The sequence below is a fragment of the Ruegeria sp. BG11 genome, from assembly GCF_056538565.1.
Genome location: NZ_JBQFTH010000017.1, coordinates 1 through 57671 on the forward strand (window position 1 = coordinate 1; position 57671 = coordinate 57671).

General features: G+C 56.1%; 49 protein-coding genes and 1 pseudogene (1 of these 50 running past the window's edge). 23 read left to right on the plus strand and 27 right to left on the minus strand.

The genetic code is table 11. The features are described 5' to 3' along the window. Window positions 1–605: 605 nt before the first annotated feature. From ACR0JF_RS21055 to ACR0JF_RS21065, 3 genes are all read right to left on the minus strand, one after another. Window positions 606–1106: a zinc-binding dehydrogenase gene (locus ACR0JF_RS21055; protein WP_480669819.1), complete on the minus strand. Its 501-nt coding sequence runs from the start codon at window positions 1104–1106 to the stop codon at window positions 606–608. 33 nt (window positions 1107–1139) lie between these two features. After that, window positions 1140–1553 (minus strand): alcohol dehydrogenase catalytic domain-containing protein, encoded by a 414-nt coding sequence (locus ACR0JF_RS21060; protein ID WP_480669821.1) that lies wholly within the window; start codon window positions 1551–1553, stop codon window positions 1140–1142. Window positions 1554–1688: 135 nt separating this feature from the next. Further along, window positions 1689–2537, minus strand: a complete 849-nt coding sequence (locus tag ACR0JF_RS21065) for a TauD/TfdA family dioxygenase (protein ID WP_170660619.1) — start codon at window positions 2535–2537, stop codon at window positions 1689–1691. Between the two features lie 144 nt (window positions 2538–2681). Here ACR0JF_RS21065 and ACR0JF_RS21070 point away from each other — a divergent pair, with 144 nt between their 5' ends. Both ACR0JF_RS21070 and ACR0JF_RS21075 read left to right on the plus strand, forming a co-directional pair. Next, entirely contained in the window at window positions 2682–3569 is an 888-nt protein-coding gene (locus ACR0JF_RS21070; protein ID WP_170660618.1) for a LysR family transcriptional regulator, read from the plus strand. 708 nt (window positions 3570–4277) lie between these two features. Continuing rightward, a complete protein-coding gene (locus ACR0JF_RS21075) occupies window positions 4278–4490 on the plus strand; it encodes a GFA family protein (RefSeq protein WP_480669824.1) in 213 nt (70 codons plus the stop codon). A 154-nt stretch (window positions 4491–4644) separates the two neighbouring features. Here the strand turns inward: ACR0JF_RS21075 and ACR0JF_RS21080 are convergent. Further along, window positions 4645–4785 (minus strand): annotated as a pseudogene (locus ACR0JF_RS21080) (IS6 family transposase); the annotation flags it as partial. A 551-nt stretch (window positions 4786–5336) separates the two neighbouring features. Continuing rightward, a complete protein-coding gene (locus ACR0JF_RS21085; protein ID WP_170660617.1) occupies window positions 5337–6248 on the minus strand; it encodes a LysR family transcriptional regulator in 912 nt (303 codons plus the stop codon). Window positions 6249–6361: 113 nt separating this feature from the next. On the opposite strand from ACR0JF_RS21085, the gene ACR0JF_RS21090 reads away from it, so the two are divergent. Beyond that, the gene (locus ACR0JF_RS21090) at window positions 6362–7297 is read left to right on the plus strand and encodes a VOC family protein (protein ID WP_170660616.1); all 936 of its coding nucleotides are present in this window, start codon (window positions 6362–6364) and stop codon (window positions 7295–7297) included. A gap of 14 nt (window positions 7298–7311) precedes the next feature. After that, window positions 7312–7932: an alpha/beta hydrolase gene (locus tag ACR0JF_RS21095; RefSeq protein ID WP_170660615.1), complete on the plus strand. Its 621-nt coding sequence runs from the start codon at window positions 7312–7314 to the stop codon at window positions 7930–7932. Here the strand turns inward: ACR0JF_RS21095 and ACR0JF_RS21100 are convergent. Then, window positions 7894–8868: a LysR family transcriptional regulator gene (locus ACR0JF_RS21100; protein WP_480669826.1), complete on the minus strand. Its 975-nt coding sequence runs from the start codon at window positions 8866–8868 to the stop codon at window positions 7894–7896. The two genes, ACR0JF_RS21095 and ACR0JF_RS21100, sit on opposite strands and share 39 nt — an antisense overlap. Before the next feature lie 113 nt (window positions 8869–8981). Here ACR0JF_RS21100 and ACR0JF_RS21105 point away from each other — a divergent pair, with 113 nt between their 5' ends. The 10 genes from ACR0JF_RS21105 (at window position 8982) to ACR0JF_RS21150 (ending at window position 19170) form a co-directional block, all read left to right on the plus strand. Beyond that, window positions 8982–9743 (plus strand): pirin family protein, encoded by a 762-nt coding sequence (locus tag ACR0JF_RS21105; protein WP_170660613.1) that lies wholly within the window; start codon window positions 8982–8984, stop codon window positions 9741–9743. Further along, window positions 9740–9994: a DUF1427 family protein gene (locus tag ACR0JF_RS21110; protein ID WP_170660612.1), complete on the plus strand. Its 255-nt coding sequence runs from the start codon at window positions 9740–9742 to the stop codon at window positions 9992–9994. The genes ACR0JF_RS21105 and ACR0JF_RS21110 overlap by 4 nt, the downstream gene beginning before the upstream one ends. A gap of 30 nt (window positions 9995–10024) precedes the next feature. Then, window positions 10025–10729: a hydrolase gene (locus ACR0JF_RS21115; protein WP_170660611.1), complete on the plus strand. Its 705-nt coding sequence runs from the start codon at window positions 10025–10027 to the stop codon at window positions 10727–10729. 132 nt (window positions 10730–10861) lie between these two features. Next, window positions 10862–12595, plus strand: coding sequence for an amidohydrolase (locus ACR0JF_RS21120; protein ID WP_170660610.1), 1734 nt, complete (start codon window positions 10862–10864; stop codon window positions 12593–12595). A 24-nt stretch (window positions 12596–12619) separates the two neighbouring features. After that, on the plus strand, window positions 12620–12928 hold the full coding sequence (locus ACR0JF_RS21125) for a GNAT family N-acetyltransferase (RefSeq protein ID WP_170660609.1): 309 nt from the start codon (window positions 12620–12622) through the stop codon (window positions 12926–12928). Further along, on the plus strand, window positions 12912–14522 hold the full coding sequence (locus ACR0JF_RS21130; protein ID WP_170660608.1) for an MFS transporter: 1611 nt from the start codon (window positions 12912–12914) through the stop codon (window positions 14520–14522). The genes ACR0JF_RS21125 and ACR0JF_RS21130 overlap by 17 nt, the downstream gene beginning before the upstream one ends. Before the next feature lie 14 nt (window positions 14523–14536). Continuing rightward, window positions 14537–15421 carry an efflux RND transporter periplasmic adaptor subunit gene (locus ACR0JF_RS21135; RefSeq protein ID WP_170660607.1) on the plus strand — a complete coding sequence of 295 codons (885 nt, stop codon included), beginning with the start codon at window positions 14537–14539 and terminating at the stop codon, window positions 15419–15421. Between the two features lie 55 nt (window positions 15422–15476). Further along, entirely contained in the window at window positions 15477–15929 is a 453-nt protein-coding gene (locus tag ACR0JF_RS21140; RefSeq protein WP_170660606.1) for a (2Fe-2S)-binding protein, read from the plus strand. Window position 15930: 1 nt separating this feature from the next. Continuing rightward, window positions 15931–18111 (plus strand): molybdopterin cofactor-binding domain-containing protein, encoded by a 2181-nt coding sequence (locus ACR0JF_RS21145; protein ID WP_170660605.1) that lies wholly within the window; start codon window positions 15931–15933, stop codon window positions 18109–18111. An 81-nt stretch (window positions 18112–18192) separates the two neighbouring features. Further along, entirely contained in the window at window positions 18193–19170 is a 978-nt protein-coding gene (locus ACR0JF_RS21150; protein WP_480669830.1) for a pirin family protein, read from the plus strand. 45 nt (window positions 19171–19215) lie between these two features. Here ACR0JF_RS21150 and ACR0JF_RS21155 read toward each other — a convergent pair whose 3' ends face one another. Genes ACR0JF_RS21155 through ACR0JF_RS21200 form a run of 10 tightly spaced genes read right to left on the minus strand, consistent with a single transcriptional unit; the run spans window position 19216 to window position 29101 of the window. Further along, on the minus strand, window positions 19216–20037 hold the full coding sequence (locus ACR0JF_RS21155) for a 3-oxoadipate:acetyl-CoA acetyltransferase (RefSeq protein ID WP_170660603.1): 822 nt from the start codon (window positions 20035–20037) through the stop codon (window positions 19216–19218). Window position 20038: 1 nt separating this feature from the next. Next, window positions 20039–20923, minus strand: a complete 885-nt coding sequence (locus ACR0JF_RS21160; protein ID WP_170660602.1) for an intradiol ring-cleavage dioxygenase — start codon at window positions 20921–20923, stop codon at window positions 20039–20041. A 39-nt stretch (window positions 20924–20962) separates the two neighbouring features. Then, entirely contained in the window at window positions 20963–22720 is a 1758-nt protein-coding gene (locus ACR0JF_RS21165; protein ID WP_170660601.1) for an FAD-dependent oxidoreductase, read from the minus strand. 28 nt (window positions 22721–22748) lie between these two features. Beyond that, window positions 22749–23330, minus strand: a complete 582-nt coding sequence (locus tag ACR0JF_RS21170; protein ID WP_170660600.1) for a VOC family protein — start codon at window positions 23328–23330, stop codon at window positions 22749–22751. Between the two features lie 3 nt (window positions 23331–23333). Continuing rightward, window positions 23334–24401 carry a branched-chain amino acid ABC transporter permease gene (locus ACR0JF_RS21175; RefSeq protein WP_480669833.1) on the minus strand — a complete coding sequence of 356 codons (1068 nt, stop codon included), beginning with the start codon at window positions 24399–24401 and terminating at the stop codon, window positions 23334–23336. Continuing rightward, on the minus strand, window positions 24401–25264 hold the full coding sequence (locus tag ACR0JF_RS21180; RefSeq protein WP_170660599.1) for a branched-chain amino acid ABC transporter permease: 864 nt from the start codon (window positions 25262–25264) through the stop codon (window positions 24401–24403). The genes ACR0JF_RS21175 and ACR0JF_RS21180 overlap by 1 nt, the downstream gene beginning before the upstream one ends. Further along, the gene (locus ACR0JF_RS21185) at window positions 25261–25971 is read right to left on the minus strand and encodes a branched-chain amino acid ABC transporter ATP-binding protein (protein WP_170660598.1); all 711 of its coding nucleotides are present in this window, start codon (window positions 25969–25971) and stop codon (window positions 25261–25263) included. Before ACR0JF_RS21185 ends, ACR0JF_RS21180 begins: the two co-directional genes overlap by 4 nt. Beyond that, window positions 25971–26690, minus strand: a complete 720-nt coding sequence (locus tag ACR0JF_RS21190; protein WP_170660597.1) for an ABC transporter ATP-binding protein — start codon at window positions 26688–26690, stop codon at window positions 25971–25973. The genes ACR0JF_RS21185 and ACR0JF_RS21190 overlap by 1 nt, the downstream gene beginning before the upstream one ends. Window positions 26691–26739: 49 nt before the next feature. After that, window positions 26740–28014, minus strand: a complete 1275-nt coding sequence (locus tag ACR0JF_RS21195) for an ABC transporter substrate-binding protein (RefSeq protein ID WP_170660596.1) — start codon at window positions 28012–28014, stop codon at window positions 26740–26742. Window positions 28015–28039: 25 nt separating this feature from the next. Next, window positions 28040–29101: a maleylacetate reductase gene (locus ACR0JF_RS21200; RefSeq protein WP_170660595.1), complete on the minus strand. Its 1062-nt coding sequence runs from the start codon at window positions 29099–29101 to the stop codon at window positions 28040–28042. 105 nt (window positions 29102–29206) lie between these two features. Here ACR0JF_RS21200 and ACR0JF_RS21205 point away from each other — a divergent pair, with 105 nt between their 5' ends. Further along, on the plus strand, window positions 29207–30136 hold the full coding sequence (locus ACR0JF_RS21205; RefSeq protein WP_170660594.1) for a LysR family transcriptional regulator: 930 nt from the start codon (window positions 29207–29209) through the stop codon (window positions 30134–30136). A 708-nt stretch (window positions 30137–30844) separates the two neighbouring features. On the opposite strand, the gene ACR0JF_RS21210 is transcribed toward ACR0JF_RS21205, so the two are convergent. Beyond that, window positions 30845–33988 (minus strand): efflux RND transporter permease subunit, encoded by a 3144-nt coding sequence (locus ACR0JF_RS21210; protein WP_170660593.1) that lies wholly within the window; start codon window positions 33986–33988, stop codon window positions 30845–30847. 12 nt (window positions 33989–34000) lie between these two features. Next, window positions 34001–35161, minus strand: a complete 1161-nt coding sequence (locus ACR0JF_RS21215) for an efflux RND transporter periplasmic adaptor subunit (RefSeq protein ID WP_170747474.1) — start codon at window positions 35159–35161, stop codon at window positions 34001–34003. Between the two features lie 87 nt (window positions 35162–35248). Between ACR0JF_RS21215 and ACR0JF_RS21220 the strand changes: the two genes are divergently transcribed. Then, entirely contained in the window at window positions 35249–35890 is a 642-nt protein-coding gene (locus ACR0JF_RS21220; RefSeq protein ID WP_170660591.1) for a TetR/AcrR family transcriptional regulator, read from the plus strand. 428 nt (window positions 35891–36318) lie between these two features. On the opposite strand, the gene ACR0JF_RS21225 is transcribed toward ACR0JF_RS21220, so the two are convergent. The 8 genes from ACR0JF_RS21225 to ACR0JF_RS21260 all read right to left on the minus strand — a co-directional run bounded on the left by ACR0JF_RS21225 (window position 36319) and on the right by ACR0JF_RS21260 (window position 45859). Further along, the gene (locus tag ACR0JF_RS21225) at window positions 36319–36483 is read right to left on the minus strand and encodes a DUF1254 domain-containing protein (RefSeq protein ID WP_170660566.1); all 165 of its coding nucleotides are present in this window, start codon (window positions 36481–36483) and stop codon (window positions 36319–36321) included. Between the two features lie 150 nt (window positions 36484–36633). Continuing rightward, the gene (locus ACR0JF_RS21230) at window positions 36634–38055 is read right to left on the minus strand and encodes an AMP-binding protein (RefSeq protein ID WP_170660590.1); all 1422 of its coding nucleotides are present in this window, start codon (window positions 38053–38055) and stop codon (window positions 36634–36636) included. Next, a complete protein-coding gene (locus ACR0JF_RS21235; RefSeq protein ID WP_170660589.1) occupies window positions 38048–38893 on the minus strand; it encodes a hypothetical protein in 846 nt (281 codons plus the stop codon). Before ACR0JF_RS21235 ends, ACR0JF_RS21230 begins: the two co-directional genes overlap by 8 nt. Continuing rightward, complete coding sequence (locus ACR0JF_RS21240; RefSeq protein WP_170660588.1) at window positions 38890–40221, minus strand: hypothetical protein; 1332 nt, start codon at window positions 40219–40221, stop codon at window positions 38890–38892. The genes ACR0JF_RS21235 and ACR0JF_RS21240 overlap by 4 nt, the downstream gene beginning before the upstream one ends. After that, on the minus strand, window positions 40218–41318 hold the full coding sequence (locus tag ACR0JF_RS21245; protein ID WP_170660587.1) for a DUF3419 family protein: 1101 nt from the start codon (window positions 41316–41318) through the stop codon (window positions 40218–40220). The genes ACR0JF_RS21240 and ACR0JF_RS21245 overlap by 4 nt, the downstream gene beginning before the upstream one ends. Then, entirely contained in the window at window positions 41311–43767 is a 2457-nt protein-coding gene (locus tag ACR0JF_RS21250; RefSeq protein WP_170660585.1) for a PEP/pyruvate-binding domain-containing protein, read from the minus strand. The genes ACR0JF_RS21245 and ACR0JF_RS21250 overlap by 8 nt, the downstream gene beginning before the upstream one ends. Further along, a complete protein-coding gene (locus tag ACR0JF_RS21255) occupies window positions 43764–44675 on the minus strand; it encodes a UbiA family prenyltransferase (RefSeq protein ID WP_170660584.1) in 912 nt (303 codons plus the stop codon). The genes ACR0JF_RS21250 and ACR0JF_RS21255 overlap by 4 nt, the downstream gene beginning before the upstream one ends. Next, window positions 44672–45859 (minus strand): hydroxymethylglutaryl-CoA reductase, encoded by a 1188-nt coding sequence (locus ACR0JF_RS21260; RefSeq protein WP_480669840.1) that lies wholly within the window; start codon window positions 45857–45859, stop codon window positions 44672–44674. Before ACR0JF_RS21260 ends, ACR0JF_RS21255 begins: the two co-directional genes overlap by 4 nt. A gap of 435 nt (window positions 45860–46294) precedes the next feature. On the opposite strand from ACR0JF_RS21260, the gene ACR0JF_RS21265 reads away from it, so the two are divergent. The 4 genes from ACR0JF_RS21265 to ACR0JF_RS21280 are packed head-to-tail and all read left to right on the plus strand — an operon-like array spanning window position 46295 to window position 50204. Beyond that, the gene (locus ACR0JF_RS21265; RefSeq protein WP_170660581.1) at window positions 46295–47713 is read left to right on the plus strand and encodes a circularly permuted type 2 ATP-grasp protein; all 1419 of its coding nucleotides are present in this window, start codon (window positions 46295–46297) and stop codon (window positions 47711–47713) included. A gap of 2 nt (window positions 47714–47715) precedes the next feature. Continuing rightward, window positions 47716–48657, plus strand: coding sequence for an alpha-E domain-containing protein (locus ACR0JF_RS21270; protein WP_170660580.1), 942 nt, complete (start codon window positions 47716–47718; stop codon window positions 48655–48657). 3 nt (window positions 48658–48660) lie between these two features. Further along, window positions 48661–49458, plus strand: coding sequence for a transglutaminase-like domain-containing protein (locus tag ACR0JF_RS21275; RefSeq protein ID WP_170660578.1), 798 nt, complete (start codon window positions 48661–48663; stop codon window positions 49456–49458). An 11-nt stretch (window positions 49459–49469) separates the two neighbouring features. Continuing rightward, window positions 49470–50204 (plus strand): proteasome-type protease, encoded by a 735-nt coding sequence (locus tag ACR0JF_RS21280; protein WP_170660576.1) that lies wholly within the window; start codon window positions 49470–49472, stop codon window positions 50202–50204. Window positions 50205–50735: 531 nt separating this feature from the next. Here ACR0JF_RS21280 and ACR0JF_RS21285 read toward each other — a convergent pair. Further along, entirely contained in the window at window positions 50736–51026 is a 291-nt protein-coding gene (locus ACR0JF_RS21285; RefSeq protein WP_480669843.1) for a hypothetical protein, read from the minus strand. 57 nt (window positions 51027–51083) lie between these two features. On the opposite strand from ACR0JF_RS21285, the gene ACR0JF_RS21290 reads away from it, so the two are divergent. From ACR0JF_RS21290 to ACR0JF_RS21300, 3 genes are all read left to right on the plus strand, one after another. After that, the gene (locus ACR0JF_RS21290) at window positions 51084–54464 is read left to right on the plus strand and encodes a hypothetical protein (protein WP_480669845.1); all 3381 of its coding nucleotides are present in this window, start codon (window positions 51084–51086) and stop codon (window positions 54462–54464) included. A gap of 232 nt (window positions 54465–54696) precedes the next feature. Continuing rightward, the gene (gene xrtT, locus ACR0JF_RS21295; RefSeq protein WP_170660573.1) at window positions 54697–56151 is read left to right on the plus strand and encodes an exosortase T; all 1455 of its coding nucleotides are present in this window, start codon (window positions 54697–54699) and stop codon (window positions 56149–56151) included. Next, on the plus strand, window positions 56148–57671 hold the 5' portion of the coding sequence (locus tag ACR0JF_RS21300) for a VIT and vWA domain-containing protein (RefSeq protein ID WP_170660572.1). It continues 561 nt past the right edge of the window; the window shows 1524 of its 2085 coding nt (coding positions 1–1524); it begins with the start codon at window positions 56148–56150; its stop codon lies beyond the right edge, outside the window. Before xrtT ends, ACR0JF_RS21300 begins: the two co-directional genes overlap by 4 nt.

Here is a 57671-nt window from a genome sequence, read left to right on the forward strand (position 1 = left end):
CAAGCTCTTCTGACTTCGGTCTCTTGTTTGCCATTCGTGGTCCTCCGTTTCCTAAACATAACGGTCGACCAGTTCAGTTTGAGAAGCTCAAGTGTCGACGATAGCTCTCAAATCAAAGCCGTTTAATAAGCGTACTCTAAGCCTGCATAGCTTTGGCGATCGGACTCCGCTAAAGTTGAATCCCAAATGTTATTTCCGATTCGGAGTTAAGTGCCACTTTGACGGACAACAACGCTCAAACAAAATCGTTTTTGGTTGCCTGTGTTGGTTTGTCCCCTCATAGCGCCTCTCTGCTGTCGGCACGCCTTAGAACGTAAATCTTCTTCCCGCCCTAGTTATAGTTGATCTCGAAAGCAGACACCCTAGACAATTTTTTTGTTGCGGTCGCGAACCGCGCATAGCAGCCGTTCGTGTTTGAGGCGCCGACGGCGGGTTTGTCCGCAAAGTAGACGCTCAACGAATTTGGGCGAACGACTGCATCAAGCCCAATGTGCTCTCGCATTGCGTCGCCACGAGCTGCCTTTTGCACGAATATCGGCCTTTAAGAAATAGCGCTAAGAGAGCAGTACCCACAGAAACCTACAGGGTATTCGCACCGATTACAGCTAAACCCTTGTGATAACAGCGGTTCCTGGGGACGTCGGTCCATTCATTGCGCGAAGTTCAATGCTAGCCTCTTCCAATCGGATTTCTCTGGCGACCATTGGCTGGATATCCACTTCGCCACGTTCGATCATTCCTAGAAGGCGGGGGTATTTCCAGGAAGGCATACCACGAGTACCGAAAAACGAGAGTTGTTTAGAATAGATTGTACATATGTTCACCTGCATCATGCCGTCGACCGGCGGCATACCAATTTGCACGTGTCGGTCAAGGGTGGCGAGACACTCTAAAGATGCGTTCTTCGTTGTTTCGATCCCAAGCGCTGCTATGGATACGTTTGCTCCTCCATCCGTGATGTCTCTGATGGCGGCAGCGGTATTTTCTTTGGATGCATTTACTGTAGCGTCCGCGCCGTGAACCTTGGCATGCTCAAGTTTCTTATCTACGACATCCACCACAACAACTTGGCATCCGAGTATTTTTGCCAATAGGAGAACAGACAAGCCAATCCCTCCTGTTGCGTGGACAGCCACCCATTAACCAGCGGCTACATCTGCGCGGTCGGTCAAAGCATGCCATGCAGTCGTTACACGACAACCAAGACCGGCGGCCAAGGCAGGGGACAGCGTTTCTGGCAAGTGAACCAAGTTGTGGTCAAAAGGCACTGCAACGTATTCAGCGTAGGCACCAGGCGTTCCAAATCCAGGAACGATTTGGTTAGCACAACTATTTGATACGCCTGTTTGACAAGCGTTGCAGCTGCCGCACCCTAAGATGAATGGCGCTATAAGGCGGTCACCAACGCTGTGCTGCGCTTGAGGCCCTGCCTCTACCACAGTTCCACAGTATTCGTGCCCCAAGATGGAGCCATTTAAAACTTTGGGGTGTGCACCAGACCATCCATGGTAACCCGAGCGGCATGCGCCACAGGCAGCGATCTCCAAGACCACTCCATTGTCTGGGCAGGTTTGATCCGGGACCGTCTCAGTCGAAAAGTCTTCACAAAACTCTCTTTTGACCGCGGTTTGTACGTAGCGCTCCTAAAGACTTGGTTTCTTTGATCAAGCAATTCGGTTCGGTCTATACTAAACAGGTCTATCGCCTTTCACGGTCACACGTCGCCCTTTACGCTCTGCGGGCCAATAGTCCCAGATAGCGCGATGCATACAACACCGGTTGTCCCAAAAGGCCATGTCGTTAAGCGACCACCTGAACCGGATTTGATAGTTGATTTGCTCTGCATGCTCGAAAAGCATGTTGAGGATCGCGTCGCTTTCCCTATCCGACATGTCCAAAATCTTTGTTGTAAATGTCCGGTTCACAAACAGCGATTTCCGGCCCGTTTCCGGATGAGTCCTAACGATCGGGTGCACTGCTTCGGGGCAATCAATTTCGCTGTCTTTTTGTCCCCGGTCGTTGTAGCGGCCTTTGTAGATATGCTCTGAACTGTGAAGCGCAGATAATCCGTTGATCATATTTTTTATCGGCTCAGAAAGATCGTCATAGGCCGAATACATATCACTGAACATGGTGTCCCCGCCGCAGGGAGGGGCGATATGGATTTGTAGCATAGTTCCAAGGGGCGGCGTCTCGTCGCAAGAGACGTCAGAGTGCCAGAACTCACCGTTGGCTACTTTGGAATTCTTCGTTGCATGGATTTCGAATATCTCTGGATATCCTTCCATTGTCGGGGCTGCAGGGTGCGCATGAAGCGGTCCAAAACGTTTCCCAAATTCGATGTGCTGCGTAGGCTGTATTTCCTTCTGCTCTTTGAAGAACAGCACCTGGTAGGTGTGAAAGGCGTCGCAGATCTCCGCAAACTGATCGTCAGGCACAGGCTGGCTCAAATCGACTCCATAGATCTCGGCGCCAAGGTTTGGAGCGAAGGGTTTGGCAACGATGGAAGTATAGGCGTTGGATTTAGGAGCAACCATAAGCACCTCTGGGTTTGATTTCTTTGGGCATGCTATACGCAAGTTACACATCAACAAAAATGAACAAAAACGAAATTACTTTGACTATTTAGTGAAAAAATTTCACATGTCGATCACGGATTAGGCGGTAGAGAGGTTATCGGAATGAGCATTCGGTCACTGCGAACTCTAATGGCAGTTCATCGACATGGTAGCTTCCGTGCCGCGTCAGAGGCGGAGCATCTAACTCCGTCTGCGGTCAGTCACCAGATGCGGAATCTGGAGGTCACGTTGGGGCTCGAATTGTTTGACCGATCAGCCAAATCGCCCAAACTTACTCATACCGGGCTAACGTTCGTCGGAGAGGCTGCTGCGGTGGTGGCCGCATATGATGGTTTGGCGGAAAGGGTGAAGTCGAACAACGAACTCTTCGGTGAAATAACTTTGGGTGCCGTGCCAACGACCCTGACTGGACTAGTGCCGATTGCGCTCGCGAGGCTAAAGTCTGTGCATCCGGATATCCATGTACGGATTGTTCCAGGTTTGACCAATCAGCTTTTGCTACAGTTAGACCGCGGGCAGATTCAAGCGGCGATCATTTCCCGACCAGATATTCTGCCTAACACGTTGGAATTCTCTGAAATTGTATCCGAAAAATTGGTCCTGCTTGTCTCCGAAAACACCCCAGATTCACCTCCGAAAGAACTGCTTGGCGCGTCACCGTTTATTCGTTTTACGCGGGATGCGGTTGTGGGAAGGCAAATCGAGACTTGGCTGCAAAAAAAGGGCATTGAAGTCAAGGACGCCATGGAACTAGAGAGCCTTGAAGCAATCTCAAGTATGGTAGCCGCCGAACTTGGCGTATCAATCATACCAGACAGCCGCTTAGCTGCATATGACCACTTGCGGCTCAAAAGGATCCCCCTTGAACAGAATGGACCTAAGCGCATTGTTGGCTTGGCGAGTATGACCGCGTCGCCTCGCAGTAAAATGGTCGACGCAGTTACGGCGGCGCTATTGGAAGCAGCAGATAGACAACGGGATTATTTGTGAGTTGGCACTCCATTTGGTATCCACAAGATGTTTTCGACCACTTGAACTAAGAAAACTGGAGGTCAAAATTGGGCTTGGGTCAGCCAATAGTATGCAATATGGAAAAAAACAGCTTCGAGCCCATAACGAACACTCATCCGAAGTCGTTTTGCCGTTTTGCAAAGTATCTCTGCCATTAGCCAAGGCAAAATTCAGAGATGGGGGGGCAAAATACGGCCGGAAAACAGTATTGACGCTCTTAGATTGCAGTCTAATTCGCTGGTTGCCCTTGCAAAAAGCAGACCGCCTTTGTGATCTGACACTTTACCTTTACGGTCACTTGCGGTCCAATAGTAAGGTACCCACGTTGCTGGTTCGTCGGTAGTGAGTGACGTCGAGCCAGCTTAGTCTGTACGGCTTTTAACGCTGTCTGAGTGGGGCCTCGCGTGCGCTAAACTATCTCCAACTCGGCCTCGCTAGGTTTCAGGCGTCGCTTGAGAGGTTCCCCATGGAACATAAGACCGGCCATCCAACCAATGCTGCCGGACGTTAGTTTCGCGCCCGAATTGACCTTGAGCTTCGACGTTTTCTGCTGATGAAACGTCCAACAGTACCTATCTAAAGAATACCAGATTGTTATGCTCAGGGAGGTTTGGGGTAAAATCGAATGGCGAAGCGCGAGTATTGTCCGAGTAAAACAACAAGCTGGGTCCACCGGGGTGATCAAGCATGGGCAAGCATTACCACTGTGGCAACTGCCCTCGGAATCGTGTCGCGCCGGTTTTCGCTTGGTTCAGTGTGCCGATGGAAAACTTTGAATGGACCGGTGATAATGCCCGCGCTCATGAAAGCTCCAAAGGCGTTTTCAGGCACTTTTGTGGAACTTGCGGGTCACCAATTGGGTTTGAAGCCGATCACTATTTAGGTGGTATGCACCTCTAAGCTGCGTCGCTCGAAAACCCGGAAAATTTCGAACCGACTTTTCACGTTAACAAGCAAAGCAAGTTGTCTTGGCTGCAATGACTGATGATCTAGACGCCCTTCCTTTGCTCCCTAAAATTGAGCCACTACTTTGGCTATGAAGGGGAAACAAGAAATGGCTCACATCGATGATCCATCCATGAAGTAGATCTTCGATGTTTCGAAGCAACAGCCGGAACCGAATGTACAACATCACCGCCTGGCGAATAATCTCGGGACTGGTTTTGAAGTATTTGAATGAGGCGGGTTTGATCATGAGCGAACGCTACGCAATAACCCTGCTCCAACCCTGCTCCGCTCAAGCAAAGTTAATCTGACAAGACCCGGCAGACAGTTTGGTTTGATCTGACTTACCTTTTTGGAAAATCAGAGCTGATTTGTAGGTTCGACAGTGAAGCTGCCTGTTCCTGCTAATCTGCCACGTGGCGAACGCTAGAGGGGCGAGGGGCGGCGTCCAGTGGCGTTTTATTCAGCTCACTAAATTGAGTGGCGAGGTTTGGGATTACCTTCTACAGCAGCAAGCTGGCCCACAATCGATGTAAAAAAACAGCGCGTAAATCGATGCATGTGTGCTGGTTTAGAATCTGGACGAGACACAAAGCAAAGACGGTGTGAAAGACCAATTGCGCTGTTCGCGGCCCCATGCCTGTCGCATACCAGCCTTGGCGCCCAGACGCGGTGCGATTTTTAGCGGAGCAAATAGCGGCGAAACGCAAATAGATCTAAGCTGTCAACGCGGGCAACCATTAAGCCAAGACTCATATATATCGGTTCTCCAACTTTCAATCGCACAGATTCTCAATGGACTTAGGTTTTTGTGTCCAGGTTCGGATGCTCTTGCACAAATGTTTCAAAATATTCGGCAAACGTGCTTACGATGGGCGGGAGTTGTTCGTAAGGTGGGTAATAGAGTGTGAGCCATAGGGACTTAACAGTCCAGTCTGGCAGGATCCCATTAACTTCCCCAGTTTTCATACCATTGACCGTGATGAAATCCGGCAGGACGCAAATGCCGTCTCCTGCAACGGCCAGCGAATATAGGAAATCACCATTGTTAGAGATTACTTTCCCCCGTGCCTGCACAATCCTGCTCACTCCAGCATGCAAAAGGTCCCAGGTTTCGGCTCTGCCTTGAGCGCTGTAAGACATCAGCACCTCCGGGTTCAGCTCACTCGGATGATTGGGCTCTGGAATGCGTTCAAACAGAGACGGGGCAGCAATCATATGCCGCGGAACTTCGCACAGTTTGCGCCAAATTGTCGATTTGTCGGTGGGCGGGCCCGATACACGTACAGCGAGGTCGCAGTTTTCCTCAATCACATCAAGTAGGGTGTCGGAGAAGTTGATCTCGACTGAAATATTCGGATAGGCGAGACGAAACCCCGAGATCACTTGCGGCAGCAACGTGACGCCCAGCGATACCGGCGCGGTCAGACGTAGATGGCCCTTGTCAGGTTGGTTGGCCCGTTGAAGACTGCGTGTGACCTTTTCAAACCCCTCCAATAGCGGTCTGTACTGCGCAAGGACAGTCGCTCCGGCGCTGGTTAGTGAAACTTGCCGTGTCGTACGCACCAGAAGCTGTGTGCCGAGGTCTCTCTCAAGCTGCGCTATGATGCGTGTTGCTGATGCCGGCGCGATGCCCAGTTCGCGCGCTGCTAGGGAAAAGCTTTTCAGGTCTGATACGGCGCGCAGAACGCGGATGGGCTTCAGCTCGATCATCTCAGTTCAATAATTCCGTTTTCGACAATAATAAAGCCTCATAGTTGTCTATTAACTTTAATAATCGATGCGCCATCTTTGATACAAGTTGAACACTCGCCAAGGAGCGGAACATGATCAAAGACATCAAAGGGCTGCACCACGTCACTTCGATGGCTGCGGACGCCAGCACCAACAACGCTTTCTTCACCAACACCCTTGGCATGCGCCGAGTGAAAAAGACGGTCAATTTCGATGCGCCTGAGGTGTATCACCTCTATTACGGGGACGAGGTTGGAACGCCGGGCTCGGTCATGACCTATTTTCCTTTTGGTCAGATGCCAAAGGGACGCAGAGGTGCCGGCGAGGTAGGTGTGACCGAGTTTGCCATCCCTACAGGCGGTGTCGAATTCTGGAAACAACGTCTTGCATCTGAGGGCGTGACTGGGCTGGCCGATGGCACGGTCTTCGGAGAAAGGCGTCTGTCTTTTGACGGCCCAGATGGCGATAGCTTTGCATTGGTCGAGTCTGATGCGCGAGGCCGAACAGCTTGGACCCAGGGCGGTGTTCCCGATGAGGCCGGGATTCTTGGGTTCCGAGGCGCTCGGTTCGCTCTGAAGGATGTCGATGCGACGGGTGAACTGCTGACCTTCATGGGATACCAGAAAGCCGAAACGGAAGGTGACGTTACTCGCTATGTGATCGAAGGGGGCAATGCTGCGGACACGATTGATCTGCAGCAGCTATCGTCAAGTACCCCGACCGCTGGTCAGGGCGCTGGGTCCGTTCATCATATCGCTTTCGCCGTCGAGGACCGTGCCGCGCAACTGCGTGTTCGGCAGGCTTTGCTGGATACAGGCTATCAGGTCACGCCGGTTATCGACCGTGACTATTTCTGGGCGATCTATTTCCGCACGCCGGGTGGTGTGCTGTTTGAGATCGCTACGAACGAGCCCGGTTTTGACCGCGATGAAGACACGGCCCATCTGGGTGAGGCGCTTAAGTTGCCTACCCGCTACGAGCCACATCGCAGCAAGATCGAAAGTCTCCTGCCCCCACTAGCATCATGATTTCAGAGGTTGAAATGTCCAAAGATCTCTATCAGGCGCTTGTGCAAGCGCCGCAACCCGCCCGTCCGCTGGTCTTTGCCTTTCATGGCACCGGAGGGGATGAGCATCAGCTTGTTGAACTGGCGGGCAATCTTGTCGCTGGGGCCGGGATCGTATCACCGCGCGGCGATGTCTCTGAAATGGGGGCTGCGCGGTTCTTTCGCCGCACTGCCGAGGGCGTATATGACATGGAGGACCTTGCCCGTGCGAGGGACAAGATGATTGCGTTCATCGAAGCCCATCGCGCATCGCACCCCGGTCATCCGGTTTATGGCTTCGGCTATTCGAACGGGGCAAACATCTTGGCGGCGGTCTTTCTAAAACGCCCTGACTTGTTCGAGCGGGTCGGCCTTTTGCATCCGATGGTTATGTGGGAACCGAACGCGCATCCTAAGCTGTTGGGGCGGAAAGTTCTGGTGACCGCCGGACGGCGCGACCCAATCACGCCATGGCCAATGACGGAACGCCTTATCAATTGGCTGTCTGAACATGGCGTCGAGGTCACTTCGGACGTCCATGAAGGCGGACACGAGCTGCGAAACTCTGAACTGACGGCGCTAGCCTCCCACTTCAACGGGGATGTCGGCCCCGGGTGAAGGTTCACGCATTGCATTCAACGTAGACAAGACGGCGGCTTCTTTGCGCGCCCAGGACATGAACTCATGAATATGCTCTTCACGTTCCCGGCCCGGGTGGCAACATATGAAATAGCTGAACCCGGTTTCCACCACTGGACCGAACGGGCAAACAAGCCGTCCGTCCGAAAGTGCAGAATAGACCAGCAGCGACCCGCAGAGCGCGACACCCGCGCCTGCGATCGCAGCGTCCACAATCTGGCCACCCGGAGGCCTTTCAAACCGCATGGCTTTCGAAGGATCAACTCCATTCGGAAGCCCGGCGTGTTGGCTCCAAAGAACCCAACTGGGAACCGACCCGTCCAGCATCGGCGTTGTATCGTACAGAACATGCGTGGCCTTGATGTCGGCAGGGGACTTTATGTCGAACATGTCCAGCACACTTGGGCTGGCGACCACCAGCATCAACTCGCGGTGAAGCAACTCCGTATAGCGGTCCTCAGGCGGTTCGCTAGTGTATCGAATTTCGATATCGGCGGTCGCGTGGGTTTTGTGGTCCGAAGGGTTTTCGGACTCAATGTGGACCTGAACGTCGGGGTGGTCCTTGGTGAACTTGTGCAGCCTTGGCAAAAGCCACTTGCTGATCAACGCATTGCTGGAACTGATGCGCAGTTTGGGCGTCTTCTTGGGTCGGACCTCATCGACAACCTGACGGATCTGCAAGAACGCTTCGCTGATCGTTGGCTGCAAGCGCTGCCCTTCCGGTGTCAGATGGATCGCGCGGGTCTTTCGCACAAACAAAGCCACCCCAAGGTCCGCCTCCAGCGCCTTGATCTGCTGGCTAACCGCACCCGGCGTCACCGAAAGCTCATAGGCCGCTTCCTTTATCGAGCCGCGCCGCGCTGCGGCCTCAAAGGCGCGCAAACTTAGCAAGGAAGGCAATCGGGACAGCGGCATGGCAATACAGAAAAACAGTTTAGCCTAACTAATGCATACCCGCAGAACTTCTGCTTTGTCGAGTTCAAACTACGCCCCACATCGAAGAATAACAGAACTTGGAACTGAGAGAAATGATCAAGATTCACGAAAAAGCATCGCGGGGACGCACGCAAAACGGATGGCTGGACAGCTATCACACGTTTTCGTTCGGCCAGTTCCAAGACCCGACGCGGATGGGGTTCGCCAATCTGCGCGTGATCAACGAAGACAGCCTGATCCCGGGTGGTGGTTTTGCTGCACATGATCATGCGGATATGGATATCGTTACACTGGTTCTGGATGGACAGCTGCGGCACGAAGATGATCAGGGCAATATCGCCAGTATCAGCGCAAGCGAAGTGCAAGGAATGTCGGCAGGCACTGGCGTGCGCCATTCCGAATACAACGGGTCCACGTCGGAGCCCGCAAAATTCCTGCAAATCTGGCTGATCCCGGATCAGGTAGGTGGTAAGCCTTCGTACACACAAGCCTCAGTTCCGAACGAAGGGGATGTCCTGCTCGCTGGACCCGCCAAATCGCACCCTTTGATCCTGTTGAGATCAAGGACGCGACTAACGCTTCGTCGGTTTACCGAAGGTCAAGAACTTGTGCTTTCTGCAAATGGCGAAAGTGACCGCTTCGTTCATCTGCTGGATGGCCTTGCCTATGCCGAGCACGAACGTCTGAGCGCGGGTGACGGTCTACAGGTTCCGCGATCCGAACAGGTCACTATGCAATGGCACACTGACGGTGCTGCGCTGGTTTTCGATATGCCAAGCCCCGCGGCAAGGAAAGAACCTAAAATCCTCAAAGTCAGATCAATCGAACCAGAATTGCAAGGAGACCCGACGTGACTTGGCAACCATATCTCATATCGCTCGCAGCGGGCCTCGGGATTGGGGTCATCTATGGCCTGATCGCAGTCCGCAGTCCCGCCCCGCCAATCATCGCGCTTTTGGGCCTCTTGGGTATGCTCGCAGGAGAAGCTGCAGTGCAATGGATCCGGGGTCATTCCGACGCTGTGTCACAGGCCCTGCATCTGAAATCCTTCGCCGTCACGCAGGCGGAAGAGACGAGCCAATCAACCGAACCCAAAACCCTTTAACCCCATCCAACATGAAACAAGGAATGAAAAATGTCCAAACTTGAAGTCCTTACACCTGAGAATAGCCAGATCATCTTCATCGATCATCAGCCGCAGATGGCGTTCGGCGTACAATCGATTGATCGTCAGACGCTAAAAAACAACACCGTTGCCTTGGCCAAAGCCGCCAAGATCTTTGACGTGCCCACTATCATCACCACGGTCGAAACGGACAGCTTTTCCGGGCACACCTATCCTGAACTTCTGGATGTAAACCCACAGGCGCCTTTGCTGGAACGCACGTCCATGAACTCCTGGGACGACCAGAAAGTCCGCGATGCACTTGCACGCGGGGCAGCGGAAGGCCGCAAGAAAATCGTTGTCTCGGGTCTTTGGACCGAGGTCTGCAATATCACCTTTGCGCTGAGCTGCATGGCCGACACGGACTACGAAATTTACATGGTTGCTGACGCGTCGGGCGGTACGTCGGTTGATGCCCACAAATACGCGATGGATCGGATGGTTCAAGCTGGAGTTGTCCCGGTGACCTGGCAGCAGGTACTTCTGGAATGGCAGCGAGATTGGGCACGGCGCGACACCTATGATGCTGTCATGGACTTGGTGCGTGAACACTCCGGTGCCTACGGCATGGGCGTCGATTACGCATACACGATGGTCCACAAGGCACCCTCGCGCACCCGCCACGCTGGACCAACGCTGGAAGCGGTGCCCGCCGGAAAAGTCGCTGCAGAGTAGTCTGCAGCGCCACGCCCGCTCGGTTCCTTCATCCCTCCCCATGAAACCGAGCAGGAGAATTTCCAAACCTCTCTCAATCTGTGCCCCAGCAGTGGGCACCGACCACTCCCGCTTTGCCAAAGGATGCGCACCATGGCCGCCCCAGACACGATACTCTTCAACGGCAAGATCACGACGATGGATCCCGACAGGCCCGAAGCAAGCGCTGTGGCCGTTTCAGGGGATCAGATCACCGCCGTTGGAACAGACAAGGACATGCTTGGGCTTGCGGGTCCGGAAACTGAGACCATTGATCTGGGCGGTCAGCGTGTAATTCCCGGTCTAATCGACAGCCATACGCATATCATCCGACAAGGCAACAACTTCGCGATGGAGCTGCGCTGGGACCACGTTCCGTCGCTTGCCGACGGTCTCCGCATGCTGAAGGCTCAGGCAGAGCGCACTCCTGCCGGGCAATGGATCCGCGTGGTTGGTGGTTGGTCCGTCGATCAATTCGCCGAAAAGCGGTTGCCGACCATTGATGAGATCAATGCAGTTGCGCCTGATGTGCCTGTCTACGTGTTGCATCTCTATGATCGGGCCTGGTTGAACAAAGCCGCCCTGCGTGCAATCGGCATCGACAAACATTTCTACGAGCCGTTTGTCTCAGGGCGTCTGGAGCGGGATGATCAGGGCAACCCGACTGGTCTCGCGATGGCGCGCCCCAACGCGCAACCGCTTTACGCGTTGTTGGATATGGCCCCCAAGCTGGATTTCGAACAGCAGGTCACCTCGACCAAGCACTACTTCAAGGCGCTGAATGGTCTTGGATTGACCTCGGCTTTGGATTGCGCGGGTGGGTTCCTGAACTATCCAGATGACTACGGCGTCATCACCGAGTTGAACAAACGCGGCGAGCAAACCGTACGCATCGGCTATCAGCTATTTGCTCAGCGTCCGATGTTTGAGTTGGACGATTTCAAACGCTGGAATGACATCGTCAAGCCAGACGAAGGAAACGACTACCTGAAATGCGTGGGCGCGGGCGAAATGCTGGTCGCATCGGCCTATGATTTCGAAGATTTCAGCTACCCGCGCCCCGATCTACCCAAGCGGATGGAAGGGGACCTCAGGCCGGTACTCGAGTTCCTGTTCGAGAACCGCTGGCCGATCCGGTTCCACTGCACTTACGAGGAAAGCGCCCACCGGTTGCTGAGCCTTATTGAAGAGGTCGGCCGTGACAAAGGGCTGGAGGAGCTGAATTGGATTTTCGATCACGGTGAGACGATCTCAGAATCTACAATGGAGTGGGTTGCCCGTCTGGGCGGCGGTATCAGCTATCAAAACCGCATCGCCTTTCAAACCACAGCCTATCGCGACCGTTACGGCGAAGATGCCCTGCGCGAGGTCATGCCGGTCAAGAAGATGATGGCCTCGGGTGTGCCTCTGGCTGCTGGCACGGATGCGACGCGGGTGTCGTCCTATAATCCGTGGTTGGCCATTCACTGGGCCGTTTCTGGCAAAGGTCGTGGCGGAGACGTCATCTGGAGTGCAGCGAACCGCTTGGATCGGCACGACGCGCTGCGTCATTGGACCGCCGCCGGAGCTTGGTTCAGCCGGGAAGCGGGAAAGAAAGGTCAGATCAAAGCGGGGCAATGGGCGGATATCGCCGTGCTCGACCGGGACTATTTCTCGATCGCCGAGGACGAAATCACCGAGATCGAGGCCGACCTGACACTTACAGGCGGCAAGATCGTACATGCCAAGGCCCGTTTTGCGGCGCATGCACCTGCCCCTCTGCCAGAGCTTCCAGATTGGTCACCCGTTCCAATTTTCGGTGCACCCGGCGCTTCGACGCAAAGCCAAGGCAGCCTTGCCGCTGAATAGCGGCAGGACCTCAGGAGATTTCCCATGTTGGACGATCAAAAGCTAAAAATCACTTACAGCGAAAGCGATACAAAAGCACGGTACGGCGCCTCAGTTTCCGGGATCGTGAGCGAGGCGGAACTGACGCTGTCAAAAGTCACACCCAGCCTCGTTATCGCCGACCACACGTTTGTCCCGGAAGAGTTGCGTGGTCGCGGCTTGGCACGGACCTTGGCCGCGCAGCTTGTGGCGGACGCGCGCGACAAGGGTCTCCGAATAGTGCCTCTTTGCCCGTTTGTGCGGTCCTACGCCGAAAAAAACCGCGAGGAGTTGGCAGATGTCATCCAGTGGTAGTATCGCGAAACCTGCACCTGCGGCATCAAACTCGGCTTGGGCCCCGTTCAAACATCGGGCGTTCGCGCTTCTTTGGGTTGCGACCCTGGTCTCTAACGTCGGCACGTGGATGCATGACGTTGGCGCAGGGTGGCTGATGACGACGCTCAATTCATCTCCGGCGGTTGTCTCACTCGTGCAGGCGGCAACGACCCTGCCAGTGTTCATCTTCGCCTTGTACGCCGGTACGCTGGCGGATCGGTTGGATAAACGCAAGCTGTTGATCGCGGTGAACGTGGTGCTTCTGGTACTGGTGTCGGTGCTAACCGTGCTGGTTCAGCTCGAACTGGTAACACCGACGCTGCTGATCCTGTTCACGTTGGCCATCGGAACAGGCACCGCCTTCATGGCTCCGGCCTGGCAAGCGATCGTGCCAACTCTGGTGCCGCGTGATGCGTTGCAACCAGCCATTGCGTTGAATTCAATGGGCATCAACATCAGCCGCGCGATCGGCCCTGCCTTGGCGGGCGTTTTGATTGCATCGGTCAGCTTGGCGGCGCCTTTTGCAGTCAATGCGGTCAGTTATCTCGTGATCATTGGCGCTCTGTTGTTTTGGAAGCACGACGTCGGCGTTTCGAAGACATCTCAGCCTATGTTCAACGCGATGATGACCGGCATGCGTCACGTCGCACATAACAGCCCGCTCAAGGCCACGTTGATCCGATCCTTTGCCTTCTTCATCTTTGCATCTGCCTATTGGGCTCTGCTGCCGCTGGTCGTCCGGACGATCGAAGGGGGCGGGGCGACGCTGTATGGTTTGTTGCTGACGTTGATCGGTGCCGGGGCTGTTGCGGGTGCTTTGACACTTCCGCAGTTCCGCGCGAGGCTTGATGCAAGCACTACAGCTGCAGGCGGCACTATCGGCACTGCCGTTGCCATGGCAATTCTCGCAACGGCGACAAAGCCTCCCTTGGCTTATATCGCCGCATTGTTGGGTGGCTTTAGCTGGATTGCCGTTCTCACCACGTTCAATGTGTCGGCGCAGACCGCGCTGCCCAACTGGGTCAGGGCCCGAGGATTGTCTGTGAATCTAATGGTTTTCTTCGGGTCCATGGCGTTTGGATCAGCATTCTGGGGTCAGGTGGCCACGGCAACATCTGTTTCGATCACCTTGCTGATCGCAGCAGGCGGTTTGATCGTTGGCTTGCTTCTTACGCGCAAGTTTCAGCTTGGTCAGGGCGAAGATCTGGACCTGACGCCCTCTATGCATTGGCCGGCGCCGCAAGTTGCCCTTGAAGAGCACGGCTTGGCATCCCGCGGTCCTGTCATGGTCGAAGTTGAGTATCGCATCCGACCCGAGAACGAAGCTGCATTCCTGTCCGCGATTCAAGAATGGTCGGGCGAGCGCTGGCGCGACGGAGCCTATGACTGGCGCGTTTTCCAAAGCGCGGAAGAGCCTGAGCTATGGGTCGAAGCGTTTATGGTTTCTTCCTGGGAGGAACATCTGGCCCAGCATGAGCGTGTGTCACATCAGGATCGGGACCTTCAACAGACTGTCGCAGCCTTTGATACCCGTGAAAGCGGGCCCGTCGTTCGCCATCTGATCGCACCATGATGAGAGTGTTTGAGATGCTATCGATTTTGGTCACCCAAAGGCCCATTCTTTCGGCCACAGTCTTTGCGGCTCTGTTCTGGGCCCATGCGCCAGAGCAGGCATCTGCGAGTGGAGCGGAGTTTGAAGGCCGTATCGAAGCAGTCGACCGATCGGACGTTTATAGCCGGGCGGAGGGCATCGTCGAAGAAGTGCTGGTTGAGCAAGGTGAGTATGTCCAAGCGGGCACGCCATTGCTGCAGCTACGAAACGATCTGGAGAAACTGGCGGTTCATGCTGCGCGTGCAAAGCTGGCCAAAGCCGAAGCTCTCTTGCTTCAAGCCCGAGATAGATTGGAACGCGCAGCCCAACTCTCTACGCGGGGAGCGGCAACAGAGGTTGCATTGTTGGACGCCGAAACAAATCTGGCTTTGGCTGAGGCCGAAAGGGCTTTGGCGAAAACCGAGTTGGAGATCGCACAAACCAACTTCGACGACACGCTCATACGTGCACCGATCTCAGGACATGTTGAAGACCCGCGTGTTGGACCGGGTTCGCTGGTCGAGTTCAATTCCGGCGACCCGCCTCTGTTTCAACTCGTAAATCTGAACCGCTTGCGCGTTGTTTTCGAGATTCCCTATGCCCAATGGGTTTCAGGGTTGAACACGACCAACACGCGCTCAGAGGAGCTATCAAATTCCGTCCGGTTCCACGTTGAAACGGAGATCGGTCAGGTTCTGCCAGATACAATTCAGCTCACCGGATCGGCGGTCTGGTTCGATGAAAACAACGGCGAAATTCGTGTGTGGGCGGATCTGGAAAACCCCGATCAAAGGTTGCGACCGGGAATGAAAGTTCGTGTCACGCCCATGGTCCACCCAGTCACCGGCGCCGAGCAAGACCACTCCATGGTCAGGCCATGACGAAATCCACTCCACAAGACCCCCTCAACATCAGGCATCACAAGGACTGTTCCAAATGATCAAATTCGAATTGAACGGCCGACCCGTAGAGGTTGATAACCCCCCTGACGAAATGTTGCTGCTGGTCCTGCGAGATACGCTCAAACTCAAAGGTACGAAATACGGGTGCGGTGCTGCTATGTGTGGGGCCTGCACGGTGCATGTGGATGGTGTGGCGAGCTTCGCGTGTCAGATGTCGGTTAGCGACGTGGAGGATGCGAAAGTCACGACGATCGAAGGATTGTCCGAAGACGGCTCGCATCCTGTTCAGAGGGCCTGGATCGAAGAGCAGGTCGCACAATGCGGCTATTGCCAGTCGGGTCAGATCATGCGCGCGGCGGCACTTCTGGCGGACAATCCATCCCCGACGCGCGAAGAAATCGTCGATGAGATGAGTTCGAACTTGTGTCGATGCGGAACCTACAACCGCATTTTCAAAGCCATCGAACGCGCAGCCAAGGAGGTTTGAGATGACCATCACCATGAACCGCCGTGGGTTTCTAAAAGGCGCTGCCGGACTGACATTTTTCATCGGTGCGGGAGGGATCTCATCTGTCCGGGCTGAGGCAGCTGCCGGCACTCTTGATGTCAATCACTGGTTGACGATCCGAGCGGATGGAAGCATCCGCGTTGTCTTCCCGTCGACCGAAATGGGGCAAAGCAGCTACTCCACGTTACCCCAAATCCTTGCTGAGGAGTTGGATGCAGCATGGGACGACGTTGAGATCGAACAGCTAAACGCTGATGATCGACGCTTTGGAAATCAGCTGTTTGGCGGTGTTCTATATACGGCTGGCAGCACCGGAACGCAGTTCTATTTTGACCCGATGCGCAAGGCGGGCGCGCAGGCGCGCGACGTGTTGCTGCAAATCGCAGCGCGCGAATGGGGTGTGGACAAAGCCAGCCTCAGGACGGAACCAAGTGTTGTTTTGGGCCCCGATGGCCAACAGGCCGGGTATGGTGAACTGGCGGCGCTTGGTTCAAGGGATGTGACGGTACCAGACGCCGAGACCGTGCCGCTGAAAGACCCATCCGCGTTTCGGATCATCGGGCAAGATCTGCCGCGTCGCGACGTTCCGGCCAAGAGCACAGGTCAGGCCAAATACGCGATCGATGTGGAAGTGCCCAATATGGCCTATGCGGCGGTCCTACGCGCACCAGTCGAGGAGGAGGTGCCGCTTTCCATCAACGACGCCGCCGCACGCGAAGTACCGGGCGTCATTGATATCGTGACGGTACCGGACGGTGTCGCCGTCGTCGCGGAAAGTCTATGGTCTGGCTTGGGGGCAAGGGGTTTGCTTGAGGTCGAATGGTCCACCACCTCACCCTTCCGAACCTCAAACAGCGAAGAGACGCTGGCCGAATACGCCGCCGCTGTCAGCGCCCCGGACGCGTCGGGGGCAACCTGGGCTGGAAAAGGCGACGCCGCTGCAGCTATTGGCAACGCTGACCGTCAGTTTTCGCAGCTTTATCTGTCGGACTACGCCTACCACGCTCAGATTGAGCCGATGGCGGCTGTCGCTGATGTCGATGCGGACGGGCAAGGTGCCGAGGTTTGGGCGGGCACGCAAACGCAGTCGTGGACTGCGCGGACTGTGTCCGAGGTGCTGGATATCCCCGTCGAAAGCGTTCGACTGAACATGATGACAATGGGCGGAGGCTTTGGTCGACGCACAGCCCTGATGCAAAACTATGTGCGCGATGCGGTGCTGTGCTCAAAGGCCGTTGGACGCCCTGTCAAAGTGATCTGGCCGCGTGAAGACGACGTGAAGCAGGGGACTTTCCGCCCGGCTGCAGCCCAAAAGCTTGAGGCGGGTCTAACGGCGGACGGAAAACTCGACGGGTGGTATCACAAGGTTGCCACACCAACGGTGATCGGGTTTTTTAACCCGCTGCGTTGGGATGCGGTGAACCCGAACGATGTGATCTCAATGCGGGGTGCGGAGAGCAAGTTCTATGGGATCAAGGATTTCCGCGCCGATCACCTGATCATGGACCGGCACGCCCGCCTTGCCCCCTACCGCGGTATTGGCGCGTCCTACACAGCCTTTGCGGCAGAGTGTTTCATGGACGAACTGGCAGAACAGGCCGGGCGGGACCCATTGGCGTTCCGGCTGGACCTTGTTTCCGAAAACCCGCGCGGGCGGCACCTGCTTGAGAAGGTGGCCGAGATGTCTGATTGGCACAATCGGGGTGATCGCAATCTGGGGCTTTCCTTCGCTGGATATAGCTCGTCCATGGCCGCAGGTGTGGCGGAAGTTGAAGTTGACGCGGACAGCGGAGAGATTCAGATCACCAATTTCTGGGCCGCAATCGATGCGGGCCTGATCGTCACACCAGACAACGCGCTCAATCAGATCGAAGGTGGCATCGTGTTCGGTATCTCGATGGCTCTTTCTGAAAAAATAGACATCGAAAACGGTGAAGTTGTGCAGAGCAACTTCTGGGATTACGAGATCACACGCGCGTCGCAGATGCCGGATATCGAAATCTATGTCGCAGAGGCCGATGCGCCGCCAGTTGGTGTTGGCGAGGTTGGCACACCGATGGTGCCCGCAGCCATTGCCAACGCGTTCTATGCCGCGCAAGGCAAGCGCTTGCGCCACATGCCGTTTACTCCGGATCGCGTCACCGCCGCGCTGGAAACGTAGCGGGCTAAGGATGCTGCCGGTCATTTCCTTTGACCGGCGGCACTTTTGCCAAGACCCAACTACAGACAAAGGACCCAATGTATGAGTTGGAACCCCACGCATAACCCTGAGTGCCCAAGTGCTTCGGCAGACAGTGTTGAAACTCTGATTATTCCGCGCGCCCGTGATCTTGGTGGGTTTGAGGTCCGGCGTGCATTGCCCGCGCCCGAACGCCAGATGGTTGGACCGTTCATCTTTTTCGACCAGATGGGCCCGGCCGAGTTCATCACAGAAGGCGGCATAGACGTTCGCCCACATCCGCATATCGGTCTTGGAACCGTAACCTATTTGTATGATGGCGAGTTTGAGCATCGCGACAGCCTTGGCACTCATCAGATGATCTATCCGGGCGAAGTGAACTGGATGGTTGCAGGCAAGGGCGTCACACATTCGGAACGCACCAGCGCGGAAACACGGGCCAAGCGCAATAGGTTGTTTGGTATTCAAACGTGGATCGCGTTGCCAAAAGACCGCGAAGACATGGCACCGGACTTTGAGCACCACAAGAACGCAGCCCTTCCAAAGCTTCAAGATACTGGCATTCAAGCAAAACTCATACTCGGATCAGCCTATGGCAAATCCAGCCCCGTGACGATGCAATCCGAGACATTTTACGTCGACGTCATTCTTTCGCCGGGTGCGCATTTTCCATTGCCGGACGATCAGGAAGACCGTGGAATCTACGTCACTGAAGGGTCAGTTGAGGTTGCTGGCGACGTCTTCCACGCCGGTCAAATGATGGTCTTTCGGCCCGGTGATAAAATCAGCGTTCGGGCTGGCGAAAAGGGTGCGCGTCTAATGGCGCTGAGCGGGGCAACCCTGAGCGAGGAGCGCTATATCTGGTGGAACTTCGTTTCATCGTCCCGAGACAGGATAGAAGTCGCCAAAGAGTCTTGGAAGGCGGCGGATTGGGCCAATGGACCCTTTAAACTGCCACCGGGTGACGACGCCGAGCATATCCCGATTACGCCAGAACTTGAGCAAACCTTGCCCAATAGAAAAACCGAGCCTTCGGCCTGACTTTTTGACCGGATTTGTGGGTTTTCAAAGGTGCGAAAACCCGGTCTAGAGGCCTAGAATAGTTCGTGTCTGGTCCGCTGTTGCAACCGGGCGGTTGTATTGGGCACAGATCTCTGCAGTCCGCGTTACAAGCGCCGCGTTTGATGGTGCCAGCGTATTGCGATCCAGGCGCACGTTGTCTTCCAAACCCGTCCGTGCATGGCCACCGGAGGAAATTGCCCAGTGGTTCAGAACCTCCTGCTGGGCACCAATACCTGCAGCGCACCAAGGCGCACCCGGAAACAGTCGGTCAACTGTCTTCACGTAGAAATCGAATACGTCCCGATCAGCAGGCATCGCGTTTTTGACACCCATGACAAATTGCACATAAGGCGTGTCTTTGATTTGTCCTTTCTTGTGCATCTCGGCCGCCTTCAGGATGTGGCTCAGATCGAAGGCTTCGATCTCTGGTTTGACGTTATAAGTTGCCATCTCAGCCGCGAGCCAGTCGACAAGATCGGGTGGATTCTCGTAGACGCGCGTGGGAAAGTTGTTCGACCCCACGGACAACGACGCCATATCCGGTCGCAACGGCAGCATGCCGCCGCGCGTCTTGCCAGCCCCGGAGCGCCCACCTGTTGAAAACTGGATGATCATGCCAGGGCAGTGTTTCTCGAGCCCCTCTTTCAACCTTGCGAACTTGTCGGGGTCGCTCGAAGGCGTTTCGTCATCATTTCGAACATGGGCATGGCAGATGGATGCCCCTGCCTCAAAAGCGGCCTGTGTGCTTTCGACTTGTTCCTCGACTGTTATGGGCACAGCCGGGTTATTGGCCTTGGTTGGCAAGGACCCGGTTATTGCAACGCAGATGATGCAGGGTTCAGACATTTCACGCCTCTTTCGGTGCGAGGACAAAGTCGAATTCGACATCCCAATAGGGACCTTCAAAGCCAACTTCCGCAGATCGCGCCGGATCATCGACGCGATTGAATTCGGCGATCAGGCTTTCTTTGACCCCAAACACCGCATCCGAGTTGATGTACTGATCATCGGGATCAAAGATATGCGTGGTCAGGTCGTCGTAGCCGTCTTTAGAAACGATGTAATGTAGGTGTGCTGGTCGGTACGGGTGTCGACCAAGACGCTTCAACAGATCGCCAACCGGCCCGTCATCCGGGATTGGATAGTTCTTTGGCCGCACCGCACGGAACCAATACGTCCCGTCAGCCCCGGTCTTGAAGACGCCGCGCAGGTTGAAATCGGGCTGAATGCCTTTCTGCTGGACGTCGTAAAATCCGTCATCATTGGCTTGCCAGACATCAATCTTGACGCCTTCCAACGGGTTGCCTGCCACATCGGTGACACGACCCCGCACCACCATGTCCTCGCCCTTTTGGTCGAGACAAATATTATGCCCCATCTCGTATTCCGGGGCACCTCCCACGTGGAAAGGTCCCAGAACAGTGTTCTCGGAAGCCCCGGTGGGGCGGCGTGAGTTCACGGCATCCACCAGCATCGAAACGCCCAGGACATCGGACAGAAGAATGTACTCCTGCCGCCAATCATCGCACATGTGTCCGACCTTGGTCAGGAACATGATTGCCTCGAACCATTCCTGCTGCGTTGGTTCGATTTCCTTCACGGCTTCATGGAGCTTACGGGTGATGACTTCCATAACCTGCTTCAGCCGTTCGCTTTCTGCGTTTTTGTTGCGCGCGGTGACGACCTCGGCCGAGTTTTCCTCGGTGAAGTATCCCATCTCATGCGAGTCCATTTTGGCCTCCTGACTTGTGTAAGTTTGCTCCAGATTGGCTCATCGCGAAAGTACTGTGGTCAGCGCGCGACGCAGTTCGGCTTCGGCATCCGCAGCCATATCGGCTGAGCGCCATGCCACGTGTTGATCAGGACGGACCAACAAACAGCCTGTATCCGAAATCTCCGACGCGCGCGCCCAATCCCCGGTGTGGTCAACATAGGTCTGGCGCGGCCCGATGACATGACAGCGAATGGGCAAGCCCAGTTCTTTCGAGATGGTCTCGGCGGCGGAAACCCAGGCCTCACCACCAATTCCGGTCAGCGCGGTGAATTCTCCGCGACCGCACAAATCCAGCGTGGAATGCTTGTTCCCTGTATCATGATCAAACACCCAGACATGTGGAATGCGCGCGCCGGGCCAAGTCGTCGGCTGGTAGTGCAGCTCAGCATCCTGATCAAAACCGGGATTGGGTTGACCATCCGTTTCAATCGCACAGGAGTCGTAGCGCTGGTTCATTTCAACGCCATGCGCATCGAACTCATATTTCTTGAAGGCAATCGCCTCGCGAATGGCCTGCCTTTGTGCCGCGGCTTCAGGCGTTGATCCTGTGCGAGCCTCCAGATTGCTTTGCATGACCTCTGGGTCGACACCTTCTGCCATTCCGAGCGATTCAAAGATGGGACCGAATTCACCGATGGATTGATTGGCCCGTGTGACGATCTGTTTAGCTACTGGCGCCCGTTCTTCGCTGTAGCTGTCCAGCAGGGTCTCTCCGGCGTGGCCTTTCAGGACTGCGGCCAGTTTCCAGGCGAGGTTGAAACTGTCCTGAATTGAGGTGTTCGACCCCAGCCCGTTTGACGGAGGGTGTCGGTGCGCCGCGTCACCCATTATGAACACGCGATCCTTTTGCATATGGGTCGCGTACATATTGTTGACGGTCCAGGTGTTGGCGCTGATCAGTTCGATCTCAAGCTCGGGGTCGCCAACCAGTTGCCGTGCAACCTGAGTGGCCATGGCCTCGTCCACCTCTGGGGCGGGTTGGTTGATGTCATAGCCCCAAACGATGAGCCATTCGTTCCATGGGCGGACCATGCGGACCAAACCCATACCGATGCCACCGACATTCGCACCCGGTTGCATCACCCAATAGAGGACCGATGGCCGATGCGCCACGTATTTGCTGAGATCGGCCCGGAACAGGATATTCATCGATCCGCCAACGCCCATCTGACCTTCGAAAGGCAGACCGGCATGTTCGGCGACCAGAGAATTGCCCCCGTCGGCACCGACAAGGTATTTTGAACGGATCGTGATTTCTTCGCCCGACAAACGATCCAAACACGTCGTCGTCACGCCTTCTGCGTCCTGCTCATGGCGCAAGTATTCGGTGCTCATGCGCGCTTGAGTGCCACGGCGACAAGCGGTGCCAAACAGGATCGGCTCCATGAATGTTTGCGGTAGGTCGTTCATCATGGTCGGGCTGGACAACAGGTGTTCAGCCTTGGACAGAGGATGATTGCCCCAACTTTTCATCCGCCCGATTTCCTCACCGGCGAGGCTTTCGCAGAACACGTTTTCGCCCATCAGATCCTGATGCGCGGCGTGCATGTAAGCTTCGGCCTCGACCTCGTGACCAAGGTCGCGCAGAACCTCCATCGTGCGCTGATTGGTGATATGCGCGCGCGGCGTGTTGGCCAGCCAGCGATAGCGGTTGATGACCATGTTCTCGACGCCATAGCTCGACAGCAAAGCCGCCGTTGCAGACCCCGCCGGGCCGGTCCCGATGATCAGGACATCCGTTGTGATGGTGGCCATAAGCTCTCTCCCTTGTTCTTTGAATTTCTCAGGACCGCGGATCCCAGAGGCGGCCGTCATATTCGGCCTCATAGGCTTTGCCGTCCGGGTAGCTGACCAGTTCCAGCTGCATGCCCCAGGGGGCGAGGAAATAGACCCAGGTCTCGCCAGCGCTTGGGCCGTCAGTCATGGTGGTCGGATTGCCCAGGACCTTAATGCCTTTGCCCTGCAAATAGCTGACGGCACCTTCCATATCGGTGGTGTAGAACGCGATATGATGACCGCCGATATCCGAGTTGCGCGGCAGTTTCGTATCCTGGTCCGGCGCGGTGTATTCGAAGATTTCGAAATTGGCACCGTTGCCGCAGCGTACCAACCGCATCGTCGGGATCTCGGCCTTGGCGTCTACGTTCAGATGGTCCGCCATCCAAGTGCTGTCACCGCCCGAGAACGGACCGAGCGGGTAGAACACATTGCAACCGATGACGTCCTGAAAGAAGGTTACAGCCTCATCAACGCTCGGGACTGTAAAGCCCACGTGGTCTGTGCCCGTCATTCCCGGCAGGGAACTGCCAGCAAGTGCGCCAGTTCCCAATGCTGTGACTGCGACCGTCAATGCGAGTGTTTTCATGGATCAATCCTCCTTGTTCGACTGCGCGCCAATCACCAGACGACGGCGCACGGGGAATATTTGAAGCCCGGTTTTCTCAGAGATCAGGCCCCAGATGCCGCGCGGTGCGAAGAGCATGACGGCGATCCCGATCAGCCCGAGCACCATGAGGTACCAGGAGCCGTAGTCAGCGAGCAGGCTTTGCAAGATGAAGAAGATCAGCACGCCCAGAATCGGGCCTTCGATGGTGCCTATGCCTCCGATCACGACGATGAAAATCACGTAAGCCGTCCAGTCGGTGACCGAGAACGCCGCATCCGGTGAAATCCGCAGTTTCTGAACGTAAATCAGAGCGCCCGTTAGTCCCGTTCCAGCGGCTGAGACCAGGTAGACCAGCCATTTCATCCGCACTGCATCGACGCCGACGGATTTCGCTGCTTCGACATTGTCTCGTACAGCAGCAAGCGCCAGCCCGCGCTTTGTTCTGAGCAGCCAGTAGATGCCCGCAATCGTTGCGATCACCAGCGCCAAGGCCAGCCAGTAGGTCAGGATATCACGTGCTGCCGCTCCGCGAACATCAAACGTGGTCTGGATCCATTCGGTGGCCCACATCTCACGTGTTGCGGTGCGCGGCAGAGAGGTTCCAGTGCCACCGCCGAGCACTTTCCATTGGGCTACCAGCAGTCGCATGACCTCGGCGATGACCCATGTTCCGATGGCGAAATAGGCACCTTGCAAGCGGAAGGCGAAGAAGGCTGTGGGTATGGCTACGATCAGGGCCGCAACGCCGCCCAGCAGGATCGCCGGAACCGGGTCCATACCCCAAAGGATGACACCGCCGAACATGGCGTAAGCCCCCATGCCCACGAAGGCTTGCTGGCCGACGGACACAAGGCCGCCATACCCCGCCAGCAAGTTCCAGAATTGCGCCAGTACAAGCATGGTAAAGATGAAGAACAGGTCTTGAATCAATCCTCGGCTGGCAAAGGTCGGCAGCAGGATGAACAGGATGATCAGGGCGATACAGACGGCGCCGGCACTATAGGACGCGCGGGTCTGCGTTTGGACGCGGTACATCGAAGTATCAGTCATCAGTCCAACGCCCTTGGAAACAGGCCTCTGGGTTTGATCAGAAGCACGATGAGAAACGCCAGGTGGCCAGCCAGGATTTGCCATTCGGGGTTGATTGCTGCGCCGACAGTCTGAGCGACGCCGATAATGATGCCTCCAATCAGAGTGCCCCACAGGCTGCCTAGGCCACCAATAATCACGGCCTCAAAGGCGTAGATTAGGCGCGCTGGGCCGATATTGGGGTCAAAGTTTGCCCGCATTCCCAGATAGAGCGCCGCCAAGGTCACGACCAACATCGCGATGGCAGTTGCAGTGGCGAAGATACGTTCTGGCCGGATACCCATCAGGCCCGCTGTCACCGCGTCATCCGAGGTCGCGCGGAACGCCCGACCCAACTCCGTTCGATAGAAAAGCTGGTTCAGGCCGACGATGACAAGGATTGCCGAGGCAAAGGTCAGCAGCGGCAGTACGCCGAGGTTCAGCCCGCCCATCTGAACGGAAGCCGTTGCAATCTCACCCGCAGGCAAACGTTGGCTATCGGCTGAAAACCCTTCGAGCAGAGCGTTTTGCAAGACGACCGACAGACCGAATGTCACAAGCAAAGGCGGCAGTATATCTGGCCCGAGTACGCGGTTCAGCACGTGTCTCTGCAAAGCCCAACCCACGCCAAACATGATCGGTGCGGCAATGATTGCTGCCAGAAACGGTGAAAGCCCAAGCAACGAGACCAGCAGAAGGATCATATAGGCCGCAAAAACGATCAGATCGCCATGAGCCAGATTGACCAACCGCATGATCCCGAAAACAAGGCTCAGGCCTGCCGCGAACAGCGCATATAGCCCGCCCAACAGAACGCCCTGAATGATGGTGTCGATCCAGATCATGCGGCGGCTCCTCCGAAATAGGCGTCGTGAATGGCCTCGCGGCTGAGCGTCTCGGCGGTGCCTTCCAGCGTGACTCGACCCTCCATCATGCAGTAGACGCGATCCGCAACTTTCATCGCCTGGCCAATGTCCTGCTCCACCACGATCAGGCTGGCCCCGGCCTGCTGAATGCGGGGTACGGCGTCGTAGATGTCTTTGATGACCACCGGCGCAAGACCAAGGCTGATCTCGTCACAGAGCAGAACTCGGGGGTTGCTCATCAGCGCGCGACCAATTGCAACCATCTGCTGTTGCCCGCCAGACAGGGCTGTGCCCGGGTGGTTGCGGCGCTCTTTCAGGATCGGGAACAGGTCGTAGATTGTTTGCAAAGACCAATGGCTAGATACCTTTCGGCCATAGGTGCCGATCAGCAAGTTTTCCTCAACGCTTAGGGAAGGAAACAGCCGGCGCCCCTCGGGCACCATGGCCACTCCGCGCGCCATGATCTCATCCGCAGCCAAGCCCCCAATGGGTTGGCCGTCAAAGCGCACTTGATCCGACCCGTTGGTCAGAACGCCCGAGATCGAGCGCATGAGGGTCGATTTCCCGGCCCCGTTTGCCCCGATGATGGCGACGGTTTCACATTCGTCCAGATGGATATCCACGCCGAACAGGGCTTGGAAATCTCCGTAATGGGCGGTCAGCGCGTGGGTCTCTAGCAGGCTCATCAGACTTCGATCCCCAGATAGATTTCTTTGACTTCCCGGCTGTTCATGATCTCATCCGGGTCGCCAAGGCCAATGACCTTGCCGAAATCCAGCACCAAAAGGCGTTCAACAACAGAGGTCAGCGCATGCAGGACATGTTCGATCCAGATGATCGTCACACCGCTGCCGTGCAGCTCCTTGATTGTGTTGATCAGCGCGGTGCATTCGGCATCGGTCAGACCCCCGGCAATTTCGTCAAGTAGCAGCAGCTTTGGATTGGTTGCCATCGCGCGTGCCAACTCCAACCGCTTGCGTTGCAACAGCCGCAATCCTCCGGCTGTGTCATTGGCCACATCCAGCAATTCTGTCTGCTCAAGAATGCGGGCGCAGTCCTGTTCAACCTCGTGTTCGGATTTGCTCTGCCCATGCGTCGCGGCCACCAGTAGGTTTTCGAACACCGTCAGATGATCAAAGGGCTGAGGGATCTGGAACGAACGCCCTATACCCGACAAACAGCGCTGCATCGGCGGCACGCGGGTTACATCGGTCCCGTCGAAATGGATCGACCCCGCGTCAGAAGTCAGGTTGCCCGTTATCAGATTGAACAGCGTCGACTTACCCGCCCCGTTCGGGCCAATGATCCCAAGGGCCTGCCCTTGCGCGACATCAAAACTGACATCGTCAGTAACGGTGAGCGCACCGAAGCTTTTCGAGACGTTTTTGAGCGAAAGTATGGTCATACCGGAGTTCCTGCCCCGGACAGGGTCCGGGGCGCTGGTTTCGTTGCGATCAGGTGATTTCTTCCATCACGCCCGCAGTTGGGATTTCGGGTGCAGAGGAGTTGTCGACGATCACGAGGTCATAGCTACCATTGTCGAGCAGCCTCCACTGCCCTCCGACCAAGGGCGTTTTCGCAACGTTCTGCGCAGCGAAGGGTGGCAAGCCCGCACCATCAAAGGCGATCCGGCCAACGATCGAGTCCAGCTGCGTAGCTGCGATAGCCTCGGCTACGGCATCGCCATCACCTGCGTCATCAACACGTCCCATGACGTTGGCAGCCATTTCAAACAGCGCGTGCACAAAGCCGATAGGCTGTGTCCATTGGCGGCTTGTGGCGGCCATGTAACCCTGCGCCAGTTCAGCGGAACTTGCGCCAGTGAGCGATGAAGAGAACGGATGCGTTGGTGACCACCACACCTCGGAACTTAGGTTGTTGCCTGCTTTACCCAAGGCCTCAACCGCTTGCGGAAACAGGATGGCTTTGCCGATGCTCGCCGCCTTAGGGGTGAAGCCTTGCTGCTTGGCCTGGCTCCAGAAGGTGGTGAAGTCAGGCGGGATCGGCACGCCGGTTACAATTTCAACATTCGCCTGGCGGAACGCGTTGATCTGGGCCGAGAAATCGTCGGTCAGGTTCTGGTACCGTCCGGGATCTGTCAGTGAATAGCCCAGTTCTGACAATACTGGCGGGAATCCTACATTCGGATCGCCCCAGGCATTGCCATCGCCGTCATTCGGGAACAATGCGCCGACCTGCTTGTTGGTCTCCAATTGGCCCCACATCGCCGTAAAGACTGAGATAACGTCCTCAAGACCCCAGAAGAAGTGATAGGCGTAGTAGAACGGCTCCCAACTGGCTGGATCGCCGGGGTTGCCCTGCTGGCCGATGAACCACGGCTGCCATGGCGCAACAGTGGAAATACACGGCACTTCCTCGGCCTCACAGGTGGAGGCAACGGGGTTGGTCGTTTCCGGCGTCGAAGCGACCAGCATCAGGTCGATCTCATCATCCACGATCAACTCGCCCGCCACGTCTGCTGCCCGATTTGGGTTCGACTGGCTGTCTTTGACGATGACTTCGAAATTCGCACCGGCGTCGGACGCGGCGAAATTGTCGAGAATAAACTTGTCGGCCTCAGAGAAGGCGGCCAGCGGACCTGATTGCGGGCTGACATAGCCCAGCTTGATCTTGGCGCCCTGAGCGATAGCGGGCGCAGCGAGCGTGCCGGCGGCTAGGCCGAGGCCGGTTGCAGCGCTGGATTGCAGCAATTTGCGTCGTGTGATCATGTGTCCCTCCCTTGACACGGTGAAGTCAAACGCTTGGGGCGTTTCCTGCCCACGCGTTTTGAAGAAGCGCCCGCAGCCCATCAGCCGTGACCGGCTGCGGGTTCCAATACGGGTTCTTGAGTGCGATTTCAGTGGCGCGATCCAGATCGGACTCCGACAGGCCAAAGTCTTTAAGAGCCATTGGTGCGCCCATGGATTTGGAAAAATCCCAAAGCGCCTGACCTGGATCAGAACCGCCTAGGATGTCCGACACGGGTGCCAGCAACTCCGGCACACCCACTGCGTTGTAATCGATGGCATGGGGCAGAACGATCGCATGGGTTTCCGCGTGCGGCAGATTGAAGGACCCGCCCAGCGTATGACAAAGCTTGTGATGCAACGCCATTCCGACCAGACCAAGTACCGTGCCGCAGGCCCATGCACCACGCTGCGTTTCTTCTCTGGCTTTCAGGTCGTCGGGGCTTTCGACAACGGTCGGCAGACCTTCCGCAAACGCCCTAAGGCCGTCTATCGCCAATTCCGTGGTCTGATCCGTGCGATCCTTGGCATAAAGCGCCTCGGCTGCATGAGCCATTGCGTTCAAGGCGCTGGTCACGGTCATTGCGGGCGGCAATGACGCCACAAGTTCGGGATCGTACAGAATGACCCGCGGCAGAACCTTTGGGTCTGTCAGGGTAGTTTTGATGCCATCCTCAGTCTGGCCCAGGATCGGAGTTGCCTCGCTGCCGGCATATGTTGTCGGGATGGCGATTTGTGGCAAAGAGGTCCGAAGGGCAATCGCCTTGCCTAAGCCAATCGTCGAACCTCCACCGATAGAGACAATGCTATCGGCATTGACTGACAAAGCGTGTTCAACCGCTTCTTCGGTCACGCCGACCGGAGTGTGCATTGTTGCCCGAGTGAACACGCCTGCAGCACGATCTCCAACAGTTGTCGCAAGCTCCATTGCCATATCGACTTGCTGAGGCGTCGATAGGATCAGCGCTTTGTTCGATCCCAGCTCCGCCAACTCCGCGCAGATGTCGTTGCGCAAACCTGCGCCGAATCGGACTTTCTGGCCATTGATGCTGGTGGTGCTGAGAGCCATTGGGCGCGTTCCTGACAAGCGATGGATTTCGGATCTGGAGGGAACGCTAGCAGGCAAAGACAGCACTCTTGATCGAATTATCGACCATCAATATAACTTTGAGTTATGAAGCTTGATCCAAGACATCTCGAGATTCTTGCCGCTATTGTCGAAGCCGGAGGGTTAACCGAAGGCGCTGCTTTACTTGGGAAATCTCAACCCAGTGTCTCCAGAAGCGTTTCTCTCTTGGAGGAAAGGGTGGGAGAGCCCCTGTTCCTGCCGACCCGAAGACCATTGCAACCCACTGAGCTTGGTCTTGCGCTTGCTCAGGAAGGTCAAAGAATCCTAAGCGCGGGTCGCCATGCAAGCCGCGTTGTAGACGAACACCGTCAGGGCATTGCCGGAGCAGTGCGGGTTGCGGGTACGCCGATCTTCATGGACGGTGTCATCTCGAACGTGATTGCAGAGTTTCAGGCCGAGTATCCCAATATTCGGATCGACCAATCCTATGGATACCCCACTGAACTTTTGTCCAAGTTGTCCGCTGAAACTCTGGACTTGGCCATTCTTCCTATGCGCCCAGCAGACGTGTCTGATGAGTACGAGTTTCGTCAAATCCTGCCTGGTCGAAACGTCATTGCGTGCCGTGTTGGGCACCCATTGGCGCGCAAGAAAGAGGTGAAGCTGGAAGATATCACCGAGTTTTCCTGGATCGCGCCACCTGCGAACAGCCCGCTGTTTCGTGATTTGCGAAACACGCTGGACGGTATTGGTATGCGAGATCTCAAAATCAGTTTCACAGGCGGGTCTTTGAGTGCGGTTGTGAACGTTCTGACGGGCTCAGACTCCCTAACCGTTTTGCCTTTTTCGGTGGTCTTCATGATGCAAAGGCAAAAAACTTTGGCAGCACTTCCGATAAAAATCGGTGATCCCGACCGGCACTTGGGATGCGTTACGCTAAGCGCACGAAGCATGCCGGCTTCGTCGGAGCGCGTGCTTGAGTTCATAAAGCAGAAGTTCGAAATGCTTGATCGGTTGATTTGTAGCGCGGGATGATCTCTCTGACCGGCCTCGCCTGATAAAACACGAGAGATTGAGTTGCTTTGTGAAGCCCGCAAGAATCTCTTTCTTGGTGACCCAACCAAACTTAAACGGAGAAGGCGGGATCGTTTGTATGGGCGAACGGACATTCGGTTTTAATTGGAAAGACTTGAAAGTTCTGTTCAAAGAGAACACGACCGCTTTTGTCGCGATGGAGGCTTTCGACACACCAAGGGTATGCAACCTTCTGAATGATCCAAATGAGCGCGAAAGCGTACTCTTCGCCACACGTGGGCGACCGTAAAGGCGCTGCCGAAGTTGCAGGAGCATATTGCAACCTTCGAGGAATACCCTCCAATCCCACCGGGAACGCTTGTTCCCTACGAACCACTCAAAAACTGAACGGCGTATCTGTCCGTGAAGAAGCCATCAGAAGCCGGGCTGTAAATGTCTGGAAGGCGACGTTGGCGACCTGCTGCATAAGCAATAGACCGAAGAACAACCAATCGCTGGTAGGGCTAAGACCACTAGTTGGTGCAAACCGCAGAGAAAGTCAGGTGCGAGCCCCAACTACCTGATGCTGCGCTGTAAACTAGGGTCTGCGATGAGCAGAAACCAGACTTTACAAATCCCGACGTGCGGCCCGCGGAAGAAGTTGAACCTTGCTTCGAACAACGATGGCCATGAAACACGCCAATTCGCAAGGAGAAGTAGTCTCGATCCTCATTCTGCTACAAGCGCGACAATTGCTCCTCGAGGCTGGGGAGGTTGGTTCTTTGCCTCAAGCGGTTTGTCGAGCTTGCCACGATACACCAACGCGAAAACGGGCGGCGTAAAATAGAAGGATACGACGGTCGACAACAGAACCCCTCCGGCGATGGCCACGGCGAATGGCGGCCAAAATGCTCCTCCACCAATGATTAGGGGTAGGAACCCGCCGAAGGTTGTGACCGTTGTCGAGATGATATGCCGACTTGAACCAGTCACAACGCGCGCCATGGCCGCTCGGTCGCCTTGGCTTGCTACAACGTCTTGTTGCAACCCGGTCAGAATTATGATCGCCGCGTTGATCGAAACCCCGATTGAGCCGATGACCCCGATGATCGCCGTTATTCCGAACGGGAATTGCATAACGGCCAGCGACAGCATGGAAAGGCCTGCAGACAACACGCACACGACCAAGGTCACGAGGGTCAGTCGGAACGAATTGAAGGTTAGCACAATGGTCGCGATGGAGAGTGTGACAATCAAACCAACAGAGGCAAGCAGATTGCCTACAGTATTGGATCGGGCATCACTGTCACCGCCCAAGGACATCGAATAGCCTTGTGGTAACACAAATCCGGACGCATCAAGCGCCTCTAGTACGTCCTGCAACGCCTCTTCGGGTAAAACACCGGGGACGATAAACGCTTGGATCGTGTTTTCGCGCACGCCATCCGTTCGGGTTATGACGCTTTCCGCAGGTTCAATCACCGGTCTGGCGAGTTCCGACAACGGCACAGCAGGGAAAACGCTAGACGCGGATATGGCGGCAGCATTGGGTAGCAGGATGGGCATACTGACAATGGCGCTTAGGTCTGATCTAACCTCGTCACCCAGACGAACACGCACCGGCAACTGTTCAGTCCCTTCGACCAGTGATCCACCGGTGACGCCAACAAGTGCCGTGTCCAACTGACCAGCTATATCGGCCACGTCCAGTCCCAGCAGACGGGCTTTGACCTCATCAATCTCGAACCGGATTTGAGGATTGCCGCCGTTCACGCTGGCGCGCGCCTGCGTCACCAGATCGAGATTGGCCATAACTGAACGGACCTCGTCGCCCAGATCGCGCAAAACCGTGATGTCCTGCCCCTGAATTTTGACTTCAACTGGTGCGTCGACCGGAGGGCCCTGCACAAGACTGCGAACGATGATCTGCGCGTCAGGAAAGTCGGTGTCCAGACGGCTCTGCAACGCTCCGACAAGGCGGGCCGCGTCGTCAGCCGTGTCGGTCGTGATCATGGCCTGTGCAAACCCGGGCTCGCGTGAACGGTTGCCAACGATGTTGTAGTAAAATGCCGGGCCGGATTCTCCGACCGTCCAATAGACACTTTTGACGCCATCATCTGCCAGCAGCATCTCATCGATCTGGCGGGCGGTTGCTTCGGTGGTGGCAATTGATGTTCCTCCCGGCATGTCAACCTCGATATAGAATTGGTTTCGGTCGACGCCCGGGAAGAATTGCGCGGTCAGCGTTGGAAAGGCCGCAAAACCAAGCACGGGCAAGACCATTGCCAACGCGATGGAGCGCACCGGATTAGTGACTGACAATCGAATTGAGGCCTCGAACATTCGGGCAAGCGGCGGGATGCTGATACCGCGGCTCAGCATTCCTGCGTCGGTCCGGTCGGACAGTACCCAGCCCGCAATCGCCGGGGTCACCGTCAAAGCGACAACTAGTGACCAGACAAGCATAAGCACCACGGCTATGGCGATGGCACCGACAAAGTCGCCGGCGGGTCCCGGCAGCAAGATCATCGGCGTAAAGGCGAGCGCTGTTGTTACAGTCGAGGCCAGCAGAGGCGCAGCCAACCTGCGTACAGCATCTCGCACGGCTGCAAGTCGCTCCATCCCATCCTGCAGACGGCGTCGAATTTCATCGGTCATCACGATGGCTGCGTCAACGAGCAGACCGAGGGCGACAATCAGGCCCGTCACGGACATCTGATGAATTGGCAATCCAATCATGTTCATCGTCGCCAGAGTTGCCAATGAGACAACCGGCAATACCAAGGCCACAATCGCAGCTGCACGAACGCCCAACGTAACAAACAAGACTGCCACGACCAGAGCCACGCCAATGGCCATGTTGATCCCAACTTCTGACAAACGATCCGTCGTGTACTGGCTTTGATCAAACAGCAGTATTTCCTGCATACCCAAAGGCACTGATGCGGCGCCGGCCTCAAGCTCATCCCGTAGAAAGCCTGTCCAGCGGTCGATCTGCACGCCGTCCTGCGCCAGAATCCCCACCAAAACGGAGGGCTTTCCGTTGGCAAATGCGATTGAGGACTGCGGTTCGCGTGCGCCCCGGTCTACGCTGGCAATATCTCCGAGTTGCACCACTGCACCGTCTGCGTTTTCACGCAGGACGATGCTCCGAATGCGATCCAAACTCTCAATTTCTCCGCTGACGCCTATGGTCAGGTCGACATCGGATTGCAGCCGCCCAGACTGAACCTTTCCGTCTGCTTCGGCGATCCGCTGGGAAATCTCGGCAGCGCCAAGCCCAAGCGCAGCGGCCTTATCCATATCGACACTTACGAGCACCTCTTCCTCTGGCTGACCGAAATAGTCGACGGCTCGTGTCGCAGGTATCGCGCGCAATCTGTCACCCAATGCTTCGGCATGACGAGACAGCAAAGTTATCGGGAAGTCGGGGTCCTCGGCTGCAACTGCAATGACAGCGGAATAGGCAGCAATACCTTCGGCATCGAATTCCGGTGGCAATACACCTGCCGGAAAGTTCTGGCGCGCATCTTCGACGGCATCCCGAGCCTCGGCCCAAACCTGCTCAATGGTGGCTTCGTCTAGTGTTTCCAGCAATTCAACAGAAACGACCGACACGCCCGAGCGGGAGACAGAACTGATCTCATCCACCTCGGCGATCTTTCGCAGTTCTTCTTCGATTTCTGCGGTAACCAGTGCTTCAACCCGTTCGGGGTCTGCGCCAGGAAACTGCGTGGTTACAGTTGCGAAGAGGTTGGTGATCGTGGGGTCTTCCTGTCGCCCAAGCGATAGGAACGAAGACAGGCCTGCAGATACAAGCACCAAAATGATGAGGGCAACCAACCGAGGGTGGCGAAAGGTAAGGGTTTCCATCAGATCGCTCCGTTACTCGCCAGTGTTGAAGGCGACGCGCTGACCAACGCTGACCCGCTGCGGTCCCTGATCGATCAGGACAGTACCTTCCGGAAACGCGCCACGCACAAAGACGCGATCATCTTCGGCATGCAGCACTTCGACCGTCGCCAGGCGTACAGTCTTTTGCGCGTCGGCAACCAGCAGTGTCCATTGCCCGCGCGTTCCCTCCTTCAGCGATGTTGTGGGCACCCAGGTTCCCGCACTTTGGACAGGATCGAGTACATGCACACGTGCGGTTTGTCCGAAAGCAACGTCGGGAGCGTTCTTCAGATTGAACAGCGCGGTGCGGGTTCGGGTCACCGGGTCAATGTCGGGCCGCAAGGTTGAAAGCTCAGCCCGATAGCTTTGACCCGCTATCTCGATCTCAACATTAGTCAAAAGCGCCGGATCAACATCGAGAGGAATGCCGATCCGAACCTGCGGCGACACGACCTCGACCATTCCCAGAACCAGCTCACCCGATCGCAGAGTTTCACCTCCGTCCACATGTCGCGCGGTTATTTGACCGGCAAATGGGGCCTCGATACTAGATTTTTCGATCCGAACGGTCACATCGCGCAATGCCGCATCCAGTTCGCCAATTCTGGATAACAATTCATCTTGCTGAGAGACGGCCTCGTCCAAACGGGCTTGACTGGTAAAGCCTTGTTCAATGAGTTTCGCGTTTCGCTCGACCGTCTTTCTTGCAAATGCAAGCTGGGCTGCAATGGCATCACGTGATGCTGTCAGACGGTCGCGTTCGACCTCCAGCAGTGCAATGTCCAGTGTCGCAAGAAGTTGACCCTTGGCAACTTCGTCACCTTCATCCACCAGAATTTGATCGAGCGTCCCGTTCAGTTCGAAAGAGATATCTGCCGAACGCTGAGGTTCAACTTGCCCGATGAACACACGGTCGACTGTGTAAGCGTTCTCGGACGTTATCGGCGTCACGGACACCGGGGTTACAGCGGCGGCGCCCGGTGCGGGCACCGCCTCCGCTCTACGGGTGAGCTCGGAAGCGCCAAAGTGTACGGCGGCCGCTGCGACGGCGATAAAACTGACGGTCACTCCCAGACGCACAGTGCCGCGTAACACACGTGCAAATAGGCTCGGTTTGGTCGCTTCAGTAGATGAATTTGCAGGATTCGGCATTTGGGGACCTCATCAAGTTAGTGCCTCTAACATATGTTAGAAGTTCTCACTTTGACAAGAGATACGTGATCTGGCACATGTTGGATCATGAGCAGCATCGAAAAAAATCATTCGACAAGCAGACAAACGGCTGGTCTTTCCGTGAGCAAAAAAGCATATCATCACGGTGATCTCCGCGCTGCACTGATCGAAGCAACCCGACAGTTGGTCGAAGAAAAAGGCCCGGACAGTTTTTCCGTATCCGAGGCCTGCAGACGCGCGGGCGTATCAACCGCAGCACCTTACAAGCACTTCAAAGATAAGACAGAAATGTTGGTCGCCACTGTCCTCGAGGGAATGGGTCGGCATCGAGACAAAATGCTTGCCGCGCTGGAAGGCGTTCCTGAAGGATCTCCCGAGCGCATTACTGCCATAGGGATGGAGTATATTGCCTTCGCGTTAAATGAGCCGGGGATTTTCAGGCTTAAATTTGGCGGCTTCACAGACCGCATCGCGGATCCGCGGCTGGAGGAAGGCGGCCAGCAAAGCTTCGGGATTCTTTTGACTGAGGTAGCAAAGTGTCTGGGCGAGCCGGGAATCACAGGCGAAGTTCGCCGCCGTGGTTTTTTGTTGTGGAGTTTCGTACACGGGCTGTCCTTCATTCTGCACGACAAAGGGCTTGCCGAGAAAGGCGAAGAGTTTGATCTTCATACCCTCCTTGAGGACGTTTCGGAAAGAATGCTGAGTTGAGTTTTCTCAAGCCAAAACGAACTCACCCAACTTCATAAGCAAACAACCTAAGCTACTAACACACTTACGCCTATAGACTGCTTTCGTTCAAGCAAATGACACTTGTGGAAAGCGCAGCGAGATTCCGCCATCCAGAATCGCAAGGTCTAACCGTGAAGGTCGGCTTCGGATTGAGCTAGTATTACCAGGTAGGGTCTACGGCAGAATCTTTAGTTCAAAGCATACGTTTCGCAGCCCGGAGTTATGCACGCGCGTTCGTTAGCTGGCAGCATTCGCTGGCGCTATGATCGTCATTCCTACTCGACTTGCCACTGCCAAGATCGCCGGAATGTCTGGCGGCCCATCTGGTGCTGGATTGTCCGTCGTATCGTCAGGTACTGCCTGACCGGCTTCAGTAAAGAATATGTTATACATCATGCCGGGGGCTTTTAGCCGTCGGCATTGTAGATGGTGATCGACCAGAACGCGTCAACCGGTACTTCGTTCACGGTGACCGAGTGTTGTGTTTCGCCATCATTTGTATCGACGCTGTCGATTTCATAGAGCGCCGTCGTACGTGGCAGACCGTCCCAGTCTACGGTGGTTCCAACCACATGATCGATACGCTTTTTCTCCTCTTCCGTGCCAAACGATTAAAAGCTGCTAAAGCCAAGCTCGGCAAGGTTGCTTGCTCCAAGCAAACCACACGTGGTGAAGGTTCCGTTCAGGCGTAGAGGCTCGGCGATTGTTGAGCCGCATCGTGCCTATATTATTAGGCTGCTTTCCAGTTTCGCGCGATCGACTTTGGAGGCATGGCGCTTGTCCATAGGGATGCTCTCAATCGACACCACATTGGGAACGCCAAACCCAAGCGCAGAACGCTTCCAATCCTCAAGGTACTTTTGTGTTCCCTGGACACAGAGAGTGGGGCCGGCTTTCGTTGTGACAAAAGCGCATTGATCCACGCCCGGCCATTGCTGGGCAGCAACTTCGATCGCAAAGGGGAAAAGCGTACCTGAAGCGACTTCAATTTCGGACCCGATACGCCCCCAAAGCCACAAACGTCCGTCATCATCCAGCGTGCCCGCGTCACCAGTCCGGTGCCAAACAATGTCACCTTCCCGGACTTTGTTTTGCTGTGAGTGATTTGGGTCCAAATACCCTTCATTCACATGTGCGCCGGCGACCTGAATCTCGTTGTCGCGAATGCGGAGCGTGATGTCAGGGACCGGATAGCCCACGAGCAGCCCCCTTCCAGAAGCCATGTCGCGGTAATCCTCCTCCGAGATGTCGAGGGCATTGAGATGCGCGATTGGTTCAGCTTCGGTCGAGCCGTAGACGCACACAACCGACAGCCTGTGCCGGCTTCTCAATGTCTCCACCAGGTTTGGAAATACCGGGCCACCGCCGGTGAATACCGTGTGCAACGACCCAGTGTCCTCGGATCGAACCAGATTTTCGCACAGCGATGGCGGGATCAGGACCCGGGTGACGTTCTGCGCCTGAAGCCACCGTTCCAACTGCGTGGGTGATAGGCGGTCCAGTTTGCTGAACTTCCAATTGGGTAAAACACTTGTGCGCCCAGCCGCCAGATTGATCAGGGTGAATACTGGAAAGGCGACTAGGTCGCGTTCGGCCTTGTCGCTGTGGAGGAGGGGTGCGATGGCGTCGTGCTGTGCCATCAGAAACGCGTGCGAGCGTGGAATGGCTTTGGGCTTACCAGTCGTGCCGGAGGTGAAGGAGATCAGGGCGATATCATACGGTTGCACCTTGTGCGCCGTCGGGTTGATGTGGCCTTCTCGGGGCGTGAGCAAGGGAAGGGTCCAAAGGCTGGGAACCAGAAACTTTAGCAAGGAATACGGGCCCGCCGAACAGAACGCTTTTAGGTTTGTTGTCCGAATGGCGTGGCACAGACCGGCCAGCCCCATGGCTGGCTCCGGCAAGACTACGGTGGCGCCAAGGGACCACAGGGCGGCCAGGCTGGCATAGAGGTCCGCGTTGACCGGCATGGCCAACAGCACACGATCCCCCGGTTGGATGCCCTTGCCCTGCCACCGACCCGCCAATTGCTGAACGCGTTTGTGTAGGTCCTGAAAACTGATCTGGCACCCCTTGCCGTCCACGATGGCAGTCCGGTCCGGAAACCGTTCAACCGCAGCGGCGAAATGGAACAACAGGTCAGCCATTCAGCTTGCGCCCAAGCAGGGTATAGCGTCGGAAGATCGTTGCGCCTTCGGCGGCGCTGCGGTCAGCCGAGATGTTGTCATCATGGATCAGCGCATGAATAGCCGCGTCGTACCCCATGCTGAATGCCGTCTTGTGAAACCTGTGGGCCAAATGCCGCCCAGCTCCCGGTTCGAGGCTGGCGTAGGTCTTAAGGATGGCGGATTTCGGATTGGGGCCTTCGGCATAGTTGGGAATGCCGAACAAAAAACCTGCCAATGTCCCGTCTTTGCGGCGTGCAAACAAGATCAGGTCGCGCTTCATCATCGGCACAACCGGCAAATACATGGCCAGAAAATCGGCCTCGGATATCGGCTTGTAGAACGCGTTGTTTGAGAACGCCCGGGTTGAGAGTTCAAAGACCTGACGAAACAGGGCCTCGGGGTCCGTTCCGTCCCAAGCTTCCACCACGAATCCGTCGCTGCTTGGTGGGGCGGTCGCAGCAGAGGCATGTAGCGGCACCCGGGCTGAGAAATACCGGTTGATCTCTGCAAACCCAGCCGACCGGAATACCTCGGGCTCATGGGACTTGTTGCTGGGTTCCATCAGGAACGGAGCGGACCCATCGCTGTCCGAGACGAACCGGTAGCTGTGCCAGGTATCGCCCGACATCGGCCCGATAATGCGATCGAGGCCCGCATCTTGTACCCGCTCGATCCCCTCGCGCAGGATTTCAGCACCGGCCCCAGACGTTTTGCAGGAAAAATCACCGAAAGTTGCTGTCGGCGCGCCCTCCCAGTGCGGGCCGTTCAGATAGACGGTCAGTTTTGCATCCGCTGTTTTGATGGTCTCTTTGATCATGAACCAACTCCGGCAAAGACCCCTGCACCAAGTGATCCGGCAAGGAACCAAACGTAGTAAAACAAGGGCAGGGCGAGGGCCAACAACGTCAGCCTAAACACTCTGTCTTTTTCGAACCAGTGTGGTCGGGCCAACGGTACTGCGGCTGTGCAAAGGAGTGAAAACAGGGCCAAAGCCGTCAGAGGCTCGGCCCAGTTCGACTGTTCGGAATTCTGGGATAAGACCCAAGTCCGTGTTGCAAACAAAACAGCCGCAGCAAGCGGTATCGCGATTGGGCTGGAACGCAGCGCCACTGCAATATGCCCCATGGCCAGCCCCATTACACTTAGCCCAAAAAAAGAAATCGCATCCCATCCCGTTGCATGTCCCGTAGCAAGCCAACCAAACCCTAGAAGACCCAAGGCGGCGATGATATCCAGATCGGGGTACTTGCTGTAACAAGGAGAAGCGGTGCTTGCCCATCCGTGCGCGGCCAGAACCATAATCGGCAGCACCGTATTCTGCAACTTAGCGGCGGCCAGCAGCAAAAAAACTGCAACAACATAAACACGGGTCGCATGTTTGGTCAGGCCCAGTTTGGTTCCCACCACGCCGAAACTGGCAAGGGCGGCAAAGAACAGGGCAGCCAAAAGGGCGAGCTCCGCCAAAGAGCTGTGGTAGTGGCCGTTCAGAAAAATCAACAAGCCAAGCGGCAGGAACAGGTTGTCAAAACCGCGCCAACTTTGCGCTTCGACCAACGTGCCAAAACCCGCCACCATAAGGCACAACATCATGATGTTGGACGGTGGGAGGCTCGACATGAACAAGAAGCAGATGATCGCGACCAACAGCGTTACGACAAAAAACACGACTGAGCCTTCCAAGCTCTTGTCGCCATCCTCCACCACGTAGCGTTTGGTTCCATAGGTAGTTCCGGCCAGCGCAGCGGCGGCATCCGCCAGTGTCAGAACAGCAATCGGCAGGATGTAGAACAGTGTGTTTTCCCCAGCCAGCAGGAAGCAAAGCCCAACCGACAAGGCGAGCAGAAAGTCACCGTAGGACGTACGCTCTACCCCATGCAGAGTCGCGCCCAGACCCGATGAAAAGCGCGGAAGGCGGAGCACCAGCATCACCAGTATTGTGGCTGCAATCAGCATGTAAACCGGCCAACGATCGGGAAAGAGCCAAGGTAAAAGCAGTGCAAAGAGGCCGGTACTGACATGCATAAGTTTGCGCTGTACTTCGGCACTCAACCCCGCCGTTTTGGCCAGATACCGTATGACCATCATGACGCCGATCAAGGCGACCACGGACCCCGCCGCAAGCAGAATCTGCCCAAGAACAGTCACGGCAGAACCTCTTCGACGACGAAATCGGAATAGAAGAATGCCATGTCGCGGGCTTTCTGCTGGGTTTCGATGTCAGTCAGGGTTTTGACACGGTTTGAGTATTTCGAAGGAACTCGGCGGGGCGCCATCATGTTCCAATAGACCAATCGGGCGTTTGGCTCGGCGGCGGTCAGGATAGAGCCGTAAACCTGCGGGAAGGTCTCGGGGGACATGTATTCAAAGATGTCGGAAAGGTTGAAACCACTGGCTTTTTCACTGGTTGAAACAAAAGCCTCCAACGATCCGAGGCGTATGTCCAGACGATCCAACCGGGATCGGATCGCCTCATAGTGCTCGGGCCGCCAGGCCATCGGCAGCGCGTCGCCGTGGTTGCCCTTGAGAATCCAGTGCATATAGGGGTTTTGCGAGGGATCAGTGGTAACCCCTGCATGACGGATACGGCGGGCGACATGTTGGGAGGGACTGCCCTCGACATGGTCGAAGAACGCACTGTCCCGACCCATGCGCCCCATTACGAAACGCGAGAAGAAGAGGTTCAGCAACAGCCGCCATCGAACCGTGTTGAACCGCGTGTCGAAAAAGGTCTGGCGCTCTGTCGGCGAGCGGGGGGTGAACACTGCGTCAATGGTCCTACGAGAATGCACCAGTGGCAGCAGCCAGCTTCGGAAGATGCGAAAATAGCGCTCGAACTTACCGACGCCGCCGATACCATGTTTTTCAACCTCCGGGGTCAGCGCCTTCCAGAAGGTGCGCGTTTCAGTATCGGTGGCCTCTAAAACCCGGTTCAGCAGGGCACCTCGTCGCGTACTTGTGCGTGAACCTGTGAGTTCGATGAATTCGGGATGGGTCAGCACCTGATAGGCCGCGATCCGAAGCCTGAGGCAGGCGATCTGCGCCAGTGACAGGTCCAGAACCACAACGCGCGCAGGATCGAGTGTCAGCATCGCCAGCGCATTGTCCCCGGCCGAGCAGATGGACACCAGCGTCTTGCCCGCACACTCACCCAAGGCTGAGGTTAGGACATCTGCGTCCTCCCACAGTTGGGCATAACGGATTTGGTCGAAATCCGCTTTTTTCTCGATCTCGCTGCTATCCATTGCACCGCTCCACAGTGCCACTTGCGCCGTCTACACGGATCATTTCGCCATCTTCGATCCAACGAGTGGCACCTTTCAGGCCGACAACGCAAGGAATGCCCAACTCACGCGCGACAATGGCCGAATGTGACAACAGCGACCCTCGTTCAACGACGATGGCGGAGGCGTTCGAGAATACGGCGATCCAACCCGGGTCGGTGTGGCGGGCGACCAGAATGTCTCCGGGGTTCAAGGTCTCGGTGCGCGAGTCACGGATCACACGCGCGGGTGCCTTGATCTGTCCTGCGGAACAACCCGTGCCGTGTTTCACGCGTGTAGTGTCTAACTCGGTTTCCTTTTTTTTGGACCAGACCGGCGCGATGGCGGGGCCACGGACTTCGATACGTTCGGGCGGGTCGGGGCGTCGGGAGGAGGTTTCATCCTCGAGTTTGCGCCGCGCAACGATGCCTTTCAGGTCGGGTGACAAGCTGTAGCCCTCAACAGATCCGAGAACTTCATGCGCTGTCAGAAAGAATATATCCTTAGGTGAGGACAGCAAGTCGCGGGCGGCGAATTCCCGACCGATGCCTAAAAACACACGCCGTGCGTAGCCAAAAATACGCGTGCGTTCAAAGCGCAGGTTTTCCCGGTCGCGCACGCGCACCTTGGTCCAGCTCAATATCCATTTGGCCAGTTGCCGTCTGAAGGGGTTCGACGGAAACAACGCCTTCCAGTCCGGCTCAGCACCTTCCTGACGTACGGACGGTGGACGTTCGGCGCTGGCTGCAATCGCCAGCAGCAAGCTGGTCGGGTCGTCGCGCAGCGGAACACTTTCCAGCTTGAGTTCCTCCGTGCACCGGTCGCCAAACTTCTCAAGATACGCGTCAACCTCGGCTTTGATCTGGGGGTGTCCGGACAAAAGCGACAGATGCGCAGTGGCCCTTAGCGGCTCGGCAAGACCTGCCTGCCGGACCAACTCTCCCATTCGAGCTATGCGTTGCGCGGGCTCCGCTGAAACGATATCGCCTTGCCCGATCATGAGGTCATTGTGCAGGGTCAACCCGTCCTCGCCCAGCCACTTTTGCAGCAGGTTTCGTGAGCCACCAAAGGCAATCATGCACAGGAAATCGTTGATCAGCGGGGCATCCCACCGATCCAGCAGGGTGCTTTCAATGCGACGATACTCGGCGGCCAGTTCGGTCGCATTCGAGGCATCCACATCCAGCCCCGCCTGCAAGATGTCGTTCAACCTGCGATAAAAATCACGCCGGGTCCGTTGCAGTTGGATGGCCTGCCAGACCAAGCCGCCCGCAACCTTTGCCAGTTTCGCGTATTCCACAAGCTTGCGCCAGCCGGTGGTGGGCGGCGGGGCAAGAGCATCCGTAACTTCACGTGGCATCGGTTCAGAAACGCCCATCATCGTTTCCATGTAGTTGCGGTTTAGCGAAAACCCGGGCAGCATTGCCAGCGCGCGATACCAGTTGATCAAATTGTAATAGGCGCGCCCGTCCACCCGGCCTAGCAAGTTGTCAAAAACGGTTGGATTCCGGGCAACCGTATGCCGGGACACGCCCAAAAGCCTGACGAAAGCGCGATACACCTGAGAATAGACATGCAGAGCAAAGGAATAAGTCAGCGGACTGACGATCCCCGGATAGCTTTCGACGATATTGGAGTTGTCGAAAATGGTCAGAGTCTGATCTGCAAGCGGCGCTGGGCACAGAGTCGTGGTGATCGGTCGGGCCTGCAGAATATGAAGCCCTTGCGCATCAATAGCCCATTCGATGTCCTGAGGGGAACCGAACAGCGTCTCGGCCCTTCGGGCGAGGGCAGCGATGGATTGTGCCTCGGGCAGGGTCAAATGCGCGGGCGTATCCGGAGTTTTTTCTCGTGTGCCATCCGAGCCGATAACCCAGGCTTCTCCGTCCGCTTCCCCTGACACAAGCTGCTCTGCAAGCCCATCAATGGCCGAGATCACGACCACATTGCGCCGACCACTGACCGGGTCGGCGGAAAAGGCGACACCGGCCGCTTTTGCATCGATCATGCATTGCACGATGATCGCAGGGGCTTCGGCCTCACCGCCGGATTTGACCGCCCGATAAGTCTCAATCGTGGCTGAGAAACCGGATCGCCAGACCTGCTTGGCCGCTGCGATCACATCTTTGCCGGGAACTTTCAGGACCGTTTCGAACTGTCCTGCATGGCTGTGGTCCACACCATCTTCGGACCGGCCGGAACTGCGCACCGCGTAAGGTCCGGGTCCGAGCGTTTCAAGCGCGGCGGTCACAGCCGATTTCAGGCCCTTTTGCGCGATGGGTCCTGATTGCCCCATGCGAAATGCATCGTTGGTGATGACGAAGAACGCAGGCGGGGAAAACCCGTGCTGCGCCAGATGCAAAAGGGCCGCTGCTTTCCCCCCGACAATCGAGACATCGGTGGCATCCGTTTGGGTGACGATGAACCTCATGCAACAGCTCCGATTAGGAAGGGTAGAAAACCAGCCGTAGCATAGCAGAAGAACACCCATAGGCCGGATACCGTGTCCATCCTGTTTTGGGCTTTTGCGGTGGGCGCCTGAGTGTACCGGAGGGCGGCAATTCCGCAGGGCACCAGCGCCAGCGCGCCGATCAGGGCGGTTGGCCAGCCGACTCCGGTGGCGCTGCCTGTGCCAACAAGTAGGGCGTAGGATACCAGGACGCAGCCGATCCAGATACGCCCAGCCAGACGCGGCCCCCAAAGGCCTGAATAGGTATCGACCCCGGTGATTTCGTTTTCCGGCGCCCATAATTTGCGCCCGATCTCTAGAACGCAGCCGTTCACAAAGGACAGTGCCAGAAACAGCCATAATGAGGATGCTGCCCCACCTGCTGGCTGCCACTCGAGACCGGTCAGCAACAGGTCAATCAAGGGCATGATTGCCATATGGCTGAGCAGGTACAGAACTGGTCGGGCCTTCAGCCAGACCGGAACGCCGAATTCAACCGTCATCGCCGCGAGCCAGATCCAGACCGCACCCAACAGCCACAAAACGGGAGGGTGCCATAGCCATGCCGCAGCAAGTGCCAGGGGGATTGTCAGCAATCCCAAGCTCAGGACTTCGCCGGGTGAGACCAATCCGCGTGGGATCGGCCTGTCGGGCCGGTACCGCCGGTCATCCTCGGCGTCCTTGAACTCATCGCAGACCCGCATCTGGAAGAACAACGCCATGGCCAATACAAAGCCAGCGGCAAAGGCGGGCCACTCGGGCAGTGGCCGGTCGGCCAGACGGGCAGACACACAAATGCTGGCCGAGGAAAACACCAGCAGTAGAGGGACGGTTTTCTTCAGCGGAAATCGCTCGGACTGGTAAATCCAGAATCGGTTCTGAATACTCATCTGTGGCGGGCCAGGCTTTCATGGGCGCGGGTGAAATGGCCTGCAGCTATTGCGGCGACAATGGAGATTTCGCCGCAGAGGCATGTGGCTGCGGCCACCTCGGCCAAAGCTGTGCCATTTCCGCTGCCTCTGAGGCCAAGTATGTTCAGCGCCGCTGTCTGGCTGGGCAAACCGGTCCCGCCACCGACCGAGCCGACAAGAATGTTGGGAAGTGTCACCGAGCAGAACAGATCGTCGCTTCTAGGTTCCATGCGCGTGACGCCCATTGCGCTTTCGGCAACGCAGGCCGCGTCCTGTCCGGTTGCGATATAGAACGCCGCCAGACCGTTGGCATAGTGCGCCTGCGCGCCGAATTGGCCAGACAAATGCGCCCCCAGATTGGCGACACGTCCATAGTCCAGCATGGCCTCGACCGTGGTTCCCAGCGTCTTCTCGACAATCTCAGCTGGAAGCGTGACCGAAGCGCTGACCTTCCGCCCGCGCCCCGTCACCAACCCTAAAGCCGAGGCCTTTTTGTCGCCCGAGAAATTACCTTCGACATACCAGTTTTCAATCGCGACAGGGCAGCTATCTGCGATGGCGTGGCACAAGGCGTCGGTGGCGATGGTCACCATGTTCTGACCCGCAGCGTCCCCTGTGGTATACCGACAAATCAGGAAAACGACGTTGGTTTCGATGAACGGCTCCAGTGAGACAAGCTTGCCATGACGGGTTGTCGCTTCGGCCGCAGATTGGAGCATGTCGACATTTGTCACCACCCAATCCACGAATTGCCCAGCCTTTAGCAGGCTCTCAAATACAAAGGCTGGTGTACGGAGCACACCTTCGTACAGAACGGCGGTGCTGACACCGCCTGAACGGGTGGCGGCGTAAGCGCCCCGGGCGTAAGACGCGACCAGCGCGGCCTCGGTGGTCGCGAGGGGGACATGGAAATCGCCATTTGCGTTCATCCCGTTTAAGCGCAAGGGGCCAATAACCCCGACAGGCAGCTTAACCGTCCCGATGAAATTCTCGATATTGGCACCGTAGATTTCGGCGTCTTCGATGGTCGCCGGATCCGCGATCTGTGCTTGATCGTCTGCGCTGGCTGTGGGTTTCAACTTGCCCCAAAAGCGTTCGAGCACCTCTTTGGTCGGCTTGCGGGAGGGGCGCAGTGTTGAAAACTCCGCGTCGCTCGGCGCCATCTGCTGGGGTATCTGATCGGCGTCAAATCGCGTTTTTATGCGTTGAAGCATTTCCCGAACGTGAAAAGGAATGACCAAAAGTGAGCTCCAATAGATTTTCCGTACATATGTTGCGCAGCTAAAAACCGATGCGAGGGCAAGGTATCAGTCGCGGGATCGAAATCCAGCCAAATGTTCGCTGATCATGTGTTTGATTCAAAAGGGTCTCGCATTCGTCAAAGAGCCCGAAGGATAAGTCTGTCAGAGGAAAGGGGGAGCAAGCCTTCTCCTCGATTTGTGCAACAAAGCCGCATGAATTCGAACTAGAAAACCAGCGGCATTGTTCAAATTGGTGGATGCACCAACTCGCTTGAAAAATAGGCGTTTCTTCCAGAAGTGCTTACCAAAAAGGACCGAATGACTTGAAAACCCCGAATTGATCGTCAAACTTCTCGCATGAGTGAGTATTTTGATGAAATGTTCAACAGCGATGGATCGCTCAGAGGTCCATACGAAGAGATCGGTCGTTGGTTTGATGCGGAAGATGTATCACGGCTAAGAGCTAAGCAGCGCGAGGCTGAGGAAGTCTTCAGGCTGACGGGCATAACCTTTAATGTCTACGGAAAAGCGGAAGCAGAGGAACGGTTGATACCGTTTGATATCGTGCCGCGCGTCATTTCCGCACGAGAGTGGCAGCGGCTGGAACGCGGCATCGAACAAAGGGTGCGGGCAATCAATGCCTTTCTTCACGATATCTATCACCGCCAAGAAATCGTAAGGGCCGGACGTGTACCGGCCGAGATGATCGCCGGAAACGAAGCGTTCCTGCCGCAGATGCTCGGTGTCTCGCCGCCCGGTCAGGTTTATACGCATATCGTCGGTGTTGACCTGGTGCGAACCGGACCAGATGAGTTCTTTGTGCTTGAGGACAACGCGCGCACGCCATCCGGTGTCAGCTATATGCTGGAAAACCGGGAAACGATGCTGAAGATGTTCCCCGAGCTCTTCAGCGCCACAAATGTACGAAATGTTTCCGACTACCCGCGAAATTTGAGACGGTCTCTTGCAGCCTGCGCTCCGGCTTGTGCAGAAGGAGAACCCACGGTCGCTGTTTTGACCCCCGGTATCTACAACTCAGCCTATTATGAACATGCGTTTCTTGCGGATCAGATGGCAGTGGAGTTGGTCGAAGGACACGATCTGAGGGTTGTCGATGGCCGCGTTTGTATGCGCACTACCCGGGGCTACAAGCCTATCGACGTTCTGTATCGCCGGGTTGATGACGATTTCTTAGACCCACTGAATTTCAACCCTGACAGCGCGCTGGGCGTTCCTGGCATCCTGGATGTCTACCGCGCGGGGGGCATCACTATTGCGAACGCTCCGGGCACAGGTATCGCGGATGACAAGGCAATCTACTCCTACATGCCTGAAATCGTTGAATTCTACACGGGCGAAAAACCCCTGCTTCAAAATGTACCCACCTGGCGTTGCAGCGATCCAGAGTCCCTGTCCTACGTGCTGGACAACCTTTCCGAGCTCGTGGTCAAGGAAGTACATGGGTCTGGCGGTTACGGTATGTTGATTGGCCCTACGGCCAGCAAGAAAGAGATTTCAGCTTTCCGTGAAAAGCTGAAGAAGAGACCCGGGAACTATATAGCTCAGCCGACTCTGTCGCTTTCAACGGTTCCAATTTTCGCGCGCTCGGGGCTCGCACCCAGGCACGTTGATCTGCGCCCCTTTGTTTTGGTGTCTCCAGATGGGGTTAATATCACGCCCGGCGGTTTGACACGCGTGGCGCTGAAGAAAGGGTCGCTCGTCGTGAACTCAAGTCAGGGCGGCGGGACCAAAGACACCTGGGTTCTGGAGGACTGACCATGCTGGGAAAAACTGCTGGCGGGTTGTTCTGGATGTCCCGTTACCTCGAACGGGCGGAAAACACGGCGAGGCTGCTTGAAACAGGTCAGAGGATGGCGTTGACCCGTTCTAAGAACTCCGCCGAAGAATGGGGCTCTGTACTGAAAACGGCTGGCGTTTTGGATGGATACCACGCCAAGTACGAAGACATTTCAAAAGACAACGCTGTGGATTGGGTGTTGCGCGATGCCGACAACCCATCCTCAATCAAGTCGGTCATTAAACAGGCAAGGAACAACGCACGCCTTGTTCGAACCGCACTGACACACGATGTTTGGAGCGCGGTAAACGCAAGTTGGATGCAAATTGACGAGGCGATGAAGCGCCGCGTGAATGAGCGCGACTTGCCGACCATGCTGGAGCTTATTCGCCACCAGGCCGCATTGGTCCGTGGCGCCACTTTGGGCACCATGCTGCGCAATGATATTTTCGATTTCACCCGCATCGGCACTTTTGTCGAACGGGCCGATAACACGGGGCGCATATTGGACGTGAAGTACTACGTTCTATTGCCCACAGCGTTCTCAGTCGGCTCGTCACTGGACAACATCCAGTGGGAAAGCATCCTTCGCTCCGTCGGTGCTGGCGGCGGTTATCGAATGACTCACGGTCAGAAAACCCGACCGTCTGACATTGCCGAGTTTTTGATATTGGATGAGCGAATGCCCCGCAGTCTTCACTTTTGTTGTAGAAAGATTCAAGAGAACCTGTCCTACCTGAAGAAAGACTATGGCTTTGCGGGTCCGTCGTGCGCCGCATCAAATACCCTGTACGAGAAATATCTGGACCAGAAGATATCCGATATCTTTGAATTGGGGCTTCATGAGTACATTCAGGATTTTCTGAAAGATCTCGGCAGCTTAAGTCGTCAGATCGAGATTGACTACCGGTTCTATGAGTAGCCCATGAAACTGCATATTCGCCATGAGACACGATACGATTTCGACGCGCCAGTCCCCTTTGGACTGCAGCAGCTTAGGAAAACGCCAAAGTCATTTCGCAACCAGACCATTGAAAGCTGGAGCACTGAAGTCATCGGAGGGGTCAAGGAGCTGAGCTTTGAAGACTACCATCGCAACACAGTGGAATTGATCAGTTTCGAAGCAAATACCCAAAGCATTTCCTTGATATCCGAAGGCGTTGTGGCGGTGGAAGACACACATGGTGTCCTGGGACGCCACGAAGGCTCGACACCCCTATGGCTTTTCAATCGTAGCACGCCTCAGACAACGCCAGGAAAAGGGGTTGCTGATGTGATCGGTGCGCTGCCCGAAGGCGAACCGCTTAAGCAGATGCACGCCTTGTCCGAAATTATTCGATCTCGGGTCAGCTACGAAGTTGGAAGTTCGCACCCGGACTGGAGCGCTGAAGAGGCCCTCTCAGCTGGGTGCGGCGTTTGCCAGGACCATGCGCATATCTTCATTGCCTGCGCTCGACATATCGGAATGCCTGCGCGCTATGTTTCGGGTTACTTGATGATGAACGAAACCGAGCTGCAGGACGCGACCCATGCCTGGGCCGAAGTGCATTTGAACGGGCTCGGGTGGGTTGGATTTGACGTTTCCAACGGGATTTCGCCTGATCATCGTTATGTACGCGTTGCAACCGGTCTGGACTATGCCCAAGCTGCGCCGGTAATAGGAAACAGAATTGGGACAGCGGGCGAGCAATTGACAGTACAGTTGCAAGTCGCACAGCAGTAACGGAGAACTTAATGACCTATGCTGTGGGCATGCGGCTGAACCGCGGACTGGTGTTCATGTCCGATACGCGGACGAACGCAGGCGTCGACAATATTTCGACTTTCAACAAGATGTTCAACTGGACGGTGGAAGGTGAGCGGTCGATCACTCTGCTGACCGCGGGCAATCTGGCGACCACTCAGGCCACAGTAAGCCTGCTTGAGGAGCGCACAAAAGCGCCGGAAGATCGTTCTCCCTCGATCCTGGAAGCGTCGACAATGTTTCAGGTCGCGCAATTGGTCGCGGCTACGTTGAACGATGTCATCGAAGAGCATGCCCGGTCTGGGCAGCAAGCTGACAGCGCCTTTCACGCAACGCTCATTCTGGGTGGGCAGATTAAGGGCGGGCCGTCTCGGTTGTTCCTGATCTACCCCGAAGGCAACTTTATCGAGGCAGGCGACGACACCCCATTCTTTCAGATCGGAGAGACAAAATACGGTCGCCCAATTCTGGTGCGGGCCTACGATCCCGAAATGAGCTTTCCAGAGACCGTGAAACTCTTGCTCGTCAGTTTCGACTCCACGATCAAGGCGAACTTGTCTGTTGGGGCACCGTTGGATCTACTGCTTTACGATGAAGACAGCCTTGAGGCTGGCACGAGGTCCAGGTTTGAGAGTGACGATCAGTACTTTCGAACGATATCGGAAGGTTGGGGCGACGCCTTGAAGTCTGCCTTGTCCAAACTTCCAGAATACAAGGCGGTGTAAGAGCGAAATAGTCGATCCTCGGCTTAGTCCGCGCCCAGGTCATAGCCTGCTCATAGTTCACGCACTCACACCAATGTCTGTTGTTGCGGCTGCTGCGGCAGTAACTTGAAGGTTGGACGAACGGCGGCAATGGGCCGTCGGTGTTTTGGGCTGCATGCGCGGTAAAATTGCCCCTAAAACGCGACCTTCACCTTAGAGCTGAGCGACATTCCACATCTGTCACCGTTCAGAAGGGGTGCCGTGCCCACGGCTCCAAATGCCGCCCAGAGCGCCGCCGGGGACGGCATTTGATTGACATTTTGGAGATTTTGGCGCAGAATAATATCATATTTTATTAACATTAACCCTATTTGAAATTTGCATATCACACTTGGTCGCAATTGGTGCAAAGCGTCCTTTTTGGCACAATTCCCAAGTGAAATCAGCAGATGTTCATATTTAATTCGGAGGCTTGTTTCAGCTATGCCTAGTCAATTTCAATTTGTTTTTGGTCGTGTCATTCAGAAGGAAAGCGGTCAGCCGGTACACGGACTATTGGTCAAGATTCGCGCCGTTTTTGGCAAAGCCTGGCACCAGCGAGATGACTGTAAGATCGACTTGGGGTGTGTATTGACGGCCGCTGATGGCCGATTTGTGCTCACAGTAGATCCGTCGAAAATACCTGAGGATTGCCGATGCGAAGGCCCCATGGAACTTCGGATGAAGCTGCGCGATCGTGATGGAACGCGCATTCACAAGGCCCGGCTCAAGGTGGACGACTGTTCCTGCAGCGAAGGCATCAATTTCGATGTTGCCGTTCCGGCAGAAGAGCTCATCTGCCACCTGAACCGCCCGTTAAGCTGGGCTGCACCCGACAAGCCATTTTTGCCGGACAGTATCTTGGATGACATAGAGGAGGCACTCGAGCTTGTGGATGCCGGGCGGTTGCAGCGAAAGCGCGTGGACCTCTCTGAGTGCGTTCGCCCAACGCTTGCGATCTTCGGCAATGCGCTTGATGACGCATGGCATGTTCTGAACGGCAATATTGCTGCCAAGGGGCGATTTGTGGATGTGCTAAATGCCCTTTGCGCCACGTCGCCAACGGATTGCGGCTGCAACGGCGCGTCCGGCGAGGATGCTGGCAGCGTGTTGCAGGATATTTTTGACGAAGATTGCAATGGCGGCGACTGCAAACCGGTCAAATCCAAACATAAGTCGGCCTGCTGTTCCGACCATGTCTGCCCGACAGGAAAATCGCTGATCGCCGACGAAGACATGAGTCTGATGGTTTTCGCAGCAATGCATGTGTCCCGCGGCCACCGACCAACAATGGTCAAATATGTCGGTGCGTTGTTGGAGCAACTATGTCGTTTCCAAGTGTTAACCGCGCTACACGAAGCAGCTGTCAACCTGATCTGCAAAAAGCCTCATTCAGAGCGGCACTTTATTGATTTGTTAGAATACGTGCTATGTATCTGCACTGGTCAGGTCCACTGCGGTCAGGTGCCTTGCTGCCACCTCTGTGTCCGTCAGCCCATTTTGGATTGCATCACAGATGCCTATCGGAACTGGTGCGGTATCGACTGCTACACCGTGACCGAGATCAACCCCGAGCGTGCTTGCCCTGGTGATACTCTCGCTATTTGCGGATGCGGCTTTGGCGAAACAGCTGGGAAAGTGCAGTTCACTCAGCATGGAACGATGAATCCCGGCCCAATCGTGGAGCCGACCTCATGGTCGGACAAACGCATCTGCGTGGTCGTGCCCACCAGTGCGGGGTGCGGATTGACGATCATCCCGCCTGCTCAGACCATCAACGTCTGTGATCGATTTCTGGACTACCGCATGAGCGGAAATATGTTGGCTGAGTTCGAAGGAACAAGCGCTGATATCCTCAAGTTCATCGTCAAAGGGCATCAAAATGACGACTGTCTGTTGCCTGGCGAGGCCCTCAAAATCCGCTGGAAAGTCTGTGCCGCAGACACCGTGACAGTTCGCATCGTGAACACCGAAACTGGTGCTGTCATTGCACAGATTGCACCAGCCCCTGATCTGGGGCGTTGGGACTTTGATCAAACCGATTTCAATGAGACGACTAAGGTACGTGTAGAAATCGTCGCGACTGGGCAATGCAAACCAGCTGCTGTCAGTCAGGGTCTGGACCTTGTCTTCCAGAACCCGCCGGACCTGTCCATTGACGGGATAGAGGTAACGCAGGCGATCCAGTATTACCGTGCCGCCCAGCATCTGACGGATCCCGCCGATCGGGGCCCAGACAACTCGTTGCAACTAGTGGCCAATAAATCGGCTTGGGTTCGGACATATTTGCGCAGTGGACAGGATCCGAATTTCGACAACGGGCAGCTCGGCAATGTCGGCGGTACCCTTCAAGTGGAACGCCGCGTCGGCGGAGTTTGGTCCACGGTGGCCAATATCCCGCCGTTCAATGCCCCGATGACGGCCCAGGACAGTTTCTCCAGCTATGACGCAGAGCGGCGCGATATCGATGCGACTCTGAACTTCATCATCCCGGCCAATGTTATGACAGGGCTATTGCGTCTTTCGATCACCGTCTCTTCGCCGGATGATTGCTATGGCGGAAGTGACACCGCCCAACAGCTTCTCGATGTCGACCTTGAGCAAGAGTTGCGCGTTGCAGCCGTCACGATCGGCTATCAAGGCCCGCCATTGGGCGGCGGAGCGAATATTACCTTGCCAGCACCTAACGCAGCGCAGGTGGCCGCTGACACCAGTTTTGCGCTTCGGGTATTCCCCGTGGGCAGCACGCCTAACGTGCGGATCATCGACAGTCAGACCACAACACAGGGGCTGACAAACAATATGTTCCCGGCGGGTGGATGCGATCCCAACTGGACACCAATCCTCAATTTCGTGGCCAATGCGCGCACGAATGACGGCAATCAGGGTGACTGGCTTTACTATGGTCTGGTGAATGCGGCGATACCGCGTTCGCATGGCAATACAGGATGCGCCAGCGGCGGAAACGGTGCCGGCCTGTCCAACAATCCGGTCACGCTCGCGCATGAATTGGGCCATCAGGCGGGCTTACCGCATGCCCCATGCGGAGCGGTTGGCACACCGAACGCGAGCTATCCGCTGTACGAACCCTATGATACCGGCATGACAACAACCAATTCCAGCGGCAATACAGTCTATTCAGATGCGAGCATCGGCGAATACGGTCTCGACACAAATGACGGGACCATACACCGACCAGCAAACAGCGAGGATCTGATGGGCTATTGCGGCCCGCGTTGGGTTTCGATCTTTACGCACAACTACATGCTGAACCGCGCCGAATTTGACCCCGTAGCACTGGCAACAGGCGTGTCTGGCGGCAATGCGACAGGGGCAGGTGACATGGAAGTCGACCGGCAAGACCAGATACGTCCATTCGTGACGATTGTCGGGGCGGTTGACAAAGACATGCAAGCATCGGTCGCAAGCCTCGTGCGGGTTCCAACGCGACCCCTAAGAATGTCTGGCGCGCGCACTGATCTTGTCATTCAATTGATCGGCGACAACGACGAGGTTATCTCATCCGCGCCGGTCTTTACAATGGATACGCACGACGCCAATGGTGATGGCTGCGGTTGCGGCGGAGGCGGCAAAAAGGATCCGGCTGAACCGCCCTACAATTTCATTGCTGCAATGGGTGATGTCGACCTCGGAACTGCAATTCGAATTTGCGAGAGCGATACGACCCTATGGGAACGCAAACGCCCGGCGCGGCCCATTCAACTAGCATCGGCCGAAGCCAGTATTGGCGAATCTGGTCTAAAGGTCTCCTGGAAAACGAATGGAGCCAAACGAGGCTATGCCCCTGATATCTGGCTGCAATGGTCCGCTGATGGCGAACGCTGGAACGGCCTGACGGTTGGCGTGACGGGCAACACTGTGGAGATTGACCCAGCCATCATTCCAGCCGACAAAGTCAGGATCAGGGTTCTGGCGCATGACGGCTATTCCACCGCGACGGCCGACACCAAGCCAGTTAAACTGCCCGCGGCCCCGCCCGAGCTTGCCATCATTCATCCCTTAGTGGGTCAGGTGGTGCGCGCAGACCGACCACTACACCTCTGGGGCACATTCACAGGGCGAACCGCAGTAAAATCTGTTGAATGGTATCTGGACGGTAAAAAGGTCGCGAAAGATTTGGATGCCTGGGTCGACGCACTCAAACCGGGTGAGCATGTGGCGGAACTGCGCGCAAAAGGTGCGAACCCAGTAGCCGTCAAGTTTTCTACAAGTGCCCGCTAGTTGACCACCTTTGATGCGCTGCAGAACACAATGTTCCAATGATCGCATCCAGGGCTGACGCCTGAAGTCCGGCGCGCGTTAGAAGTGATTGCAGAGCCTACATGGCGTGAGGCAATACGCGCAGTGTGCTGAGGACTGAGAAAAGCGACAAAGACCTCACTTGAGAGTGTCTCATCAAAATCTGCACATCTTGGGCAGGGGAAATGCGCATTCGCCGGTCACATCTGGCGGCATGAAACGTTTGACCGCAGATAACTTGGCTTGGTGCACCTTCGCAACCGCCTCCGCAATTCTTGCAGCGCAGCCTTTGCAATGGCTTGCACAAAGCTGGCTTAGTCCGGCCTACGGATCGTACGGATATATCTATGTTCTGCTGATTTTTGGTTTGGCCGGCATGAGCGTTCTGAGCGGCCGTCCAAAAGAAGTGGGCTCTCAGATACCTACGATTGCCTTGTTGTTGCTGGCCGCTTTGATCCGATTTCTAGGACAGGTTTTGGCGGTCAATACCCTCAGTGCTTGCGCGCTTGCATTGGATGTTTTCGCGCTGGTTTCGGTATTGCAGTTGCATCGTCGCCCCTTCGCGCTTTCGCCATTCTGGATGGCCACTCTGTTTTTGTTTTCTTTACCAGCCGAGATGGTCTTGCAGCGTATGCTTGGCTTCCCGTTGCAGATGGTTTCGGCGGAATTGTCCTGTCACATGCTTGGCTCTTTGTTTTCAGGTATCGTTTGCGACGGGGTGCGCATCACTTTGGAACAGAAAGACATTCTGGTGGACTTGCCATGCTCGGGCGCGTCAGGGCTTTTGCTGTCGCTGGCTTTTGTGGTCACTCAGAACGCGATCATGCGTCCTAAACTGTATGTCGGTGCCCTCAGCGTCTTGACCGTGATCGGATGCGCCGCCTTGGGCAATAGTCTGCGCATTTCACTTCTGGCGATCGGGATTACACATGATCTGGATGTGATGGCCGAACCTTGGCACAGCCTGATCGGGTTGGTAACGCTTGCCCTGACGGTTGCGCCTTTTGCGCTGTTCTATCGGCCCCGCAATGCGGTTGCATGTGCAGGTCGCCCACAATCCATCCGGATCATCCTGCCGAAATCCCTCAAAGCGCTTGGCGGGCTTGCTTGCCTAATCGGCAGCATTGCCATCGTGTCCCTCAAGGCCAATCCAGTGGATGTTTCGGGCAGTGTGGCAACCCCGAACCTTCCCGCACAAATTCACGGGCATCTTATGCGAAGCGTGCCTCTGACTGCGATGGAGGCACACTACTTCGAAGCCTATGGCGGACAGGCTCAGAAAGCTCAGTTTGGTCCGCTGGGGCTGAATGTGGTCAGCACACGCGCACCGCTGCGGCACCTGCATGCCCCGGAGATCTGCCTGCGAGGTCTTGGCTACAAGGTTCGCTTTTTTGGTACACGCTATGACAGCGTTCCGAGTGCCTACTATCGCGCGATCGGCCCAAATGGGCACGAATGGCTCGTCGCAGTCAGCTACGTCTCACAAAACGGGCACGTCACACCCAGCGTCGGTGAAGCGATTTGGCGCTGGCTGAACGGCTCCGGCGGCACCTGGAGCAGCGTGCAAAGGATCACCCCATGGAGTCTGGACAGCGAGCTTCGCGCCCAACTCGACGCTGCCACGATTGCAGCTCTGGACATTCAAACCATCGAAGGAACGGACATATGATACGCCACTTTGCTTTTCTCTTCTTACTGTGTCCCGGGATTGTCTACGCCCAACCAGAAGGCGACGTCGCGGGCCGATTGGTCGGCAGTGGCGCGGCGGGTCAATTGGACCTTCCGCTGCTGAAATCGGACCTTTCCGTTGATATTCAGGGCGATATGGCAACCGTTCAGGTGCAACAGGTTTTCGTGAATCCGTCAAATGATCCAATGTCGGCGGAGTATCTGTTTCCACTGAACCAAAAGGCCGCCGTCTATGCCATGCAGATGCGGGTTGGCGACGAAGTGATTGAGGCTGAGGTTCAGAAAAAGCACGAGGCCGAACAAACCTTTGAAACCGCAAAGCAAGAGGGTAAGGCCGCAGCCCTTTTGACCCAACATCGTCCCAACATGTTCACGCAGTACATTGCTAACTTGATGCCAGGGCAGCCGATCACAGTGACGCTGAGCTATGTGCAAGCGGTTCCAAAGATCGATGATGCCTATGAGTTGGTGCTGCCACTGGTTGTCGGGCCGCGCTATCAGGGCACGAAGGACTTTGAACCGACATCCGAGAATGTCGCGTTGGCGGACTTCCGCGAAGATGAGCTGGACGCCTCCGCCGTGGCTGAGATCGATGGCTGGGAGGTTTCCCAGTTACCCGAGTACCCGCCGGTTCCAGGCCTGACGAACCCAGATACGATTGAACCCGCACGCGTTTCGCTGGCCCTGAATCTGCGTGGCGCGGTCCCCGTTTCCAATCTGACAAGCGCAACTCATGATCTGCAGCTTGAGGTGTCCGATGGAGTAATCAGTGCCACCTTTAAGGACGGACGCGTGATCGACAACCGTGATCTTGTTCTGCGCTACGAACTTGGCGGCGATCAAACAGCAGCCGGAGTACTGGCGCATCATGATGAGCGCGGCGGTTTTGTGTCGCTGCTGATCGAAGCCCCAAGGGTTCCGCAATCGGATCAAATCACGGCGCGAGAGCTGGTTTTTGTGCTCGACACATCCGGATCAATGGGCGGCGCACCGCTGGATGCCAGCAAGCGCTTTATGGAAACTGCGTTAAAGGGTTTGCGTCCCGAAGATTATTTTCGCGTTATCCGGTTTTCGTCAGGCGCGTCCGATTTCGCATCCCAAGCCGTTCCCGCCACACGCGCCAACGTCCGTTCTGGTTTGCGCCACGTGCGCGATCTCCGTGCTGGAGGTGGAACCGAAATCGAGAATGCAATCCGGCACGCCTTTGCCATGCCACAACCTGAAAATACACTGCGCATCGTCGTCTTTCTCAGCGATGGATATATCGGGCGCGAAGCCGATGTCTTGCGCACAATCCGGCGGCAGATCGGTCATGCTCGGATCTATGCCTTTGGTGTCGGGACTGCTGTCAATCGCTTCCTTTTGGATGGGATGGCCAAAGAAGGTCGCGGCTATGCCCGATATGTCGATCCATCTCAGCGCGCGTCGGATGTTGCTGAAACGCTGGCCCAAGATATGAAATCGCCGGTACTGACGGATATATCCGTTGATTGGGGCGGG

Coding starts and splice junctions, on each gene's coding strand:
- ACR0JF_RS21065 (WP_170660619.1), bottom strand. CDS start 2,537: ATGGTTGCTCCTAAATCCAACGCCTATACTTCCATCGTTGCCAAACCC.
- ACR0JF_RS21070 (WP_170660618.1), top strand. CDS start 2,682: ATGAGCATTCGGTCACTGCGAACTCTAATGGCAGTTCATCGACATGGT.
- ACR0JF_RS21075 (WP_480669824.1), top strand. CDS start 4,278: ATGGGCAAGCATTACCACTGTGGCAACTGCCCTCGGAATCGTGTCGCG.
- ACR0JF_RS21085 (WP_170660617.1), bottom strand. CDS start 6,248: ATGATCGAGCTGAAGCCCATCCGCGTTCTGCGCGCCGTATCAGACCTG.
- ACR0JF_RS21090 (WP_170660616.1), top strand. CDS start 6,362: ATGATCAAAGACATCAAAGGGCTGCACCACGTCACTTCGATGGCTGCG.
- ACR0JF_RS21095 (WP_170660615.1), top strand. CDS start 7,312: ATGTCCAAAGATCTCTATCAGGCGCTTGTGCAAGCGCCGCAACCCGCC.
- ACR0JF_RS21100 (WP_480669826.1), bottom strand. CDS start 8,868: ATGCCGCTGTCCCGATTGCCTTCCTTGCTAAGTTTGCGCGCCTTTGAG.
- ACR0JF_RS21105 (WP_170660613.1), top strand. CDS start 8,982: ATGATCAAGATTCACGAAAAAGCATCGCGGGGACGCACGCAAAACGGA.
- ACR0JF_RS21115 (WP_170660611.1), top strand. CDS start 10,025: ATGTCCAAACTTGAAGTCCTTACACCTGAGAATAGCCAGATCATCTTC.
- ACR0JF_RS21120 (WP_170660610.1), top strand. CDS start 10,862: ATGGCCGCCCCAGACACGATACTCTTCAACGGCAAGATCACGACGATG.
- ACR0JF_RS21125 (WP_170660609.1), top strand. CDS start 12,620: ATGTTGGACGATCAAAAGCTAAAAATCACTTACAGCGAAAGCGATACA.
- ACR0JF_RS21130 (WP_170660608.1), top strand. CDS start 12,912: ATGTCATCCAGTGGTAGTATCGCGAAACCTGCACCTGCGGCATCAAAC.
- ACR0JF_RS21135 (WP_170660607.1), top strand. CDS start 14,537: ATGCTATCGATTTTGGTCACCCAAAGGCCCATTCTTTCGGCCACAGTC.
- ACR0JF_RS21140 (WP_170660606.1), top strand. CDS start 15,477: ATGATCAAATTCGAATTGAACGGCCGACCCGTAGAGGTTGATAACCCC.
- ACR0JF_RS21145 (WP_170660605.1), top strand. CDS start 15,931: ATGACCATCACCATGAACCGCCGTGGGTTTCTAAAAGGCGCTGCCGGA.
- ACR0JF_RS21150 (WP_480669830.1), top strand. CDS start 18,193: ATGAGTTGGAACCCCACGCATAACCCTGAGTGCCCAAGTGCTTCGGCA.
- ACR0JF_RS21155 (WP_170660603.1), bottom strand. CDS start 20,037: ATGTCTGAACCCTGCATCATCTGCGTTGCAATAACCGGGTCCTTGCCA.
- ACR0JF_RS21160 (WP_170660602.1), bottom strand. CDS start 20,923: ATGGACTCGCATGAGATGGGATACTTCACCGAGGAAAACTCGGCCGAG.
- ACR0JF_RS21165 (WP_170660601.1), bottom strand. CDS start 22,720: ATGGCCACCATCACAACGGATGTCCTGATCATCGGGACCGGCCCGGCG.
- ACR0JF_RS21170 (WP_170660600.1), bottom strand. CDS start 23,330: ATGAAAACACTCGCATTGACGGTCGCAGTCACAGCATTGGGAACTGGC.
- ACR0JF_RS21175 (WP_480669833.1), bottom strand. CDS start 24,401: ATGACTGATACTTCGATGTACCGCGTCCAAACGCAGACCCGCGCGTCC.
- ACR0JF_RS21180 (WP_170660599.1), bottom strand. CDS start 25,264: ATGATCTGGATCGACACCATCATTCAGGGCGTTCTGTTGGGCGGGCTA.
- ACR0JF_RS21185 (WP_170660598.1), bottom strand. CDS start 25,971: ATGAGCCTGCTAGAGACCCACGCGCTGACCGCCCATTACGGAGATTTC.
- ACR0JF_RS21190 (WP_170660597.1), bottom strand. CDS start 26,690: ATGACCATACTTTCGCTCAAAAACGTCTCGAAAAGCTTCGGTGCGCTC.
- ACR0JF_RS21195 (WP_170660596.1), bottom strand. CDS start 28,014: ATGATCACACGACGCAAATTGCTGCAATCCAGCGCTGCAACCGGCCTC.
- ACR0JF_RS21200 (WP_170660595.1), bottom strand. CDS start 29,101: ATGGCTCTCAGCACCACCAGCATCAATGGCCAGAAAGTCCGATTCGGC.
- ACR0JF_RS21205 (WP_170660594.1), top strand. CDS start 29,207: ATGAAGCTTGATCCAAGACATCTCGAGATTCTTGCCGCTATTGTCGAA.
- ACR0JF_RS21210 (WP_170660593.1), bottom strand. CDS start 33,988: ATGGAAACCCTTACCTTTCGCCACCCTCGGTTGGTTGCCCTCATCATT.
- ACR0JF_RS21215 (WP_170747474.1), bottom strand. CDS start 35,161: ATGCCGAATCCTGCAAATTCATCTACTGAAGCGACCAAACCGAGCCTA.
- ACR0JF_RS21220 (WP_170660591.1), top strand. CDS start 35,249: ATGAGCAGCATCGAAAAAAATCATTCGACAAGCAGACAAACGGCTGGT.
- ACR0JF_RS21230 (WP_170660590.1), bottom strand. CDS start 38,055: ATGGCTGACCTGTTGTTCCATTTCGCCGCTGCGGTTGAACGGTTTCCG.
- ACR0JF_RS21235 (WP_170660589.1), bottom strand. CDS start 38,893: ATGATCAAAGAGACCATCAAAACAGCGGATGCAAAACTGACCGTCTAT.
- ACR0JF_RS21245 (WP_170660587.1), bottom strand. CDS start 41,318: ATGGATAGCAGCGAGATCGAGAAAAAAGCGGATTTCGACCAAATCCGT.
- ACR0JF_RS21250 (WP_170660585.1), bottom strand. CDS start 43,767: ATGAGGTTCATCGTCACCCAAACGGATGCCACCGATGTCTCGATTGTC.
- ACR0JF_RS21255 (WP_170660584.1), bottom strand. CDS start 44,675: ATGAGTATTCAGAACCGATTCTGGATTTACCAGTCCGAGCGATTTCCG.
- ACR0JF_RS21260 (WP_480669840.1), bottom strand. CDS start 45,859: ATGGCGCCGAGCGACGCGGAGTTTTCAACACTGCGCCCCTCCCGCAAG.
- ACR0JF_RS21265 (WP_170660581.1), top strand. CDS start 46,295: ATGAGTGAGTATTTTGATGAAATGTTCAACAGCGATGGATCGCTCAGA.
- ACR0JF_RS21270 (WP_170660580.1), top strand. CDS start 47,716: ATGCTGGGAAAAACTGCTGGCGGGTTGTTCTGGATGTCCCGTTACCTC.
- ACR0JF_RS21275 (WP_170660578.1), top strand. CDS start 48,661: ATGAAACTGCATATTCGCCATGAGACACGATACGATTTCGACGCGCCA.
- ACR0JF_RS21280 (WP_170660576.1), top strand. CDS start 49,470: ATGACCTATGCTGTGGGCATGCGGCTGAACCGCGGACTGGTGTTCATG.
- xrtT (WP_170660573.1), top strand. CDS start 54,697: ATGAAACGTTTGACCGCAGATAACTTGGCTTGGTGCACCTTCGCAACC.